Genomic DNA, 56,072 nt, shown 5'->3' on the forward strand with positions numbered 1-56,072 from the left:
GCCCATATCGAGCGCTTCGACGTGGTGCTGCGCCGCGTGGTCGCCGACGGCATCGCGCGCGGCGAGTTCCGGCCGATGGAGCCGGCCCATGCCACGGGCTGCATCCGCACCGCGATGATCCGCTTCATGCACCCGCTGCTGATCACGCAATGTGAGTGCATTCCCGGCCCGAACGCGGATGAGATGATCGCCTTCGTGCTCAGCGCGCTGGAAGCCCGGCCCCAGGCCCGCTGAAGCCCTTTCGCGTCTCTCCGAAGCGGGCAGGCGCTCCAGTTTTTTGCTTTGTCGCATTTTCTTCACGCGAATCGGTATCCTCTTCGCTCGAACATGCTCCAGCCGATCCCGGCCCAACGCGTTGACAAGCCGCCGAGGGAGCGGGATACCGCCCGGACATGGCCATCCTGCCCAAACAGAATCTCAAGAAGCTCGCCGTCGTCCTGCATGACCTCGCGGTCACGGCGCTGGCGATCTGGCTCGTCTTCGTCGTCCGCTTCGAAGGCGCGCAGCTCATCGAGCACCTGCGCTATCTGCCGCGCTTCCTGCCCTTCTTCGTGGCCTATGCCGGGCTGGTCTACTGGCTGTTCTCGCTCTACCGCTCGAAATGGCGCTTCGCCTCGCTGCCGGACCTCTCGAACATCGTCAAGGCGGTTTCCGTCCTGACCGTGACGCTGCTGGTGGCCGATTATGTGCTGGTCGCGCCGAATTTCTACGGCGCCTTCTATTTCGGCAAGATCTCGATCGCGCTGTACTGGCTGGTGCAGGTCGCGCTGCTCGGCGGCCCGCGCCTCGCCTATCGCTATTTCAAATATGCGCGGTCGCGGACCTCCGCCGTGCGCGAGGCGAGCCTGCCGGCGCTGCTGCTCGGGCGCGGCGTCGAGATCGAAATGGTGATCCGCGCCATGGAGGCCGGCACGATGCGGCGCCTCCGGCCGGCAGGCATCCTGTCGCCCCGCCCCGACGATCTCGGCCAGTCGATCCGCGGCGTGCCGGTGCTCGGGCTGCTCGCCGATATCGAGCGGGTCGCAGCCGAAGCGATCGAACACGGCGAAGCCTACCGCCGGATCGTCGCGACCCCTTCCGCCCTGCTGCCGGAAGCGCAGCCGGAGAAATGGCTGGCGCGCACGCGCAAGCTCGCCTTGCCGATCTCGCGCATCGACAGCCTGGGCGAGGGCGTCCGCGACACGGAAGTCGCGCCGCTCGAGATCGAGGACCTGCTGGTCCGCCCAACCGCGACGATCGATCGCGAAAGGTTGGGCTCGTTCCTGAAGGGCAAGCGGGTGATCGTCACCGGCGGCGGCGGCTCGATCGGCTCCGAGATCTGCCTGCGTTGCGCCGCCTTCGGCGCGGCCGAACTGCTCGTCGTCGAAAGCTCGGAACCCGCCTTGTTCCAGATCACCGAGCAACTCTCCATCCAGGCCCCGGATACCGCCGTCTCCGGCGTGCTGGCCGATGTCCGCGACCGCGAGCGGATCATGCCGCTCTTCGCCGGTTTCCGGCCCGATATCGTCATCCATGCCGCCGCGCTCAAGCACGTGCCCTATCTGGAGGCCGACTGGAGCGAGGGCATCAAGACCAATATCTTCGGCTCGGTGAACGTCACCGACGCGGCCGTTGCCGCCGGCGCCCGGACCTTCGTGCTGATCTCGACCGACAAGGCGATCGAGCCCGTCTCGATGCTCGGCGCGACCAAGCGCTTCGCCGAGATCTACGCGCAGTCGCGCGATGCCGAACTCACCGCCGCGGATTCCGGCATCCGCCTGGTCGCGGTGCGCTTCGGCAACGTGCTGGGCTCGGCCGGCTCGGTGGTGCCGAAATTCAAGGCACAGATCGCCCGGGGCGGACCGGTCACCGTCACCAGCCCCGAAATGATCCGCTATTTCATGACGATCCGCGAGGCCTGCGACCTCGTGCTGACCGCTGCCTCGCACGCCCGCGCCGGGGATGCCGAGGTTGAGCGGGCGGCCGTCTACGTGCTCAAGATGGGCCAGCCGATGCGGATCATGGATCTGGCGGAGCGGATGATCCGCCTCGCCGGCTTCGAGCCGGGCGAGGATATCGAGATCATCGTCTCCGGCGTCAGGCCGGGCGAGCGGCTGAACGAGATCCTGTTCGCCCGCGACGAGCCGATGGCGGAAACCGGGCTCGACGGCGTGATGGCGGCCAAGCCGATCTTCGCCGGCCGCGCCAGGATCGAGGCCTGGCTGGCGCAGCTCCAGGCAGCGGTGAAAGCCAATGACCAGGAAGCGGCCCATGCCGTGCTCGACGAGGCGATCCCGGATTTCAGCCGGCGCGACTCGAAGCGGCCAGACGCGCCAGCGCCGCCTTCGTCTGAACCTGCGGCTGCCAGCCAGCGCTGAGCAGGCGCTCAGGCCGGGCGACAAGGCTTCCCGCCAGCTTGAGGAAGGTGTCCTCGCGGCCGGCAAGACGCGCCAGCCGGCGCAACCAGGCTTCGGGCATCGGCAGCAGGGAGGGGCCGCGCCCCAGCCCGGCGCGCATCGCGGCCAGCATGTCGGAGACGCTGATCGGATCCGGATCGGATAGCGCATAGCTCTGCCGCGCCGGGCAGGCCGGATTCAACGCGAACAGGATGGCACCGGCGAGATTCTCCACGGCGAGCAGCGAGCGCGGCGCCTTCAGGCCGCCGAAAGGCAGCGGCACCGGCAAGCGCGCCAGCTTGAGCAATGCCGCCATATTGGCCTTCACGCCCGGCCCGTAGATCAGGACCGGGCGCAGCGCGACCCAATCGAGATCGAGCGCGGCAAGGCCCTGTTCCGCCGCGAGCTTGGAGCGGCCATAGGCGTCGCCGGGCGCGGGCTGCATATCCTCCCGCAGGGGCGGGCCGTCGAAGGCATCGGTCAGCGCCTTGATCGAGGAGAGGTAGACGAAGCGCCGCACGCCGGCCTTTTCGGCGGCGCGGGCGAGTTCCAGCGTCGCCTCGGTGTTGATGCGCCGGTAGAGCGCCTCGTCGAGGCCCGGCCCGGCATGGGCGAGGCCGGCCATGTGCACGACATAGTCGACGCCATCCAGGGCCGCGCGCCAGTCGACCGGCGATATCAGATCGCCGGTCACGATGGCTTCCGTACCCGAAGGGGCTGGTTGTGCCATGCGCTGGGCCAGACGCGGGCGATAGCCGGCCCGAATCAGCGCCGCGACGACATGGGGCCCGACGAAGCCGCTCGCGCCGGTGACGAGGACGCAGCCCTCAGCCATGCCGCGGGCCTGTCGCGAAGCGGCGCAACAGCAGGCCGGTGAGCAAGGCGGCGACGGCCAGGCAGGCGAACTGGACCGGCAGGGCGGGCCAGATCAGCGAACCGCCCGCGATGACGGCGAGCCCGAGATTGAGCAGGGCGACCCGGCCGACCACACCCGGCACGCTGAAGCCGTTCGTCGTCGCCTGCTGGTAGAAATGCGAGCGATGCGCCTCCCAGACCTTCTCGCCGCGGGCGAGGCGCCGCAGCAGCGTGATCGTGGCGTCAGTGATGTGATAGAGCGGCAGGATCAGCGCGGCGGCGAAAGCGCCGGTGCCGGCCAGCCGATAGAGCAGATAGGCGGTGAGAAGGCCGATCGGCAGCGAGCCGACATCGCCGAGGAATAGCCGCGCCACCGGCCGGTTGAACGGCGCGAAGCCGAGGAGGCCGCCGCAGAGCCCGGCGGCAAGCCAGCCCGTCACCGGATCGATCGTGCCGGTCATGCCGGCAAGCGCGAGCGTCGCCGCCAGCGGCACGATGCCGGCGACGGTGATCCAGTCGAGCCCGTCCATGAAATTGACGAGGTTGACGAACCAGACACCCGCCAGAAGCGCCAGGGCACGCTCGACCGGCAGGGGCAGCAGCTCCGGGAACAGACGCAGCTCCGGCGCGGCGCGAAGCAGCACGAAGCCGACGCAGGCCGCCTGCAGCACGAGCCTGACGCTCGCCGGCAGCGGGCGGATATCGTCCCAGGCGCCGACGGTGCCGAGGCCGGTCACGGCAACAGCCAGCATCAATACCGGGCGGATCGCTTCGCCCTCGACCGGCGCCAGCCAGAGTGCCGCCGCCAGCGCGAGGAAGGTGCCGGCGAGAACGGCGATGCCACCGCCCTGCGGAGTCGGGATCTTGTGGCTGGAGCGCGCATTCGGCCGTGCCAGCGCATAGCGCAGGAGGAGCGGGCGCAAGGCCACGCACAGCACCGCCGCCAGAACGGCGGCGGCAGCACAGATCAACAGAGGGCGAAGCACGCTTTCCAAAGTGCCCGCACCATAGTCGAGGCGGCGCAAAAGCCTAGAGGGCGCGCCGCCCTACGGTGTGAAACGGCTCTCTGAAGCGGCTTCCGGGCTACTGCCTGAAGCCGATCAGAACGCCGTCGGCGCCAAGCTGGAGCTGCAGCCCCTGGCGTCGCGTCGCGAGCTTGAGCGTCACGCCCTTGTCGTTGCGCAGCCAGGTGGTTCCACGGCCGGCGGCGCCGACGGCCCAGCCCTCCTTGAGCTGGACATAGGCCCCCGCGAAGTCGGACCTGCGGTGCAACCCGTAGACCGTGCCCGAGGCGACCGAGCGCGAAGCGCCGATCGAGCCGATGCCGAGCCCGCCCACCGTGATCGGGTAGGAGCGGCCCTGGAAACGCAGCGTCCCGCCGCCGGCTTCGCCAGAGGCGATGAAGCCCGCCTGAACCTGTTCGAGACGCACGGTTCCCGTCGCCGGGCCGAGCGAGCGCTGCTGCGCCATCGCCGGCGAAGCCAGCATCAGAACGGCGGCGAGGGTGGTGGTTGTCTGCCTGATCGTCATCATATCCTGCTCCTTGCGCCGAACCGGCGGCTCAAAGCATCGGACCAAATACGATATTCGGTTCGATGATCTGGCAGACCAACCCGCGAAACGGCGATTCGATCCCGCAATGGGAGCGACATTGCAGCGGATCGGAATCGCGGGCGGAGAACTCCGGCGCAGCGGCGGCCTGCGTGCCGCCAGGTCACGGCAGAGCGTCAAGGCTGCAACGTCAAAAGGCCACAATGAGGCGCTAACAATGCCCGATCGATCACGTGATTCGACTGGCCCGCCGCAACAGGCGCGTTGCCCGACTTTCCACCTCTTCGACAATCGAACGCCGCTTTGCGGCACGCTGCCGCCAGCATTCCGCCCGGCAGCCTTACAGGCAGCGCGGCTAGGCCGCGCGCCACTGGAACGACATGAAAAGCAAAATCCGACACGACCACAACAAGACGCAGCCCCCTGGCCCATCGGTCTTGGGACCTTCGCTGCCGAAATCCGCCCCGAACTGGAAACCCGAACCCTGCGGCCTGTCCCGCGAGGAGTTGCGCAGGATCGTCGCGCGGATCATGGGCTGAGAAGAAAGCCATGCACCTCGATCATCCCCGGCTGCCGGCGACCCGCCGGCGCAATCGAACGGAGAAGCCGGCAGGTTCCGATCTGCAGGCACGCCATGACCGCGCCGCGGCCCTCGCCCGGGGGTTCGAAGCGGCGGGCGACAAGGTCGCCGCGGAACGCTTCTATCAGCAGGCCGACCACTTTCGCCGCCTGTTGAACGGCAAAGCCTCGCAGCCCGGAACTGCGGTCATCTGAAAATTTTCGAGAAGGGGCCTGGCCCATCGGGATTTTGGAGCGGGCGATCGGGATCGAACCGACGACATTCAGCTTGGGAAGCTGACGTTCTACCACTGAACTACGCCCGCATGCCCTTCACGCTGGCGAAGCAGCGCGCGGCAGGCCCGCGTTCATAGCGGGTCCGAGCCCCAGTGTCATCCGGGAATCGCCGCAGGCAGCCCCGATTGCGCGGAAGCGCATCAGGCCGGCGCCTCAGCCCTTGAGATGCTTGGAGGGCTTCAGGGCCTGGCCTTGATAATTGGACTTCAGATCGGCGCCTTAGAGCGCCTCCCGACGGGCCGCCATGCTCTCATAGACCAGCCGGCCGACGATCTGGCCGTCCTCGATGATGAAGGCACGTCGCGGGAGCGGACTTCGAGCACGGCCCGCGCATCCTGGCATGCGCAGATAGGTGGTGCCCTGCTTCGAGATGCACCCCAGCACTGTTTTGCCGCCGGTGCTGTATCGTGGTGGGACGAGACCGAGCAGCATGATAAAGCGGGCGGCGGGCTGCCGGAGATGGCCGGAAGCGGGCCCTGGGAACCTCCGCTTCCGGATATGCTGTCCTCCCCGGCTCAGGCACCGTTCTTGATTAGCTCACGCGCGATGATGGTACGCTGGATTTGGTTGGTGCCTTCGTAGATCTGGGTGATCTTGGCGTCGCGATAGAGCCGCTCGACCTCGAAGCCGCGGATATAGCCGGAACCACCGAAGATCTGTACGGCGTTGGCCGTCTGCGTCACGGCCATGTCGCTGGCGAAGCACTTGGCCATCGAGGAGGCGGAGGTTGCAGGTCTGCCGTGGTCGATCAGCAAGGCCGCCCGCTCGACCAAAGCACGGGCGGCTGCGATGTCCTTGGCCATGTCGGCCAGCATCCATTGCAGCCCCTGATTGTCGAGGATCGGCTTGCCGAACTGGCGCCGGTCGCGGGCATAGGCCAGAGCCGCCTCCAGCCCCGCCTGGGCGATGCCGACCGCCAGCGAGGCGATGCCGACGCGACCCTTCTCCAGAACGCTCATCATGATGTGGAAACCGCGTCCCTTGGGGCCCAGTAGGGCCTCGCGCGGCACGGTGACGTCGTCGAAATTGAGCGCGCCGACCTGGCTCGCGCGCTGGCCCATCTTGTGCTCCTTCGGCCCGCGCGAGACGCCCGGTGCATGGAGATCGACCAGGAAGATGCTCATGCCGCGATGGCCGGCGGCGGGATCGGTCGAGGCCAGCACGAAGCCGAGATCGGCGACCGGCGCGTTGTGGATCCAGAGCTTGCCGCCGTCGATGACGTAGCCCTCGGCCGTCTCGCGCGCCATGGTGCGGACATTGGAGAGGTCGGAACCGGCTTCGGCTTCCGTCAGGCAATAGGCCACGCGGGTCTTCCCAGAGAGAATGTCCGGCAGACGCTTGAGTTGTTCGGGCGTGCCGTAGCGGGTCAGCAGGGTGCCGATCAGCTCGACGAGGCCGCACTGGTCGGCGACGGAAGCATAGCCGCGCGACAATTCCTCCATGACGATCGAGTAGGCGAAAGTATCAAGCCCGGCGCCGCCGTGTTCCTCCGGCACGGTGATGCCGAACAGGCCGAGCTCGCCCATGCGGGCGTAGATCTCGGCGGGAAAGGTCTCGTCGCGGTCGAGATCGGCGGCGGCGGGCTTCACGACGTCCTCGGCGAAGCGCCGGGCGGTCTCGCGGATCTGGTCGTAGATCTCGGCGTCGAGCAGAGGGGCGTGCATGACTTGCTTTCTCCTCAGGCGATGCCGTTGAGGGCGCATAGATGCGTCATCCGGCGTGTCGCCATTTCCGGATCGACGAACAGCCCGGCCTTGTCGGCGAGGCGGAAAAGATCGGCATAATGCAGGATGCCGCGCGCCGACTCGGCGCCGCCGACCATGCGGAAATGGCTCTGGAAGCCGTTGAGCCAGGCCAGGAAGACCACGCCGCATTTGTAATGCTGCGTCGGCGCCTCGAAGAGCCGGCGCGACAGCGCGACCGTCGGGTCGAGGATACTGCGGAAGCCCGCCTCGTCGCCCGCTTCCAGCTTCGCAAAGGCCGCCGCGGCCGCCGGGGCGATCGGGTCGAAGATGCCGAGCAGCCCGTGCGAAAAACCCTGCGCATCGCCGGCGATGAGCTCGGCGTAGTTGAAGTCGTCGCCGGTATACATGACGACGCCCTCGGGCAGGAGGCGGCGCATCTCGATCTCCTTGCTGGCGTCGAGCAGCGAGATCTTGATGCCGTCGATCTTGGCGGCGTGCTCGCGGATCAGGGTGAGCACCGTCTCCATCGCGGGCGTGAAGTCGCGGCTGCCCCAGTAACCGGTGAGGGCGGGATCAAACATCTCGCCCAGCCAATGCAGGATCACCTTGCCGCGGCACTGCTTGAGCAGGCGACCATAGACCGCGAGATAGTCATCCGGCCCTTTCGCCACGCGGCAGAGCGCCCGGCTCGCCATCAGGATGATCTTGCCGCCATGCTTCTCGACATGGCCAATCTGCTCTTCATAGGCGCGGATGACGTCGTCGAGGCTGCGGGCATCCTGCGGAGCGAGCTGGTCGGTGCCGGCGCCACAGGCAAGATCGGCGCCCGGCGTCGCCTTGGCCTCGGCCAGCGAGCGGGCAATCAGTTCGGCAGCGTTGGGCCAGTCCAGACCCATGCCGCGCTGCGAGGTGTCCATCGCCTCGGCGATCCTGAAGCCGAGACCCCAGAGATGATGACGGAAAGCCAGAGTCGCGTCCCAATCGACGGCCGGCTCGCGCCAGGGATCGACCAGCTTCAGCGGGTCGGCGACGACATGGGCGGCGGCATAGACGGTGCGAATGCCGTTGGCCTTGGCCGTCTTCGGAAAGGGCGAAGGCGGCACCAGCCTGTAGCGCTCGCTGCTGCCGTCCATGCGGGGCAGGTTGATCTCGACCATCGCTTCCTCCCATGAATTTATTGGAACGTTCCAATTAAGAAACGCGTTCACAGCCTTATACAGAGCCATAAAACGCTTTGAAAGAGTGATGTTGCATGTCGCTTCATTCGCTGATAATGGAACGTTCCAAGAAAAGAACAGCGCCACGCGCATCAGGGACGAAACCATGCCGCAGCCGCAAGGCAGCAAGGGAAAGGTGACGATCATCGAGATCGCGGACGCCGCCGGCGTCTCGAAATCGACGGTCTCGCTCGTCCTCACCGGCCGCGGCGCGGTCAAGCCCGAGACCCGCCAGCACGTCCTGCAGACCATGGACCGGCTCGGCTATGTCTATAATCGCGGCGCCGCCAATCTGCGCAATGCGCAGTCCCGCATCGTCGGCCTCGTCCTCAACGACCTCTCCAACCCCTTCTTCGCCGAATTCGCGATCGGCGTTGAGAAGGTGCTGCAAATGGCAGGCTATGTCGCCTTCATGGCCAACACCGCCGAGAGCGTGGTGCGGCAGGAGCAGGTGATGCGGATGATGCGCGAGCACGGCGCCGGCGGCATCATTCTCTGCCCGGCGTTGGATACCCGCCCCGAGCACCTCGATTGGATCATGGCGGCCGGCACCGCGCTGCTGGTGGCGATCCGCCGCCTGCCCGGCGCCGAGACGAGCGTCGTCGTGCCCGAAAATCTGGCCGGCGCCAGCCGCGTCACCCGCCATCTGATCAACCTCGGCCATGAGCGCATCGCCTATCTCGGCGGCATGCATTCGATGGTTGTCCGCCAAGAGCGGCATGGCGGCTTCGTCGCCGCTATGGAGGCCTCCGGCCGCACTGTCGATCCCGCCCTCAACATCGAAAGCATGCCGACGCGCGATGGCGGTTTCGGCGCGATGAGCGCGGTACTCTCGCTCGCCGACAGGCCGACGGCGGTCGTCTGCTACAACGATGTGACCGCCATCGGGGCGATGCTGGCGGCGGCGCGCCATGGCCTTGTCGTCGGGCGCGACATCGCCATCGTCGGCTTCGACGACACCAGCGAAGCGCGCCATGTCTCGCCGGCGCTGACCACCGTCGCGATCGATCCCGTCGGCCTGGGCGAGCGCGCCGCAGCCCTGCTGCTGAAGCAGATCAATGATCTCTCAGCGGAGCCGGAAAGCTTCATCGGCCCCGCCCATCTCGTCATCCGCGAATCCTGCGGCGCCTATGAGCGCGCGCTCGCCGCCGCCGGCTGAACCCTTTCCGAAGAGACGTAACCCATGGCCTTCCCCCGCATCCTCTCCGCCGACGAAGCCGCCGCCCTGATCCCGGACGAGGCGATCGTCACGGTCTCCTCCTCCTCCGGCCTCGGCTGCCCGGATGCGGTTCTGGCGGCGATCGGCCGGCGCTTCGATGCGTCGGGCCATCCGCGCAACCTGACCACGCTGCATCCGATCGCGGCCGGCGACATGTGGGGCGTCAAGGGCATCGACCATCTCGCCAAGCCCGGCCTGCTGGCCCGGATCATGGGTGGCTCTTACCCGTCCGGCCCGTCCTCGGCAGAGCCGCCCGCGATCTGGAAGATGGTCACCGGCGATGAGATCCCGGCTTACAACATCCCGAGCGGCATCCTGTTCGACATGCATCGCGAAGCCGCCGCCAAGCGACCGGGCGTGCTGACCAAGATCGGCATGGACACTTTCGTCGATCCCAAGCATCAGGGCTGCGCCATGAATGCGCGCGCCATGGCCGAGCCGATCGTTTCCCGCGTCGAATTCGACGGCGAGGACTGGCTCTATTTCCGCAGCATCGTGCCGAAGGTCGCGATCATTCGCGCCACCACGGCCGATGAGCGCGGCAACCTCTCCTACGAGCATGAGGGCGGCCTGCTCGGCCCGCTCGATCAGGCGCTGGCGGTGCGCAACAATGGCGGCATCGTCATCGCGCAGGTGAAGCGCGTGGTCGAGGCCGGCAGCCTCAACACGCAGGCCGTCTTCGTGCCCGGCATCCTCGTCGACGCCATCGTGGTCGCGCCCGACCAGATGCAGACGACGCAGACCGTCTACGACCCCGCCATCTCCGGCGAGGTGCGCCGGCCCCTGTCGAGCTTCGAGACGCCGGCCTTCGACGTCGCCAAGGTGATCGCACGCCGTGTGGCGCAGGAATTGCGCCATGGCGACGCCGTCAATATCGGTTTCGGCATCTCGGCCAATGTCCCGCGCATCCTGATCGAGGAAGGCCGGCACGGCGCGGTTACCTGGGTGATCGAGCAGGGCGCCGTCGGCGGCGTGCCGCTGCTCGAATTCCAGTTCGGCTGCGCCTCCAATGCCGAGGCGATCGTGCCCTCCCCCTACCAGTTCACCTACTTCCAGGGGGCGGGCTTCGACATGTCGCTGCTCTCCTTCCTCCAGATCGACAGGCAGGGCTGCGTCAACGTCTCCAAGCTCGGCGTAAGGCCGCATGTCACCGCCGGCGCCGGCGGCTTCATCGACATCACCGCGCGCGCCAAGCGCATTGTCTTCTCCGGCTATTTCAGCGCCGCCGCCAAGCTCGCGATCGCGGACGGCAAGCTCGTCATCGAGAAGGAAGGCAAGGTGAAGAAGCTGGTCGAGGCCGTCGAGCACATCTCCTTCTCCGGCCCGCGCGCGATCGCCCAGGGGCAGGATATCACCTATGTCACCGAGCGCTGCGTGATGAAGCTGACGGCCGACGGCATCGTCGTCACCGAGATCGCGCCCGGCGTCGATCTGGAGCGCGATATCCTCAGCCAGAGCGAATTCCCGCTGCTGGTGCCGAAGCCGCCGAAGCTGATGGACGCGGCGTTGTTCAATGAGGCGCTCATCGGCCTCGAAGTTCCCGCGAGGGCGGCATGAGCGATCCCGTCCGCCTCGACATCGCCGCTGGCATCGCGACGATCACGCTCGCCCGCCCGGAAAAGCTCAATGCGCTCGACGATGTCATGGTCGGGCTGCTCGGCCGCTTCGCTGACGTGATCGATGCCGATCGCTCGGTCCGCGCCGTGATCCTGACGGCCGAGGGCAAGGCCTTCTGCGCCGGCGGCGACATCGTCGCCTGGGGCGGGCTCTCTCCGCTGGAGATGGGCCAGGGCTGGGTGCGCTCGGGCCACCGCGTCTTCGACAAGCTGGCCCGGATGAAGCCGCCGGTCATCGCCGCGATGAACGGCCATGCGCTCGGCGGCGGGCTCGAGCTCGCCGTCACCGCCGATATCCGCATCTGCGAGGCCCAGGCCAAGATCGGCCTGCCCGAGACCGGGCTCGGCATGATCCCCGGCTGGTCGGGCACGCAGCGCCTGGTCCGGCGCCTCGGCGGGCAGGTCGCACGGCGTCTTGCACTCACCGGCGAGATCGTCACCGCCGAGACCGCGCTTTCGCTCGGCATCGTCGATCAGGTCGTCGAGAAGGGCGGCGCGCTCGCCGCCGCGCAGGCGATGGCCGAGCGCATCTGCCAGCGCGGCCCGGTCGCCAACATCGTCGTCAAGCAGTTGATCAACGCCGCCGAGGACGAGGACAGCGGCGCCCTCATGGAAGCGCTGGCGAGTTCGCTCGTCTCCTATACCGACGACGTCAAGGAAGGCGTTTCCGCCTTCCAGCAAAAGCGCACGCCGACTTACCGGGGGGAATGAGATGACGCGGCCCGTTGCTCTCATCACCGGCGCGAGGCGTGGCATCGGCCGCGCCATCGGCATCGCCCTCGCCAACGCCGGCCACGACATCGCCTTCACCGATATCGCCGAGGACGAGGCCGTCGCCGAAGCGTCGAAGCTCTTCGAAGCGGCAGGCGCGAAGGCCCGGTTCTTCAGGCATGACGTCGCGGCCGTCGCGAGCCATGCCGGTCTCGTCGCCGATGTGAAAGCCAAATTCGGCCGGCTCGACCTCTTCGTTTCCAATGCCGGCATCGGGGCGCCCATACGCGGCGACATGCTGGAAATCACGGAGGAAAGCTTCGACCTCGTGATGGACATCAACCTGCGCGGCGCCGCCTTCCTGAGCCAGGAGATCGCCAGGGCGATGCTCGCGGACAGGCCGGAGCGGCCGGCGATCGTCTTCATCACCTCGGCCTCGACCGAGCTGATCTCAATCGACCGGGCACAATATTGCGTCTCGAAGCTCGGCCTTTCGATGTGGGCGAAGGCGCTCGCCGTCAGGCTGGCGCCGGAGGGCATCCCGGTCTTCGAGGTCCGGCCGGGTGTGATCCGCACCGACATGACCGCGAAGGTCGCCGCCAAATACGACGCACGCATCGCCGACGGACTGATCCCCGCCGGGCGCTGGGGCGAAGGCGAGGATGTCGCGGCCGCAGTCGCCGCCCTGACCAGCGGACAATTCGCCTATGCGACGGGAACGGTGATCAATGTCGATGGCGGCTTGCTGATTCCGCGATTGTAGCAAGACTGGACTGGCAAGACCGAGAAGCCGGTGGCAAGCCGGCCGCATATTCAGGGAGGACAAGATCGATGAAGGCTGTTGAGCAGCGGAAGCCCCGGAGGGGCTTGCCCGCATGAGCTACGAGTTCGATTTCGCCGACGTCTTCGCGGCCTGGCCCGAGCTGCTGCAGGGACTGGTCAACTCGCTCGTGCTCTCGGCATTGGCGATGGCGATCGGCATGGTGGTCTCGGTCGCCGGCGCGCTCGGCAAGACCTCGGGACCGAAATGGCTGGTCTGGATCATCGACGAGTATATCGAGCTGATCCGCAACACGCCGTTTCTGATCCAGATCTTCATGATCTATTTCGGCCTGCCGTCGCTCGGCCTGAAATTCTCCTCGAACGGCGCCGCGCTCCTGGCCCTGGTGGTGAATGTCGGCGCCTATGGCATCGAGATCATCCGCGCCGGCATCGAGAGCATCCAGAAGGGGCAGATCGAGGCCGGCAGGTCGCTTGGCATGCGCCCGCTCCAGATCTTCCGCTACATCATCCTGAAGCCCGCGATCCAGGCGATCTACCCCTCGCTGACCAGCCAGTTCATCCTGCTGATGCTGAACACCAGCGTCTGCTCGGCGATCGCGGCGAGCGAACTGACGGCGGTGGCCGGCGACATCCAGTCACGCACCTTCCGCAGCTTCGAGGTCTATTTCGTCGTCACCTGCATGTATCTCGGCCTCTCCGTCTTCTTCTGGTCGGTGTTTGCCGGCATCGAGCGCACCTTCCTGCGCAAGCCAACCCGGTGAGGTGAGACGATGCGCACACTCGGCTCTCCCGACATCATCTACATCCTCATGGCGGTGCGCTGGACGCTGCTGCTCTCGCTCGTCGCCTTCCTCGGCGGGGCGCTCGGCGGCGCGCTGGTCGCGCTCGCCCGCACTGGGGAATACAAATGGCTGAGGGTCGCCTCCGCCGGCTACATCAAGGTCTTCCAGGGCACGCCGCTGCTGATGCAGCTCTTCCTCGCCTTCTTCGTGCCCGGTCTCTTCGGCTGGTCGGTCGATCCCTGGACAGCGGCGGCGCTTGGCCTCTCGCTCCATGCCAGCGCCTTCCTCGGCGAGATCTGGCGCGGCGCCATCGAGGTCGTGCCGCGCGGGCAATGGGAGGCGGCGACCTCACTCGGCCTGCGCTACGCCCCGAAGATGGTGCTGATCATCGCCCCGCAGGCGGTCCGCATCGCGATCCCACCGACGATCGGCTTCCTCGTGCAGCTCATCAAGGGCACCTCGCTCGCCTCGATCATCGGCTTCGTCGAGCTGACGCGCGCGGCGCAGATCATCAACAATGCCACCTTCCGGCCCTTCACGATCTTCGCAATGGTCGCGCTGGTCTATTACGTCATCTGCCGGCCGCTCTCGGCCTACAGCAAGAGAATGGAGCAAAAGCTCCTCGTCGCCGCGCGCTAGGCGCGGCTGCGCAATACCAAGCCTACCCCTCAGAGGAGAACGCCCCATGTCACTGTTTAAATCGATTTGCCGCCGCAGCCTCGGTGCGCTGGTCTTCGCCGGCCTCGCCGCCGCTGCGCTCAATACCGCCCCGGCCCAGGCCGCCACGCCCGACGAGATCAAGTCCCGCGGCAAGCTGATGGTCGGCGTTCTGACCGACTATCCGCCCTTCGGCGGCACCGATGCCCAGCAGCAGCCGGCCGGCTACGATGCCGATGTCGCTGCGCTGATGGCCAAGTCTCTCGGCGTCAAGCTGGAGCTCGTTCCGGTCACCGGCCCGAACCGCATCCCTTATCTCCTGACCAACAAGATCGACGTGCTGATCGCGACCTTCGGCATCACCGCCGAGCGCTCGAAGCAGGTGCTGTTCTCGAACCCCTACAGCACGCTGACCATCTATGTGCTGGCGCCCAAGAGCCTGAACATCAAGACGGCGGAAGATCTGAAGCCGGTGACGATCAGCGTCGCGCGCGCCTCGACGCAGGACACCGCGATCAGCGCCGTCGCGCCGGCCGGCACGCCGCTCAAGCGCTTCGACGACGACGCAACCGCGCTGCAGGCCCTGATCTCCGGCCAGGTCCAGGCCATGGGCGCGAGCAACACCATCCTCGCCCAGCTCCTCAAGGACTATCCGCAGCTCAATATCGAGCCGAAGCTGACCCTGAAGGAGCAGGCCAACGGCATGGCCTTCCGCAAGGCCGACACGGCGCTGGCCGAGTTCTCCAACAAGTTCATCGCCGAGATCGAGGCCAACGGCGAGCTCTCGAAGATCAACCAGAAGTGGTTCGGCATCGCGCTGCCGAAGCTGCCGGCGATGCCGCAGTTCTGATCCTGAAGACGGGTGCCCGGCCTCGCGCCCGGCACCCATTTCGATTGTCACAAAACGGTTTTTGCAGATGTCCGCGACCGCCCCTTCCGCCGCCGGCCATACACTCGGCGACGTGATCATCGAGATGCGCAAGGTCGACAAGTTCTATGGCGACTTCCACGTCCTGCGCGATATCGACCTCACGGTCTCGCGCGGCGAGCGCATCGTCATCTGCGGTCCCTCGGGCTCGGGAAAGTCGACGCTGATCCGCTGCCTGAACCAGCTCGAAGAGCATCAGAAGGGTGAGATCATCATCGACGGCACCACCGTCCACGCGAAACTCAAGGGCATCGAGGACATCCGCCGCGAGATCGGCATGGTCTTCCAGAGCTTCAACCTGTTTCCGCACCTGACCGCGCTGGAAAACTGCACGCTGGCGCCGATGAAGGTGCGCGGCACGCCCAAGGCCGAGGCCGAAGCCACCGCCCGCAAGATCCTGGAGCGTGTCCATATCCCCGAGCAGGCCCATAAATACCCGGTCCAGCTCTCGGGCGGACAGCAGCAGCGCGTCGCGATCGCACGTTCGCTCTGCATGAACCCGAAGATCATGCTCTTCGACGAACCAACCTCGGCGCTCGACCCCGAGATGGTCAGCGAAGTCCTCGACACAATGGTCGAGCTCGCCGAGAGCGGCATGACGATGATCTGCGTCACCCATGAGATGGGCTTCGCTCGCAAGGTCGCAGACCGCGTAATCTTCATGGATGCCGGCGAGATCGTCGAGATGGCGCCGCCGGAACAGTTCTTTTCGGCACCGCAGAGCGAGCGCACGCGAAAGTTCCTTGGCCAGATTCTGCACCACGCCTAGCGCGGCTTTTGCCCGGGGCTCAATGTGGTAGAGTGGCCGGAATGACGCTAGCCAGTCCTGCGCGGATTGGCTGCCTCTCGTGAAGCGTCGTCAATCTGGGTATCGATTTCGCGCAAATTGCCATGCCAGCGGAGCGCACTTGCCGGACCAATCGTGGGCCTTGAGAAAGGAGCGGATCGCCGGTGGCGCCGTCTGTCCCCAGATCGGGAAGCCAAGGTGGATCCTGCGATGACGGGCCATGTCGAGCGGGGCGGCCCGTAGCGGCGGCTCGAAGCCGGCCTCGGTCTCGCGCCGCGCCTGTTCGACCGTCTGCTCGTAATCCTCGGGATAGGGCGTGGCCGTGCGGATCTCGAAGAGGTCGGCATTGCGCGCGCGTTGGATCTGTCCGGCGATGACGCGGGTATTGCCGGTGCGAGAGTAATACGCGACCAGCGTGTCCCTCCCGGGCGCGTTCGCCGCGGTTGGCGCTTCGGACGCCTCGCCGGCGACGACGGGAAGAGCAAGCGGAGCGGCCAGAATCGCTCTACGCGATAGGCCAGCGATCCCAAGTGATGTCGTCATGTACCGCCTCGATCATTCGATGAGGGGTATCTAACGCCGCCGTGTTATGCTGATTAGGGGCTATATTCCGCAAGGGCTGATAAGGCGCTCTAATCAATGCTCCACCCTAACTTCAACGACCTCGCCGCCTTCGCGATGGTCGCGCGGGAGCGCAGCTTCACCAAGGCCGGCGCCAAGCTAGGCGTGTCGCAGTCGGCGTTGAGCCAGACGATCAAGGGGCTGGAGGAACGTCTCAGGTTGCGCCTGCTCACCCGCACGACGCGCAGCGTGGCGCCGACCGAGGCTGGCTTGAGACTGCTGGAGACGGTCGGACCGCGTTTCGAGGAGATTGAGGCCGAGATCGCCGCGCTCGGCGAGTTGCGCGGTAAGGCCGCCGGCACGATCCGGATCACCGCCGGCGAGCACCCGGCGATCTCGGTCCTGCAGCCGGCTCTCAAGCGGTTCCTTCCGGACCATCCCGACATCAAGGTCGAGATCATCGTCGACTACGGCCTCGTCGACATCGTGGCGGCGGGCTACGACGCCGGCGTGCGCATGGGTGAGCAGGTCGCCAAGGACATGATCGCGGTGCGGATTGGCCCGGAAATGCGCATGGCCGTGGTCGGGTCGCCGAGCTACTTCGAGCTCCACGGCATTCCCACGACGCCGCAGGAGCTGACGGCCCATAACTGCATAGCGACCCGCATGCCGACCCACGGCGGCCTGTTCTCCTGGGGGCTGGAGCGCGACGGCCATGAGGTGAAGGTCCGATCGGACGGCCAACTCGTCTTCAACAACCTGGCCATGCGGCTGAGTTCGGCACTGGACGGGCTCGGCCTCGCCTACATGCCCGAGGACCACGCGCTGCCCCACATCCGCGACGGACGGCTGATCCGGGTCCTGGAGGACTGGTGTGCGCCGTTCCCGGGCTATCACCTCTACTACCCCAGCCGCCGGCATTCCTCCCCCGCGCTGTCGGTCCTGATCGACGCGCTGCGCTACCGGGACTGACGGCGCGTCCAGAAGCGGATCGCGTCGTCGATCCAGCCTTCGGCCCTCGTTCCGATGCCGAGCCCGAATCCGTGGCCGACGTCGGGATACTCTCGATAGTCCACCTCGGTGCCGATGCGACGCAAGGCTTCGACGCGGCGGCGCATAGCGATGGGCGGAGCGATGCCGTCCCGGTCCCCGACGAAGGCGAAGGTCGCGGGCTCGCTGGCCGCGTGATCTGAGTGAGCCGTGTAGGCCATCACCACCGTGGCCGGCTTCGGCAAGTCGGGGCCGCCATACGCCACGACGCCGTGGCTGCCGATCGAAGCGGCCATGCGGGCGCCGGCGGAGCTGCCCCAGAGCGAGTAGTCGCGCGTGTCCACGCCGAGCGCCCCAGCGTTGCGGAAGACGTATCCCAAGGCCGCGGCCAGGTCCTGGGTCGCGACGGCGCCCCCCTTGCCGGCACGATACTTCAGCACGAAGGCGTTCAGCCCGGCCTCGTCGATCGCGGCGGCATAGGGGAAGCCCTCATGAACCGAGCCGACATATGCGAAGCCGCCGCCCGGGCAGATGATGGCGAAAGGAGCGCCCGGCCGGCCGCGCAGGAAGAACAGGCCGGCATGGGCCTTGTCCGGCTCGGCGCGCCGTTCCGCTTCGGAGTATATCTCGAAGAAGATCTGGTGGCCCTGCCCGGCGTCGTCGATCAGGCGGTTCAGGCCATGAAGCGTCGAGGCAGTATCGACGTGGCTGTGATAGGGCAGCAAGGACCCGAGGGCGTCGAGCTTGGCCAGCTTGTCGTAGTCGCGGTCGTCCCAGGGCAGGATGCGGCGGGAGAACCCTGAATAGGCAGGGTGGGACAGCAGGTCGCCGATCGTGCTGTCGCCCGTCAGGCGCGCATGAGGTGCGGCGATGCTGGGACTGTGCTGAGCCACGGCGCCCTCGGCTCCTATCGCGAGGAACGGCAAGGCGAGGCAGTCGCGCCGCGACACCAGCCCGCGAGCCCGGATCGCATGATGCCGGCTCTCCTTCATCACTCCGACCCCTGCGCGGCCGCCCGCCCGCGTTCGGCGGTCGGATTGGTCCGGCTGGTCGATGCCCAGGCCACCCGAAACATCTTCAGACCGTAATAGGTCACCGCCATCACCAGCCCGGCCACGGCCGCGTAGTGGGCGAAGAAGCCGAAGACCGCTTCCTCGAAGTTCCACCAGTCCAGCGTCATCCGCATGGAGAGCTTGTCGCCGAGGCCGAGGACCGTGAAGCTCCAGACGCCGTGCAGCGCGATCGCCAGCGCCAAGATCCGTAGCGCGAACGTCCGCGGTGCGGACGGTCTCCTGATCCCGAACAGGTTGCGCGCGACGCCCATCAGCATCGGCCAGCGCAGGCCGAGATGGATCGCGACCACGATCAGCACCCAGTAGGCCGCGAGCGTGTGAATCTGCCGTGCGGTGAAGCCGCCCCAGGCCGGCAGGAACGGCGACAGCGCGTTGGAGATCAGGACGCTCGTCGCCAGCAAGGCAAGCACGGCGCCGAGCAGCGCCAGCGTGACGCCGACGTTCAATAGGCTGCGCGGCTCCCGCCGGGTCCGCGGGACGCCGCCCCACCAGCGCCGGTTGAAGGCGTTGTGGGCGATGAGCAGCAGGAACATCGCCGTCCCGGCGACTTCATGCACAAAGTTGCCGAGCCACCAGTAGGCGAAGCCGAGCAGCAGCAGCCCGGCCGTCAGCCCATCGAGCCAGAGTCGCGAGAGGAACAGGCGGTTCACGTTCTGACCTCAAACACTTACTCGATCGGGGCGCCGTTGAAGCGGGGAATACGGGAGCCGGTGAAGAGAAATTCGGCTCCCGATTGACTTTTATGGCAGGACTGGCAGCGGGCGGTGTTCTCCGCTGTGTTGATCGTCTTGTCGGGCCAGAACCACTGGAACTGCCAGTCGCCGGTGCGGCGACGCTCATCGTAGTCGGCGCCCCAACCCTGGCCTTTCTCCATCACGAAGTAGCGGAACAGCTTGCCGTCCCGATGGTCCACCAGGACGAAATGCGTGCCGGCGGGGATAGGCTGGCGGTTCTTGACCGCCTCGATCGCCGCCGGTGTCGTCATGATGTGCTCGGTGACGTTGCCGCGCTTGACGGTGGTGTAGTGCACCAGCTTGTCCAGCTCCGGGAAGGTGGCGCGGGTGGCCTCGGCGTGGACCTGCCAGCCAACCGTCATCACGGCGGCCATCGACAGGCCCGCCATGGCGAGCGGGAACCTCGGGATCGTCATGGGCGTGTCCTTCCTAGCCCCGGTATTGTTCGTCGGAGACATGCTCCAGCCAGTCGACCGTCTTGCCGTCGAGCGCCTCCGAGATCGCGACGTGGCTCATGGCGCTCGTCGCCGACGCCCCGTGCCAATGGTTGACCCCCGGCGGAATCCAGACCGTGTCGCCGACGCGGATCTCCTGGGCCGGCCCCTCCCAGTGCTGCACCAGCCCGGCGCCGGCCGTGACCAGCAGGGTCTGACCGAGAGGATGGGTATGCCAGGCCGTTCGAGCGCCGGGTTCGAAGGTGACCATTCCTCCGCTGATCCGGGCCGGGGCGGTTCCCTGGAACCGTCCGTCGACGCGCACGGTCCCGGTGAAGTTCTGGGCCGGGCCGGCGCTGGGCGGCTGCGTGCCGGCACGCTGGACCGTGACGGGCTGAGCGGTCTGGGATACAGCCTCGGCGGCAGGCATCAGTGCGGCGACAACGGCGAGGATCCTGGGCGACATCGCGATCCTCACTTGGCCTTGAAGACGTCGCGAGCGACGTTGACCGCGACGATCGCGTTGATCCCGCCATTGGGATGCGCCACGACGATGGCAGGGTATCTGCGGCTCTGATCGTGGTTCGCCGGAGTGTAGACGTTGGCGACGATATCCACGCCGTTGAGCTCGTAGCGGACCGGGTTGACGTTGACCTGGCCCGGCTCGTTCTTCGTGAGGGCGCCGCGGTAGACGAGGCCGAACGGATTTCGCTTGTAGTCGGCGACGGACGGGGTGGGATTGGCCATTGATGGACCTCCTGGCAGCGTGGCGGCGAACAGGAGCGCGGACGCTCCGAGAAATTCGCGTTTGCTGGGGGCACGCGTCGTTACGGTCATGACGACCTCCGGTGCTCGATGGGGTGGGGCGCGACGAGCCCGCTTGCAGGCGTCGCGTCGAGGCGTCAGTCCAGCTTCTTCTCGGCAAGGAACTTCGAGACCAGGTCGGCGATCTCGACGTTGTTCAGGTCCGAGAACGGGAAGTGCGTGTTGCCGCGGATGCCCGCCTCCGGCAGGTGGACGAGCGTGACCTGCCCGCCATGCTTGTTGACGGTGTCGGCCCAGACCCGCGCCATCTCCAGCCGGCCACGCCAGGCGTCCTGCGTCGGCACATCGGTGGGCTTGGACGGGATGTTGTCACCGTAGAAGATGATGATCGGCAGCTTCGTCAACGCCATGAAGTCCGCCATCGGGACGGGCACGCCCTCGATCGTGTCGAAGGAGGTCGGCACCGGCTTCGGCAATTCGCCATGCGGGAAGACGAAGCCGCTGCCGGGCTCGAAGGCGACGATCGCCTTGACGTTCTGGCTCTTGATCGCGGTCAGCCAGCCCGGCCCGCCGCTCTGGGAGTGCGTCATCTGGATACCGGGGCCGATCTTGGCGAAGAGCGCCGAGACGCCGTCCGAGACGAGGTTCGCATCGAAGGGGCCCGTATTCGGGGTCATCGCGCGTAAATACTGGTTCAGCGTTTCCGGCCTCCGGTCGAACTGGACGCTATCGAAATAGTTGGGCCAGATGCCGACCCGGAACTGGCCGAACCAGAACTGCTCATCGGGCGTCGGCTTGAGCGTCGCCTCCACCGTGCTGCGTCCGGCGTTGCCGCGCCGCGGCTGGTCGATGAGATAGGTCGCGAAGCGGCGGCGCAGGAAGATGTTCTGGAAGCCCTCGCGCCCATCGGGCGTCGTCTCCCAAGTCTTCGAGAACTGGCCGGCACCGTGCCACATCACGATCGGAAGGCCGCGGGCGTTCACGGGCACCTGGTAGAAGGCGTAGAGATGGTCGCCGTGGAAAGTCTGACCGCTCGGTTGCAGCGGCTTCAAGGGATCGAAGGTGCCGGGCGCGGTCGTCACGGAGCCGCCGGTGGCGAAGCTGCCTTGATCCTGGATGACGAGGGTTCGGCGCGCGAGCCCTGCTGGGCGGCGGCTGGCAGCGACGTAAACGTGGCGGCGCCCAGCAGAAGCGCTATCCCAAACGTGCGCATCTTCATTGCAGGCATCATTCCCTCGATCGCTATCAGCGTTCGAGGAACCTAAAGGCCTGAGCAATAATCGATTAGCCGCTTTAAATTACTAGAGCTAATTAGCTCAACTTCTTAATCGATGACTCGAGAATGCCCGCCTCTTGCGTTTCGCTCAATGACCGCTTGTGGCGCGACGCGGCCGCATTAGCGCGCATGATCCGCCATTCGGCGGAGCGCAATGATATAACGGAGCTGCTCTCATGTGAGCCCGAGCTGCCGCCGTGGGCGCCCGTGCGAGCTTCCTGTCGACATTCATGGCTCCACGGCCGAATGCTGGCGCCATCTGCTCATCACTTTCGAGAAGCTCGCTACCGCGTACCGCCCTTGGATGGTGCAACGCCCTACCCCGGCGGAGGCAGAAGCGGCTTATGTAGTAAATATAAAAAATTCGACCTGACATCGTGACTATGCGATTGTGCTTCGCTAGATTCTGTAATTATTCTACATGAGATAAATTGGGGAAAAGAGGGTTTCGCGCCCTGCGCCTGGACGCGGAGGCTCTGGATGCAGCGAAATTCGAACAAACAAGGGAGGGGACAAATGCGTTTGACGAGACGGCATTTCTTCGCCGGGGCGGCGGCCGCCTACGCCGTGCCTTATGCGGCGGGTCAGGCGTTCGCGCAGGGCAAGCAACTGAATGTGTTTGCCCATCGCGTTCTGCAGAATGTGTCCAACGGCACCGCGGGCGGCGATGTCACGGCGGGTTTCACGGCGGCTAACGGCGCCAGCATCAACTGGGCAACGTTCGAGACCGGGCCGCTGCACGATCGCGTGTTTCGCGAAGCGTCGCTCGACCAGTCGACGATCGATGTCGCCTTCCTGCTCAACACCTATGCGACGCCGCGCGTCACGACCTTGTTCGAACCGCTCGACGCCTACATGAAGAGCGACCCGATCGAGAAATTCGACGACATCTTTCCCGGCCTTGTGAAGGCGGTGACTTTCGACGGGCAGCTTTTTGCCGTGCCGTTCCGCCATGCTTCGACCGGGCTGCACTATAACGAGGAAATCTTCGCCGAATGCGGGGTTTCCGGCCCACCCAAGTCGATCGAGGAATTCATCGACATAGCCAAGAAATGCACCAGGAAGCGGCCCGACGGCACGCCTGCCGTGGGCTTTATCCTACCCGGTGTCGCCTATCCTGAGGTGATCGCCTTTGCCCGCGCCTGGGACGCCGACTTCATCACCCCCGACATGAAGGTCGTCGCCAATTCCGAGCCGATGGTAAAGGCGCTGACCGCCATTCGTCAGCTCTTCGAGGCGGGCGCCGTGCCGCGCAATCTGACCGGTATGAAGGCGGAAGACGCCAACACCTGGATGCAGACCGGCCGTGCCGCGATGGCGATGAGCTCGATGAGCCGCAACGGGCTCTACAACGACCCCAAGAAGTCGCAGGCCGCCGGCAAGATCAAGACGACGTTCTTCCCGGTCACAAAGGCATTGCTGGGAAAGTACGATGTCGCGCCTGCCAAGGTCGAGTTCTGGAGCATGGCGATCCCGAAGAATTCCCAGAATAAGGATCTGGCCTGGAAGTTCGTTAAGTGGATGTCTTCTCCACAGGCGGCGCTGGGGGCAGCCCTCAACGGAAACGGACCGGTCCGCAACTCGACCTATGATGATCCGCGCATCATCGAAGCGCTGCCCTATGCGCAGGACGAGCGGCGGGTCCTCGCCGTCTCGCGCGTGCCGCTGCCTGCCTTCAACGAAGCGGCACGCGCCGCCGACTTCTTCAAGGAAGAAGCCGAAGCTGCGGTGCTGGGCATGAAGACGCCGCAGCGGGCGATGGATGATCTTACCGTTCGCGTACAGGCACTTCTGAAATGAAGCGGGAGGGGGGAGGCCGAGGCCTCCCCTTCCCTCCCACTTAGGCAAGGCCGAGCAGGTCGGCGCGGGTCGTATCCCGGCCAAGATGAAGAAGCACGTCGGCGGCGGAGCACATAGGCGGCACGCGGCGGCATACGACCACGCCATCGTCCGGTATCAGCAACGGCTCGGGCGCGCGGTCGGCGCGCTCGAAATCCCACAGCCACCCAGCCGTTTCGCCAGCCCGCACCGTCTCGCCCAAAGCATGGGCAGGCTCGAAGGCACCGCGTCCCGGCGCACGCAGGAAGCCTCGCGGCTCGATCGCCAGCAGGCGTGTTCTCGCGCGCGGTGTTGCGACAGCATCGATCATACCGAGATGAGCGAGAACGTTCTCGATGCCGGCCCGTGCGATCTCGACGGTCCGCGGCGTTACGCATCCGCCGCCGCCCAGCTCCGTCGCCATCGCGGGAATGTCCTGCTCCAACGCCGCGGAGACCAGCGTCGCGCTGGCTTCGGGATGGCGCATCACCATCGCATAAGGCGCCGCGAAGGCCAGCATGAGATCCAGCGTACGCTCTGCCAAAGCGCGGTCCACGGGCAGGCGCCCAAAAGCGCATGGCAGATAGTCGAGCGTCCCACCGCCGCTATGCAGGTCGACCACGCAATCTGCCAAGTTCAGCAGCAGCCGGAAGATGCCATCCGCGATCTGTTCCGTGGGCAGGCCGTCCGGCTGGCCCGGAAAACAGCGAGCCAGATTGACGCGGTCGATGGGGGACGTGCGCCTGGCGGCCGCCGATGCGGCGGGATTGGCAACCGGCAGCAAGATCACACGCCCGCGCAGCCGATCCGGATCGAGCGTCCGGGCCAGACGCGACAGCGCAAACTGTCCTTCGTATTCGTCGCCATGCAGCCCGGCGGTGCACAGCAATGTCGGCCCGTCGCCGCCTTTGACCACGATCACCGGAAGGGTGATGCGACCATAGGCGGAGCGGTCGTGCGAATGCGGGACGAAAAGGGCGCCGACGTGACGCCCCGACCGATCGAGTTCGACTTCCAGCCGGGCGGGGCCGCCTGCTCCCGAGACGCCGCGTTTCATCGGGGCGCGCCGCGTTCAAAGGCGGATGCGTGCGTGAACAGCCCCGGCGTGCCGCCGGAGTGCAGGAAGACGATGGAGGACGCCTTGCCGAGCAGGCCCTGCTCAGCGGCACCGATCAGGGCGGCCATGCCTTTGCCTGTATAGACGGGATCGAGCACCAGCCCTTCGAGCCGGCCAGCGGTCCTGACTGCGGCGAGGCTCGCGGCGGAGGGGATGCCGTAGCCTGGGCCGATCTCTGCGTCGACGATGTCGAAATCCTGCCCCGAGAGACGCGTCTCGATGCCCATCCACGCGGCGGCAATGTTGGCGGTCTCGGTGATCCACTTGCGCAGCCGCGCCTCCGGTTGCTGGGCGCTGACGCCCATGACCCTGGTTGGAACGCCGAGATGCTTGAAGCCGAGCGCCAGCCCGGCCGCCGTCAGCCCGGAACCGCAAACCGCGACGACGCTGTCGGGGATCCGCCCGATCGCCTTGAAATCCTCGACGAGCTCAGCGGCACCCGACATCCAGCCTGCGACACCGACATTGGCACTCACGCCTGTCAGCTGCACGACGAAGGGGGACCGGTCCTGTCTGCGGTAACGATCGGCGATCGCCTCGATTTCTTCCTTGATGGCGGGGTGCCATGGGTCGGTCTCCTGGGTGAAGGTGACTTGCGCCCCGAAGATGTCGTCCAAGAGTAGATTGCCGACATGCTCCGTGCCCATCTTGGCGCGCAAATGCAGGTGGCAACCGAGCCCCAGCTTGGCGGCTGCGCCGGCCAGCGACCGGCAGAAATTGGACTGGCTGCCGGCCGTCGCAATCAGCATGTCGGCTCCCGCCGCGATCGCCTCGGCAAGGATGAAGTCGAGCTGACGAAGCTTGTTGCCGCCGAGCGCATAGCCGGCCATGTCCTCGCGCTTGATGTGGACGGATGCGACGCCGAGGTGCTCGGCCAGCCGCGGCGCCGGCTCGAAAGGCGTCGGCAGGCGGGCCATGTCGAGACGCGGGCGGCCGGATATCGGATCGATCGAAACAGCAGACGGGCAAGTTACGAGCATCGCGGCGTCCTGCAAGGGCATCGGCGCTCGCCGAGCGCGATGTAGATAAATTACGAAAATGGTCTCGTCAACGCATCCGGAGCCGGTGTAGGAAGGGCTGAAGCTGTCAGATGACGGGCCGCTGCCATGACGATCATGGCGTGGAGACGGGCGTCTTGACCATCGTCTCTCCCATCGAAACTCGCTTGGCCGAGCTGCACGTGGAGGCGCAAGATAGTTTTGAATTATAAGGCAATTATATCTTACGGTGTCATCGGGACCTTGCTGTACGGCTCCGGGCAGCTATCCGTGGTCCCGGACGGGAGGCTACCCGAAGCCTATAAAGGCGATCTAGGGAGTAAAATTACGGAAGCAGGCGGGTATGCTGCTGCACGCCTCTGCCGGCGGCTGATCCTCGCCCATGGGAGACTGACGCTGGGTTTGCCTGACCGGATCGCGAAATGCGTTCGTCAGGCGGCTTCGTCAACACCGATCCGGATTTCGTCGCGCCGGGGACTGCGGCGAGTGGTGCATCCGATATGATACTGGAAGGCATGGGCGTGTCCGGCCGGCATAGCCGCATCGCCATTGATGTTGCGACCCTCCCGCTCCGAGCCTGCATCGAGGTGGACGGCCTTCGCGTTCGAATAGGGGAAGGGCATGATGACAGGTGAAGCGCCGGGAAATGGTCACGCCGGAGGCGACGACCGCTTCCTCGACATATTGACCGCCCGCAGGGCCGAGCTTTCGCCATCCGAGCGCCGGGTGGCAGAGTTTGTGCTCGATGCGCCGGACAAGGTCATCCATATGTCGATCGCGACATTGGCCGAAGAGGTGGGCGTCAGCCAGCCGACCGTGCTTCGGTTCGTGCGTACGATGGGGTTGGCCAGCTATCCGGAACTCAAGCTGCGCACCGGACAGAGCATCGTCGCCGGGACGCCTTATGTTCACAGCGAAGTTGCCTCCAGCGACCCGCTCGACCAGGTCGTCGACAAGCTTGTCGATTCCTCGATCTACGCGTTGACGATGCTGCGACGGTCCATCGACCAGGAGGTGCTTGCGCGGGTCGTCGACATCCTCGCCAACGCGCCCCGCATCGATTGCTACGGTGCCGGTGCGGCGCGCATCCTGGCCATGGAGGCCCAGCACAAGCTGATGCGCTTCGGCATCCCGGTCGTGGCGTATGACGACACGCATTTGCAGCGCCTTGCCGCCGCCACGCTGCGCAAGGGCAACGTGGCGCTCTGCTTTTCCCATACCGGCATGGTGCGCGACATCGAGGCGATGGCGCTGAAGGCGCGCGAATGCGGCGCCACGGTCATCGCCATCACCCGGCCGAATACCGCGCTGTCGGCTGCGGCCGACATCGTCCTCGAGATCGACGCGCATGAGAATACCGAAATCTACACGCCGATGACGTCGCGCGTGGCCCATGCCGTGCTGATCGACATCATCGCGACAGCGATGGCTCTCCGTGGCGGACCGGCGCTTTTCGATCGCCTGCGCGAGGCGAAGAACAGCCTCGCCGATCTGCGCATTCCGCTGGCGGCGCCGGCAGGCCGCAGAACGAGCAAATCATGAGGGTCTTTGTCGCTTCGCTGGCGACTGAAACGAACACGTTCTCGCCAATTCGCATCGACCGCGGCGCCTTCGAAGATGCGTTCTACGCCCCGCCGGGCGAGCACCCCGAGACGCCCACTCTCTGTTCCGCACCCCTTGTCGTGGCCCGCAAACGCGCCAGCGAGCAGGGGTTCACCTTGATCGAGGGGACGGCGACCTGGGCCGAGCCTGCGGGCCTGGTTTCCCGGGAGGCCTATGAGGGGTTGCGGGACGAAATCCTCGACCAGCTGCGCGCCGCGATGCCCGTCGACGTGGCGCTTCTCGGCCTGCATGGCGCAATGATCGCCGAGGGTTACGACGATTGCGAGGGCGATCTGCTCACCCGGGCCCGCACGATCGCAGGGCGGGACGCGATCATCGGGGTCGAACTCGATCCCCATTGCCATCTCACACAGGCGATGATCGACGCAGCCACGATCCTGGTCACTTTCAAGGAGGTGCCGCACAGCGATTTCTTCGAGCGCGCGGAGGATATGGTGGATCTTTCCTTGCGCGCCGCCCGCAAGGAAATCACGCCGGTGATGAGTATCCTCGACTGCCGCGCCATCGCCAATTTCCTGACCAGCCGCGAACCTGGCAGGTCCCTTGTCGACGACATGATCGCCCGCGAAGGCAGGGACGGCGTGTTGAGCATCTCCGTCGTGCACGGGTTTCCGGCGGCGGATGTCCACGACGTCGGCACCAAGATCGTCGTCATCAGTGACGATGCGCCGGAAAGGGGGCGATCCGTGGCGGCCGAATTCGGTGCCCGGATCGTTGCTTTCGGCGCCAACCGCATGCCGTACATGCCCGACCCGGCCAAGGCGATCCACATGGCCCTAGCCGTGGCCGGTCAACCTGTTGTGCTTGCCGATCGCTGGGACAATCCGGGCGGCGGCGTGGCTGGCGACAGCACGTTCCTTGTTCACGCGCTGCGCGAGCGCCCGGACATCGATGCCGCGGTCGGGGCTCTGTGGGATCCGGTCGCTGTCTCGTTCTGTTTGGCGGCGGGCCCCGGTGCGCGCCTACATCTGCGCTTCGGTGGCAAGGCGGCGCCGAGTTCGGGCATGCCCGTCGATGCTGAAATCGAGGTCGTCGCGACCACACGCGATCTTGTCATTCCGTTTCAAGAGAGCCGTGTTTCCCTGGGGGCGGCAGCCTCGGTACGTCTCGGCAAGCTGGATGTGGTGCTGGCAAGCAAACGCGCCCAGACGTTCCACCCCGCTGTCTTCGAATTGCTCGGGATAGAACTCTCGAAGAAAAAAATCGTCGTGGTGAAATCCGCAAGCCATTTTCACACAGCCTTCGCGCCGATCGCCGCCGATGTGATTTTCGTGAATTGTGGCGGCCCCTATCCGCCCGATGCCGCCGCAATACCCTACCGCCGCATTCGCCGGCCTATCGCTCCACTCGATACGAATGTCTCTCCGGTGTGGATGACGTAAGTCAAACATCCGGCCCTTGCCGTAGCGACCCCGGGAGGCCGCAACGCCAATGCTCCGTCCCGTCGCCGCTACACCTGGATGCCTGGCCGCATGAGCTCTTTGCGTCGTGACGCCACTCGATGTCCGCTTTCGGGCCAGGAGCCAGAGTCTGCTCCTGGCGCACACCGGTACATGCGAGATGGCCGGCTGGGCGCTCTGACCTCTGTCTCAGTGCTTGCTAAGGATTTCACCGAGGAATTTTCGGGTGCGCTCGTGGCGCGGATGTCGAAGAACTCCTCGGGTGTCAAACGGCACGCAATATTGGCACGCCGAAACACATGAAACGCTTGGAGCTGTGCGATGGCGCTGAGGGCTACGGCCCCACAGGCTCAGAAAAATTGCTTCGACAGCTTCAAGCCTTGACCCTGGTAGTTGGATTTTATCTGCTGCCCATACAGTTTATCTGGAGTTTCGATCATGTCTTCAAAAATTAAAGTCCCAACACGCTGCCCGTGGTCAAGCATGAATGGAACATCATGACTTCTAATTTCAAGAACGACCTTACTATTGCTACTTTCAGTAATCTTTGATTTTCCGAAAAATGGATCCAGGAAACCGGCGTAGTGTACACGCACTTCGCCAACCGCGGTATCATAAGCTACCATTTCGGCGGCCTCATCTTCGCCGATCTCGATATCTTCCAGCGAGGCCATGATATAGAATTCGTCCGGCACGAGGACGAGCTCCCGCCTACCAGGGCGGCATTGGATAGGCTCCCAGAAATCGTTCCTGTCATACTTTCCGATTTGCTGAAGATCGATCAGGCCAGTGGTTTTGCGCGCCCGATACGCGACGATGCCGCCGGCAGCCGCTCCTTCCAGATCGATCGAAACAGGAAACGTCCGACTGGGACGCTTCGGGTCAGGAGCGGCTTCCCGGAACCGGAGTTGGTTGAGTGAATCGCCGGCCCGCGCAATCACCGGAAATGAGCGCGGCACGACCTCGGCGAAGAGCGGGCCAGAATAGCCAGCGGGGATCTCGTCGAAAGCGGTTCCGCAATCTGCGATGAGGCGAACGAAGATATCGAGCCTGCCGGAAGAGCTTTTGGGGTTTGCGCGGGCGCTGGTGCCCTCATCGAGGCGCAAATGTTCCTGAAGCGGAATGATATGGACGCAGTTCCGCTCAAGAACCTGAGGCTTAGTCAGATCCACCTCATGCGTTGCGAGATCGCTCAAGCGCTGGGCGACTGAATTTCCTTTACCCGGCAGAAAGCTCGTGGGAACGCGATAAGCTCGGTCCCCCAAGCGAAGATCGAGGCTCGCTGGCTGGATCGCGGCTTCATTGATCGGCGTGCTAGCGCAGATGACGCCCGCCTCAATAGCCCGCCGGATCCACTGCGACGGCCAAATTCCAAAATTCATCGTTTCTCACACCGAAAGGGTCTGGCGGATAGTCTACATGCAACGGAGCAATCAAGCCGCCATTGACCTCGTCATCCACAGTGACTTTCCGCGAGTGGTGCGAATCTGACGGATGGTACCGGCCGCTTGCCGGACGTTCCAAACTTCGGTTCGGGGTGGAAAGCAGCCATCGTCCATCTACCCGAAACCCGCCCTTCGGGGGGCGCCTCCCGATCAGAAGCTGACCCTGAGCTGCGCGGTTCCACCGAGCCGGCTTGTGTTAGCGGAGAGTTCGGTATCGACGCGCATGCCGAGGCTGACGGTTTGGCTCAGGCGGATGTCGGCGCCTGCCGTGACCAACGCGGCATTCCGATCAGGCCTGGCGCCGGTCACTGCGAAGCTCGCGCCAGGCAGGCCGTTGAGCGAGGCGCCGAGATCGAAATCGCGCTGAAAGTAATGCGCCCAGGCCCCCCGCACGAAACCCGTGACCGGCATGGCGCCCGCCATCAGGTTGGCGTCGAGTTGCAGGCCGAGTTCGCTGCGGCTGGTCATGTCGGAACGGCTGGCCAGCGTCAGTGTGCCGGCGACGGCGCCGGTCGTGGCGCGCTCCATTGCGGCGGGGCTGCTGGCGTGCACCGCCTGGAAGGCGGCCAGCGGCGACAGCGTGATGCCGCTCCAGCTCATCACCGGCAGGCTGGCCTCGACCCGCCCGCTCCAGGCCTGCGTCGCATAGGACGCCGTGACCCCGGTCAGGCCGAGTGCGGGAATGGCGCGGTTCGTGTCGGTGTCGAGCCTTGCATAGCCAAGCGCCGCGGCCAGGTTCACGCTTCCCACCAGGGTGCGGCCGTAGAGGCCGGCCTGAAAGACATCGGCCTCCGCCTTGCCGAGCCCGGCCGAGAGCGAGGCGCGCGACTGGCCGCCCGAGACGGCGGCGCCGACGACGGTGTTCGTGCCCAGTCGGATGTCGGCACCAACCGCGAGATGCGCATCGGAGAGGTTGCGATTGGCAGAGCCGACGATCCGGTCGCCATCATTGCGCCCGGTCGAGCCGAAGGTCGCGCCCCAGAGCGAGAAGCGCGCCGGATCGAAGCTCTGGCGTCCCGGCCCGTCCTGCCTTGAGGGCAGGTCGGCGGTAAAGCCCGTGGCACCTGCGGGCCCGCCGGGCGCCCCTGAAAGCCGGCCGGCGCCCGAACCATCGAGCATCGTGCCGAGGAATTGGCCAGCCGCGCTGTTGGCCATAGCCGGCGCCGAGGTGTGGACCTCGCCCGAAAGCTGGTTGACCGCGGCCGGAATGGCGGCTGCCGGCAGGTTGTAGATCGCAAACAGCGCGGACGGGTTGGCGCCATTCGCCACCACCGCGTCGATCGCCGAGGCGACCGCAACCGCATTGGCCGGGCGGCCGACACCGAGCGAGCCAGGTCCCGAAGGTGCCACAGGAGGCGTCACGATCGGAGCCAGCGGCTTCGGGGTGAGCGTCAACTGGACCTCGGTGCCGGTATAGCTGACCGTGCGGGTGACACCGTCGCCGAAGGAGGCGCTGGTATCGACCGTGCCGAAGCTGCTGCCGCCCAATCCGCCCGCTGCCGAAAGCAGCGTATAGGGCGACGAGAACAGATAGGCGCCGCCGAGCGGCACGATCCGCAACGTGCCTGCAAGGCTCGCCGTGCCGGAGACATCGAGCCGGTCGGAGGCCGCCCCCTGCACCTCGGCGAGGTAGAGCGAGCCGGCACCCAGCGTCAGGTTGCCGTTGATCGTCAGCGTCCCCGGCGAGTTGCCCGGCGCGACCGTACCGTTCACCGTCGTCGAAGGGAGCGTGCCCGAACCACCGATTGTGGCGCCTGCCGCGACGGTCAGGCTGGCGGACGACGCAATCGAGCCGTTCACCACCAGCGTGCCGCCGGTGACCGCCGTCGCGCCCGTGTAGGTATTTGTGCCGGAGAGCACCTGCGTGCCGGCGCCGGTCTTGACCAGGCTGAGGGCGCCGCCACCCGCTGCGTCGACGAAAAAGCCGCCGAAGGTCGCCGTCCCGCTCGCGGGGGCGATGGTCAGCGTCGCTGCGGTCCCATTGCCGTTGGCGACAGCGCCGGAGCCGGACAGGGATGCGATGCTGTTGCTGTAGCCGCCAAGGTACAAGGCCCCATCGACGACATGATGGGACATCGCGGAGAAGGCCGTCGACGAAGATGCAACGAGGGCGGTGTTGGCCTGAACATGCGTCGCGGCCGAATAGGTGTTGTTGCCGTAGAGGACGACGGTCCCTAGCCCGCCCGAACTGGCGATGGTCAGGGTTCCGGCTGCGCCGCCGGCGCCATCCGTGATGTTGCCGGTCATCCTCATGGTGCCCATCGCCGTATGGAAGGTGCCGCCGGCGGACGTGATCTGCACCGCGTTGTTGACACTAAGGATGGCGCCCCCATTCCGCAGCGCGCCGCCATTCAGCGTCAGCGTGCCGGTCCCCAAGGCTGAGTTGTTGTTCATCACCAACGTGCCGGCATTGAGGCTCGTCCCGCCCGTGTAGGTGTTGGTGCCAGCGAGCACCTGCGTGCCCGCGCCGGCCTTGACCAAGCTCAAGGCCCCGGCGCCGCCGTCTTCGATCCGGCCGCTAAAGGTCGTCGTCCCAGCCGCCGGAGCGATGGTCAGTGCCGCGGCGGTCGGATTGCCATTGACGACAGTTCCCGTGCCAGCCAGGGAGGCGACGCTGTTGCTGAAGCCCGCAAGAACCAAGATTCCATCGACGTCATGATGGGATCTCCCGGAAAAGGCCATCGACGAACCAGCACCAAGGATGGTGTTGGCCTGAACATGCGTCGCAGCGGAGTAGGTGTTGTTGCCCCCGAACGCGACAGTTCCGAGACCGCCCGAACTGGTGATGGTCAGGGTTCCTGCTGCGCCGCCGGCACCGTCCGTGATATTCCCGCTGAGGTCGAGAGAACCTGTCGCCACGTCGACGGTTCCGCCGGCATTGGTGATCAGAACAGAATTGGTATTCGCGAAGATGCCGCCGTCGATCTTCAGCGTGCCGCCGTTCAGCGACAGCGTGCCGGTCCCCAAGGCCGAGCCGTTGTTCATCACCAACGTGCCGGCGTTGAGGCTCGTCCCGCCGGAATAGGTGTTGGCACCCGAAAGCGTGAGGGCTCCGCTGCCCAGTTTCACCAGACCACCGGCCTGAGAGATGACACCGGAAAAGGTGGTCGAGTTGTTGTCGCTGCCGGTGGTCAGGGTGCCACCGCCCAACGTCACCGCGCCCGATCCCGCCAGCGAGCCGATCGACTGGTTGAAACCGCTGAGGTCAAGGATGCCGCCAGCATTGACTGTCGTGGTGCTGCCGGCGCTGAACGCGTTGGCTCGGCCGGCCGCTAGCGTGCCAGCAGAGACTGTCGTTGCACCCGTGTAGGTATTGACGCCGCTCAGCGTCAGCGTGCCGGTGCCAACCTTGCCGATCGAGATCGATCCGGACGTTTCTATGAACGCGCCGCCAAAGCTCGTGCTCGTGTTGAGCGAGCCGATCGCGAGCGCTGCGGGTGCACCGGAGAAATTCTCCACCCTGCCACCAATGCCCGAAAGCGACCCGATCGTTACCATCGGCGCTGAGCCGCGCAACGCGAGGCGGCCTCCGCCACCGAGGTTGAAGGTCGAGTTACCTCCACTGGAGGAGCCATCAAGGATGACATTACCGCCGGCCGCGAGGTCATAAGTGACGTGGTCGCCTGTCGCTCCGGAAACGAATATCGTGTTCGAGGGGCCCGATCCGGTTGCGATGGTCTGGTTCACGCCGGAGACATTCACGACCCCGGTGTTGATGGTAAGATTGTTACCCAGAGTAAGCGTGTAGCTCGTCGCTCCGGGTCCGAATATGATCTGACCAATTGAGGTGTCTGCGGTTGTGAAAACACCGGACAGGGGTCCAGCGCCAAAATTGGCTGTATCTGAGGAGCTCGGGACAGCGATCGGAGACCAGTTTGCACCCGTATTCCAGTCGCCTGTCGTCCCGATCCAAGTGCTCTGCGCCGCCGCCGGTCCCGCAGCCACGGATGCCAGCAGCGCGAGTTTGACGATGGACGGTGCATGGCCGCGAACCCGCACGGTGGAGGGCGCCATGAGTGCCGTGGACCTGAGCAGCGCATGCTTCAACCGGTCGCTCATCATACCCCCCAGCAGTCTCGACACCGCCTAGACCGAAGCGGAGTCACAAAGGGAAGTTAGCACGATCGGCGGCAAACCCCTTGGCGCCGCGTCCACGATTCCCGGAGGTTTCGTGATTTCAGACCGATGTTGCCATCGGGTAACAATCGCGCCTTGCCAAGAGGGTTGAGGCGGCTTGATGCTGTCGCGGGCTACCGTCGGCGTCGCCCCGGACGTGCTCCAGAGGCTGGGGCAAATCGAAAGCGGCCGGCTAATCTCATCGTCCGACGCCGGCGCGGGAGGCCGACACCGCTGGTCGCCAGATTGAACTGCCGGGAAGCGGACCGATGACTTTGCCCTCTCGCACGTCTCGCGCAGCGAACAGCGTGGTCGTGCCCTGGCGCTTGTAGTCGTGTGTCATGGTTCCGGCGCGCCCCTCTTCAGCGGAGTCCCGGCTCGGTGCGGTCCAGCGCCTGAATCTGGGATTTCTCGTCGACCGACAGAACGATGGTGTGGACCGGCCAATAGCTGGCGAAGCAGGCCCTGAAGGCCAAGCATGCCGCGCGCGAGCCATGCATGTGCCGGCGGGTTGTCCACGCCGGAATCGCGGCTCGCCCGCATTGACGCTGGCGCCGGCCGGCCGGTAACACATCAACACGATAGAGCCGCGACCGGCCGAGGCGGAGCCTTCGATGTATCAGGCCCAGACGCATGGCGTGCGCGTGACCGCGGCGCCGCGTTTCATGGATGGCGAATCCTCGCATGCGCAGGGCCGCTATTTCTGGGCCTATGCGATCGAGATCGTGAATCTCTCGACGCAGACCGTGCAATTGATGACCCGGCACTGGTTCATCACCGACGGGCGCGGCGAGGTCCATGAAGTCCGCGGCGAAGGCGTGGTCGGCAAGCAGCCAGTGCTGCGGCCGGGCGAGAGCTTCAACTACACCTCGGGCTGCCCGCTGACGACGCCGGACGGCTCGATGCACGGCTTCTACGCCATGCAGGATGAGAACGGCACGATCTTCGATGTCGAGGTGCCGCTCTTCCCGCTCGATTCCCCCTATGTGAAGAAGGTTCTGCATTGACCGCCTCCGCTCAAGCCGGGCAGCGCTATACGCCGCTCGATATGCTCGCCCGCCTCGTCGCCTTCGACACGGTGAGCGACAAGTCCAACCTGCCGCTGATCGATTTCGTCGAGGATTACCTCGCCGGCTGGGGCGTCTCCTGCGTGCGCTTCCCCAATGAGACCGGCGACAAGACCGCGCTGTTCGCGACCTTAGGCCCGCAGGATCGCGGCGGCATCGTGCTGTCCGGCCATACGGATGTCGTGCCGGTGGCGGGTCAGGCCTGGAGCCGCGACCCGTTCACGCTGCATGTCGAGGAGGGCAAGGCCTATGGCCGCGGCGCCGTCGACATGAAGGCCTTCGTCGCGCTCGGGCTGGCGCTGGTGCCGGACTTTTTGGCGGCCGAGCTCAAGACACCGATCCATCTCTTCCTGTCCTATGACGAGGAGGTGACCTGCCTCGGCGTCGTCGACGGCATCAATGCCATGGGCAAGACCCTGCCGCGGCCGCGCGCCGTCATCGTCGGCGAGCCGACCATGCTCGACATCTGCGACGCGCATAAGGGGGTCAGGACCTTCCAGACCGTGGTCAAGGGTTTCGCGGCGCATTCCTCCAAGCCGCAGCTCGGCGCCAGTGCGGTCCATGCGGGCGCGCTGCTCGCCGCCGAGCTCGACCATATGGCCGAGGATGCCAGGCAGCGGCCGGACACGAGCGGTCGTTTCGACCCGCCCTATGACACCGTCCATATCGGCACCTTCCATGGCGGCATCGCCCGCAACATCCTGGCCGATCGCAGTGAGATCCTCTGGGAGATCAGGACAGTGCCGAGCTCCGACCCCGAGGCCGGGCCGGCTCGTTTCGCGAAGACGGCCGACAAGGTGCTGGCGCGGATGCGCGCGACCGCGCCGAGCGCGGCGATCGAGACGCAGATGACTTCGGACGTGCCGGGTCTGGCGCCCGATCCGGGCTCCGAGGCCGAGCGGCTCGCCATGCGGCTTTCCGGCCGCAACCACACGATCGCCGTCGCCTATGCGACCGAAGCGGGGCATTTCCAGCAGGCCGGACTTCCGACCGTGGTCTGCGGCCCCGGCTCGATCGACCAGGCGCATCAGCCGGACGAATACATCACGCTGGAGCAACTGGCAGCCGGCGAGACCTTCATGCGCAAGCTGATGGCGGAGTGCCAGGCGGGGTAGGCCAGTTCCGGGCTGACGTTCACGCACTTCGTCATGCTCGCCCTTGTGGCGAGCATCCACGTCTTGAACACCGCACGGCATCGACGAAGACGTGGATGGTCGGGACAAGCCCGACCATGACGGGAGCGGCGTGCTTAGACGCCTACTGCCCCGCCGCCTGCCCGTCCTCGACCTCGGCCGGGTCGAAGGAATAGCGCCGCGAGCAGAACTCGCAGGTGACGCCGAGCTTGCCGTCATCGGCGATCATCGCCTTGCGGTCCTCGGGCGCGAAGCCGCGCAGCATCGAGAGCACGCGCTCGCGCGAGCAGCGGCAGGCCTCATGCACGACGACCGGCTCGAAGACGCGGGCGCCGCGCTCGTGGAACAGGCGATAGAGCAGGCGCTCGCTTTCCAGCGTCGGGTCGAGCAGTTCGTGGTCCTCGACCGTCTCGACCAGCGAGCGCGCCTCCATCCAGGCATCGTCACTGACCCCGTCCGGATCGCCCTTGGCGAGGATCTCGTGCCCCTCTGGAGCATCGCCCGGATGCATATCGGCGGCGCGCAGGCGATCCGCCGAATGCGGCATGAACTGGACGAGGATGCCGCCGGCGCGCCATTGCGGGCGCCCGCCCGTGGTGACGGTGCCGACGCCGAGCCGAACCCGCGTCGGGATCTGCTCGGACTGGCGGAAATACTGATGCGCGGCCTCTTCCAGGCTTTGGCCCTTCAGCGCGACGATGCCCTGATAGCGGGTCGTGGCCGAGCCCTGGTCGACGGTCATGGCGAGATGACCCTCGCCGAGGAGCTCTCCGCTCGAGATCTTGCCGAGCGCGATCGCGTCGACGAGTTTGGCCTCGTCGATATGGGCGACGGCCCGGAAATTGTCGGGCGCGTTGAAGTCGACGACCATCATCGGGATGGCACCGTCGCTCTTGGTCTGGAGCTGGAAGCGGCCCTCGAACTTGAGTGCCGTGCCGAGCAGGACGGTGAGCGCCGCCGCCTCCCCGAGCACGCGCGAGACGGGCTCCGGATAGCCGTGGCGATCGAGGATCGCATCGATCGCCGGGCCCAGCCGCACGACGCGGCCGCGCACGTCGAGATCGGGCACGGCGAAGGGGATGACCCGATCGTCGAGCCCGGTTGTGCTCATGCTGTCGTCGGCGGCCATCAGGCCGCGACTCCACCGAAGCACCAGGCGAGAATGCCCTTCTGCGCATGCAGGCGGTTCTCGGCCTCATCGAAGACGGCCGATTGCGGGCCGTCCATGATCGCATCCGTGACCTCCTCACCGCGCGAGGCCGGCAGGCAGTGCATGAAGATCGCGTCCTTCTCGGCGCGCTCCATCAGCCTGTCGTCGACCTGATAGGGTCGCAGCAGGTTGTGGCGGGTGCCTTCGTTGTCATCGCCCATCGAGACCCAGCAATCGGTGATGACGCAATCGGCGCCCTCGACCGCTTCCTCGGGGCGATGGGTCAGCTTGATCCGGGCGCCCTGCTTCTTGGCCCAGGCGATCAGGGCCGGCGGGGGGCTAAGCTCCTCCGGCGTCGCGACGGACAACTCGAAATCGAGCCGGCCGGCAGCGTGGACCCAGGAGGTCAGCACGTTGTTGGTGTCGCCCGTCCAGGCGATGCGCTTGCCCTCGATCGCGCCCTTGCGCTGCTCGAAGGTCATGACATCGGCCATGACCTGGCAGGGGTGCTGGCGCTTGGTCAGGCCGTTGATCACCGGGACGGTGGCGTATTTCGCCATCTCGACCAGCGAGTCGTGATCCAGGATGCGGATCATGATCGCGTCGACATAGCGCGAGAGCACGCGGGCGGTGTCCGCGATGGTCTCGCGCTCGCCGAGCTCGATCTCGTGGCCGGCGACCATCATCGGCGATCCCCCGAGCTCGCGGATGCCGACGTCGAAGGAGACGCGGGTCCGCAAGGACGGCTGCTCGAAGATCGTGGCGATGACCTTGCCCTCGAGCAGGCGGTCTCCGGCGGCGGCGGGCGTACGGCGTCGCGACTTGATCTCCTCGCCCGTGCGCAGGATCGCGCGCAGCTCGTTGCCGGAGAAATCGGAGAGATCGAGGAAATGGCGCGTCACGGGCGCTTCCTTCGCTTCGCTGGTGGGGTCTGGGGTGAAATTATTCGGCGGCCGGGCGCTTCAGCGTCGCCTCGACGGCGGAAGCCGTCTTGTCGAGACGCGAAACCCCCTCGGCCACATCCGCCTCCGAGATGATCAGCGGCGGCAGCAGCCGCACGACATTGTCGCCGGCGCCGACGACGAGCAGACCGTGAGCACGGGCCTCGTTGACGAAATCGGTGTTGAGCGTGTGGAGCTTGAGGCCGAGCATCAGGCCCTCGCCGCGGATCTCGGCAATGACCTCGGGATGCCTGTCCTTGAGCTCGGCCAGCGACTGCTTCAGCCGGAGCGAAATCTGGCCGACATTCTCGATGAAGCCGGGCGCCAGCACGACGTCGAGCACGGCATTGCCGACCGCCATGGCGAGCGGGTTGCCGCCGAAGGTTGTGCCATGCGTGCCAAGCGTCATGCCCGAGGCCGCTTCCTCGGTCGCGAGGCAGGCGCCCATCGGGAAGCCGCCGCCGATGCCCTTGGCGATCGACATGATGTCGGGGGTGACGCCGTATGTCTCGTGGGCGAAGAACTTGCCGGTGCGGCCGACGCCGGTCTGGATCTCGTCGAAGATCAGCATCAGGCCCTGCTCGTCGCAGAGATCGCGCAGCAGCTTGAGGAAACGGGCCGGCACGGAGCGCAGGCCGCCCTCGCCCTGGATCGGCTCGATCATCAGCGCGGCGGTCTCGGGGCCGATCGCGGCGCGCAGCGCCTTCTCGTCGTCGAACGGCACCTGGTCGAAGCCGTCGACCTTGGGGCCGAAACCGTCGATATATTTCTGCTGGCCGCCGGCGGCGATGGTCGCCAGCGTCCGGCCGTGGAAGGCGCCCTCGAAGGTGATGATGCGATAGCGCTCGGGATGGCCCTTCGCGGCATGGTATTTCCGCGCCATCTTGATGGCGCACTCGTTCGCCTCGGCGCCCGAATTGGTGAAGAAGACGCGTTCCGCGAAGGTCGCCTCGCAGAGGCGACGGGCCAGCCGCTCGCCATCCGGCGCGCCATAGAGGTTCGAGGTGTGCCAGATCTTGCCGGCCTGTTCGGTCAATGTCTTGACCAAATGCGGATGGGCGTGGCCGAGCGCGTTGACCGCGATGCCCGCGCCGAAATCGAGATAGCGCGTGCCGTCGGCGGTGATCGCCCAGGGGCCCTCGCCGCGCTCGAAGGCGACGGGGGCGCGGGCATAGGTCGGGACAAGCACGGACTGGCTGGCGGAAACAGGGGCGGGAGCCATGGGACGAAGATCCTCGCGAGGGGGACGGGGTGAGAAACGGATTGGCGCTGAACGGAAAACGACGATCCGGGATGGATGCTGCAGGGATGCAGCCACGATAAGACCCGGTGACGACGTTATCGTCGCACCCAACTCCCGATCTCTCGTCGCGCCGTCATCCGCATCGTCGGAACCTTGATCCGCCAAACATAAGCGCCGCCCGATCGAGGGCGGCGTCACCTTGTGGATAAATATGCTTAAGGCGGCCGCGGCTGTCAATTCAATGCCGCGGGGACAGTGTTGCCGAAAGGATTCGCTTGACCGCACAATCGCGAATCGCCTGGGGAAAAGCCTGATTCCGATTCGCTGACTCTTGTTCGCGAGTCACCGCAGCTTGTATGGTCGGCTTCGTCAGATACGACATTTCGTGCGGCGCCTCCTGTACCGTCTGTTGCGGCAGCAACGGCTTTGTCCCTGCGACAAGGCCGCCGGTCCCGGATTCCGTCACGAAGCGCCCTTAAAGGCGGATCCCGCGAGGGATCGGCCGGACAAGACAGGTGATGCGGATGAACGAAGCCGGAGCATGGACGGAAGAGCGCGTCGAGCTGCTCAAGAAGCTCTGGAGCGATGGGCTGAGCGCCAGCCAGATCGCCGCCGAGCTGGGCAGCGTCACGCGCAACGCGGTGATCGGCAAGGTCCACCGGCTCGGCCTCTCGGGCCGCGCCAAGAGCGCGGCACAGCCGGCCGCGCCACGCAACAGCACAGCCCGCAAGGCCCCGGCGCGCTCGCCGAGCCATCCGATGGCCGGCGCTGCGCCCGCGCCGACGCGCGGCGCCCATGCGCTGGCGCCCGGCTTCGCGCCTGAGGCGGAAATCGCGGTCGAGGCGTCGCCGCTGCCCTCCGAGGACGTGGTGATCCCGTTCTCCGAGCGCGTCACCATCATGGACCTGCGCGAATACATGTGCCGCTGGCCGATGGGCGACCCGACGACGCCGGAATTCCGCTTCTGCGGCGCGCGTTCGCAGACCGGCCTGCCCTATTGCAGCCACCACGCCCGCATCGCCTACCAGCCCGCCGCCGACCGCCGGCGCGACCGGAGCAAGGCCCGGGCCTGATCGGGTTTGGGAGCATCGAATAGGAAAACCGGCCGAAAGGCCGGTTTTTTTGTTGCCACAAACCTCACCGCCGTCATCCCGGACAAGCCGCGAAGCGGCGCCGATTTGGGATCCATTCCGGACCTTTGCCGGAAGCGTTCCGGCATGGATCCCGGGTCTCCCTCCGGTCGCCCGGGATGACAGAGCTTCTCTGATGGGGCGGAATGCCCTTTACAATCTCCGCTTCTTCTCCAGCGAGCGGCTCCAGCGCGAGAGCGCGAAGCAGATCAGCCAGTAGATCGCCCCCGAGAAGACATAGGCCTCCATGTTCATGCCGACCCAGTTGGGATCGGCGAGCGAAGCCTGGGCGATGCCGAGCAGGTCGAGGATCGAGACGACCAGAACCAGCGTCGTGTTCTTGATCAGCGCGATGAACTCGTTGGTCATCGCCGGCAGCGAGATGCGCAGCGCCTGCGGCAGGACGATCAGCCCCGTCGCCTTCCAGTAGTTAAGGCCGAGCGCCGTCGCCGCCTCGCGTTGGCCCTTGGGCAGGGCCTGCAGGCCGCCGCGCACGGCTTCGGCCATATAGGCGGCGATGACGAAGCCCAACCCGATCACGGCGCGCGCCAGCCGGTCGATGTCGATGCCGCCCGGCATGATCAGCGGCAGCAGCAGCGAGGCGAGGAAGATCACCGCGATGATCGGCACGCCGCGCCAGAACTCGATGAAGATGACGCTGATCAATCGGATCACGCGCAGTTCCGATTGCCGGCCGAGCGCGAAGAGGATGCCGAGCGGGATGGCGATCAGGCTCGCATAGATCGAGATGAACAGGGTCAGCATCAGCCCGCCCCATTCGCGCGTCTCGACATAGCGCAGTCCGAAGCCGCCGGAGAGCAGCCAGATGCCGAGCGGCGGCAGAACGACGAGCATGGCGACGCCGAGCTTCAGCCGCAGACGCTGCGGCGCCAGAACGACCGCCGCGATGCCGAGGACGAAAACGATGCCGGCGATGTCGACGCGCCAGCGCTGGTCCACGGGATAGAGCCCGTACATGAACTGGCCGAAACGGGCCCGGATGAAAACCCAGCAGGCGCCGCCGGCGGTGCAATCGGCCCGCGTCGTGCCGTGCCAACTGGCGTCGATCACCGCCCATCGCAGCAGCGGCACCGCCACCCACGCGATGCCAAGCAGCAGCACCACCGTGACGAAGCCGGTGAAGGGCGTGCCGAACAGGCGCTCGCGCCAGAGCGACAGCGAAGAGGTGGAGGCGCGGCCGCTCATCGCGTCACCAGGGCGATGCGGGCATTGTACCAGTTCATCAGCGCCGAGACGGCGAGCCCGATGACGAGATAGACGGCGAGCGTCATGGCGATGATCTCGATGGCCTGGCCGGTATTGTTCAGCGCCGAACCCATGAACAGGCTGACCAGATCGGGATAGGCGATCGCCGCGCCGAAGGAGGAATTCTTCAGCACGTTGAGATACTGGTTGGTCATCGGCGGGATCATCACGCGCAACGCCTGCGGGATGGTGACGAGGCGCAGGATCTGGCCGGAGCGCAGGCCGAGCGCCGACCCGGCCTCGGTCTGGCCATGCGAGACCGACTGGATGCCGCCGCGCACGATCTCCGCGATGAAGCCGGCGGTATAGGTGACGAGCGCCGCCAGCAGCGCCACGAATTCAGGAATGACGACGAAGCCGCCGCGATAGTTGAAGCCGCGCAGCGCCGGCACGTCCCAGCGCGTCGCCAGCACCGCCCAGGTCAGGGCCAGCAGCGGGACTGCGAGCAGCAGGACGAGCCCAACGCGCAAGGTCGGCGCATGCACGCCCGTGCGCTCCTGGCGCTTGCGCGCCCAGAGATGGAATGCCGCATAGGCCAGGATGCAGGCGAGGATGATCCAGGCGGCGATCCGCAGATTCTCCATGCCGTCCGGCAGCGGGATGGTCAGGCCTCGATTGTTGAGGAAGGCGACGCCGAAGAGACCGATGCTCTGGCGCGGCTGCGGCAAGGCGGCGATGACGCCGAAATACCAGAACAGCACGAAGAACAGCAGCGGGATGTTGCGGACGAACTCGATATAGGCGCCGGCGATGGTCGAGACCAGCCAGATCGAGGAGAGCCGCGCGATGCCGACCAGGAAACCGAGCAACGTGGCGAGCACGATCGCGATCACCGTGACCAGCATGGTGTTGGCGACGCCGACCCAGAACAAGGCGAGGATGTTGTCGGCCTGGGTATAATGGGTGAGGACGAAGGGCACCTCGATGCCCGAGGTCCGCCAGAGGAAGCCGAAGCCCGAGGCGATGCCGGCCTTGACCATGTTCTCCGAGGCGTTGCGCACGAAGAACACGGTGAGGCCGACGAGCAGGACGACGACGGCGATCTGGTAGAACCAGTCGCGGACGCGCTTGTCGTTGATGAGGGATAGGACGTTCATGCCGCGAGGCCTTCGCAACTTGCGTCGGAAACACGCGGTCATCCCGGGCGGAACGAAGTGGAGACCCGGGATCCATGCCGGAACGGTTCAGGCATGGATCCCGGATCGGCGCCGCTGACGCGGCTTGTCCGGGATGACGCGCTGGCGGGGTCGCTAGGCGTCCGCTCTCACTGGAAGGGCGGGGTGAAGAGCACGCCGCCCTTGGTCCAGAGCTGGTTCTGGCCGCGCTCGAGCTTCAGGGCCGAGCCCATGCCGACATTGCGCTCATAGCTCTCGCCATAGTTCCCGACCTGCTTGATCGCCTTGTACATCCAGTCGTTCGGCAGCCCCATCATCTCGCCGAAGCCGCCCTCGACGCCGAGCAGGCGGCGGACCTCGGAGTTCTTCGAGTTCGCCTTCATCTCGTCCACGTTCGCGGAGGTGACGCCGAGCATCTCGGCTGCGATGGTGCCGTTCAGCACCCAGCGCACGATGAGCTGCCAGCGCTCGTCGCCCCAGCGCGTCACCGGGCCCTGCGGATCGTTCGAGATCGGCTTGGTCAGGATCACGTGGTCGCCGGGGACCTTGAGCTTGATGCGCTGGCCGGCGAGCGCGCCGACGCCGGCGGTATAGGCGTCGCAGCGCCCGGCGTCATAGGCGGCGATGGCGTCGTCGTTCTTCTGGAAATTGGTGATGGTGACCTTGAGGTTGCGCTCGCGGAACCAGTCGGCGGCGTTCTTCTCCTCGGTCGAGCCGGCAGCGACGCAGACCGAGGCGCCGTCGAGGCCCTCGGCATCCTTCACATTCGCCGATTTGCGGACGATGAAGGTCTGGCCCTCGTAGAAATTGATGCCCTGGAAGTTGAGGCCGAGCGTGGCGTTGCGCGAGAAGGTGATGGTCGAGTTGCGTGAGAGCACGTCGACCTGGCCCGATTGCAGGATCGGCCAGCGCTGCTGCACCGAGGTCGGCGTGTATTTCACCTTGCTGGCATCGCCGAGCACCGCGGCGGCGAGCGCCTTGCAGTAGTCGACATCGAGCCCGCTCCACTCGCCCTTGTCATTGGCGAAGGAGAAGCCGGGCAGGCCGAGATGCACGCCGCATTCGAGATTGCCGCGCGCCTTGACGGCGTCCAGCGTCGGGCTCGGCGCGAGCTGCTGCGCCTGCGCCATCGAAATTCCTGCAGCGAACAGAGCCGCCGTACCCAAGATCCTGAACGTCATATCCGTCTCCCCGAAGCCGTCGGGCGGCTTTCTGTGTTGCAGGGCGACTATGCAACAGGCGCAGGCAAAGCGATAGCGCATCGAAAGACGAGTGGATGGGGCGGCCCGGCGATCCCTGCCAGAATCTGTCAGGAATCGCCCTGTCGCCCCATCCTCAGCTGCCGAACACGGTGTTGAGCTGGCTGCCGACCATGATGAAGGTCGTGCGCTTCGACATCTCCTTCAGGCGCACCGCGCCGATATAGGTCATCGCCGAGCGCACCCCGCCCATCAGCTCCTGCATCGTGCCCTCGACCGGGCCGCGATAGGGCACCTCGACAGTCTTGCCCTCGGAGGCCCGGTACTTGGCGACGCCGCCGGAATACTTGTTCATCGCCGTGTCCGAGGACATGCCGTAGAAGGTCATCGCCACCGGCACCCTCTCGCCGTCGCGCTCCTCGTAGCGGATCTCGCCCTCGCATTCGTCATGGCCGGCGAGCATGCCGCCCATCATCACGAAATCGGCGCCGCCGCCATAGGCCTTCGCGACATCGCCCGGCACGGTGAGCCCGCCATCGCCGCAGACGAAGCCCTTCAGACCATGGGCGGCGTCCGCGCATTCGATGATGGCCGAGAGCTGGGGATAGCCGACGCCGGTCATCTTGCGGGTGGTGCAGACCGAGCCCGGGCCGATGCCGACCTTGACGATATCGGCACCGGCGAGGATCAGCGCCTCGGTCATGTCGCCGGTGACGACATTCCCGGCCATGATCGCGGCATCCGGGAAGGCCGCGCGCGTCGCCTTGACCGTGTCGACGAATTTCTCGGTATAGCCGTTGGCGACGTCGAGACAGATCTTGCCGATCGGCGACTGGGCGTGGACGGCCTTGAGCTTGTCATGGTCGGAATCCGTCGTGCCCAGCGAATAGAAGGCATTGACGGAGCCCGGCTCGCGGAAGAAGGCGATCAGCTCCTCGGCGCTGTAATGCTTGTGCAGGGCGACCATGGCGCCGTGCGTCAGCAGCGCGCGGGCCATCGCCATGGTGCCGACCACGTCCATGTTGGCGGCGATCAGCGGAAAACCCTTCCACTCCTTGCCGGTATGGGCGAAGCGGAACGAGCGTTCGACATCGACCTCGGCGCGGCTGCCCAGCGTCGAGCGCTTCGGGCGGATCAGCACGTCGCGGAAATCGAGCTTCGGATCGTTTTCGATGCGCATGATCGGGCCTCTGGATCTCGCTGTCGCGGGGCCAGGGCCCGGCGGCCGCACGCGGAGAGGCGTGCGCCGATTCATAGCCCTTGGGGCGGGACCGGCGCAATCCCGACGCTCAGGCCGCGGCTGGTGGCGGTGCGGCCGTGCGGGCGTTCTTGCGGATCGTATAGAGCGTCGCGCCGATGACGATGGCGGCACCGAGCCAGGTGGTGAGCGCCGGAATCTCGGCGAAGAAGACGAAGCCGGTGAAACTCGCCAGCAGCAGGCGGCTGAAATCGAGCGGGGCGAGCGCCGCCGCCTCGCCGACCTGATAGGCGCGGGTGATCAGCCATTGCCCGGCGGTGCCGAAGACGCTGAGTGTGATCAGCCAGAACCATTGATTGGGCGTCGGCATCTGCCACCAGAACCAGGTGGGTCCGGCCAGGAGAACGATCAGCACGATGCCCTGATAGAGCAGGATCGTATCGGTGCGCTCGCTCGCGGCGAGCTTGCGGACGCTGACCGTGATGGCGGCGCCGCAGATCGCACCGGCGACGGCGAGCATCGCATAGATATCCAGCCCCTCCGAGCTCGGCCGCAGCATGATCAGCACGCCGACGAACCCGATCGCCGTCGCCGTCCAACGCCTGATATCGACGACCTCCTTGAGGACGAGGACCGCCGCGATGGTGACGAACAGCACCTGGCTGAAGCCGATGGCGGTCGCCTGGGCGAGCGGGATTTTGATGACCGCCGTGAAACCGCACAGCATGGACAGGAGCGTGACCACGCTGCGAAAGACCTGCAGGCCGAGACGGTCGGTATGGAGCGCCCGCCGCAGGCTGCCAGCGGCGAAGAGCAAAAGGATCGCCGTCATGATCACCTGCCGGATCAGCAGGATCTGCGCGAGCGGAATGCCCTGCCCGACATGCTTGATGCCGGCGACCATCACCGCATAGACGAGCAAGGCGGCGAGCATGAAGACCGAACCGCGCAGATTCGGGCTCGCGCCGCGCCACCAGTAGCGCAGGCGCTGCCTGCGGGTTTCCAGCCAGCCCAACCTGCCTGCCTTCGCGCCACCCGATGGCTCGGCCTCGACGATCGGAACGGAGGCGGAAGACCCGGATCCCGGAGGCGCGGAAGCGGCCGGCTCATGCCAGGGGGCATCACCCTCGAACCCCGGCCGACCCTGCCGGCCGGACTGCCGTTCCTCGCTCATCACCCTCAACCAGTGGTCGGCGGCCGATGGCCGGCGCGGCATTTCATCCCTTGCCGCAAATCATTGAGGAAACGCGGCAATTCGGCCAATGACAATGCGGCATGGCCGCGTTGTCCCGGCCGCGCGACGCGCAGGGGCGACATACCAGGCGCGGACTGTGCAAGAGCTCCAACTGCCTCTAGGAGGAACCCGAAAGGGACCTGCCGCTTGACGCTTCGAGACTGCCCCTCTTGCCGCCTCCGGGCCATGGAAACCGACCGGCCGATCCGGCACGGCGGCACCGGCCGATGAAGGCCCTGTTCGACGATTTCCTGGGTGGCCTGCACCAGCTCGCCCCGAGCCACTTCCCCTACCGCCGCTTCGCGCTGGCGCTCGCGCTCGGCGGGCTCGGCGGCTGGCTCTTCGTCCAGGCGCAATTGCCCCTGCCCTGGATGCTGGGCTCGATGGTGGTCTGCACCATCGCCGCGCTGGTCAACCTGCCCGTCGCCGCGCCAGCGGTGATCCGCCCGCCGATGACGGCGGTGATCGGGGTGATGCTCGGCGCCTCGTTCAAGCCCGAGGTGATCTCGCAAATGCCTAACTGGCTGCCGACGCTCGCCGGGCTCGTGCTGTTCATGGTCGCCTGCGGGCTGTGCTGCGTCAGCTATTTCCGCCGTGTCGCCGGGTTCGACCCGGTCACCGCCTTCTTCTCCGGCATGCCGGGCGGCCTGATCGAGATGGTCACGGTCGGCGAGGAAAAGGGCGGCGATGCCCGCATCATCGCGCTGATCCACTCGGCCCGCATCCTGCTGGTGGTGATGACCCTGCCCTTCATCGTGCAGTGGATCGGCGGCGTCACGCTGAGCGGCGGGCGCGTCGCCGGTCCTTCCATCACGCAGACGCCGCTCGGCTCCGAGCTCTGGCTGATCGGCTGCGGCATCGCCGGCGTCATCGTCGGCCACTGGCTCAGGATGCCGGCAAAGTACCTGCTCGGCCCGATGCTGGTCAGCGCGATCGTGCATGTCACCGGCCTCAGCGCCGCAATGCCGCCATCGGAGATCGTCAATGCGGCGCAGCTCGTGCTGGGCGTCACGATCGGCTGCCGCTTCGTCGGCACGGCACCGCGCATCATCCTGCGGGTGCTGCTGCTCTCGGTCGGCTCGACCATGATCCTGCTGGCGCTGACGCTGGGCTTCGCCTGGCTCGTCGCGCTGATGTCCGTGCACGGCCATGTCCCGCTGATCCTGGCCTATTCGCCCGGCGGCCTCGCCGAGATGAGCCTGATCGCGCTGGCGCTCCATACGGAGGTCGCCTTCGTCGCGGCCCATCACATCATCCGCGTCTTCCTGGTGATGGTCTCGGCCGGACCGATCTTCGGCCTGATCGGCCGCCGGGACCGCAAGGCCGCGGCGGAATAGCAGCTCTCAGGCCAAAGCAGCGGCGAGGCCCCGCGCGAGACCGTCAGCCAGCGCAGCGCGCTGGCTCGCCATGAAGGCCGCACCATTGATGCGCTGCCGGTCTCCCATGCGGATTGTCGCGACGCGCTCCGTCAGCGCCCGGGCGAAGTCTTCAGCCGTATCGGCGAGGGTGAAATTGGCCGGCAGTGCCGTGAAACCGCGGCAGGACAGGATCGTCGCGACCGCCGGCAGGCCAAGCTGCATCGCCTCGATCGTCTTGAGCTGCACGCCGGTACCGGCCCGGCTCGACAGGGCAATCAGCCGGCAGGAGCGCAGGAAGTGCTCGGCCGAGGGCACGCGCCCGACGAGCGTCACGCTGAGCGGCGTCCGTAATTCGGGAGGTACCCGGCCGGCAATCGCGACGCGGATTCCATCGGGCAGCAGCGGGCAGACCTCCTGGAGAAACCATTCCAGGCCGATGAGATTCGAGCCCCAGGTCCAGGTGCCGATCAGGCCGACATCGAAGGCCGGCGCCTCGCCGGGATCGCCGGGTGGAGCCGCGGCCGGACCGTCGGCGGAGACCAGCGGCAGGGCGCAGGACTTGTCCCGGTATGCGGGGCCGATCGCCCCACGATCCTCCTCCGCGAGCGTCCAGATGAAGCGCGCCTCATGCCAAAGCTTTCGCTCCAGCCGCTCCAGCAGGCGTGCCTCGCGCCGGTAGAGCCGGCGCAACAGCAGGCTTTCGGCATGATCGGCGTTCTCGCCGGCCGAAACATGCTCGATATTGTGCTCGACGAGGATGCAGGGCGCGAGCCGCAGCAATTCCGGAAAAGCGCCCGGCAGCATGACGGAATTCAGGATCAGCGCGTCGAAAGGCCCGTGAGCCCGGACGGCCTCGACGAGGCGTCCCGCTCCCGCAAGCCTGAGCTTCGCGCAGGCAACCGGCAAGCCGAGCCGCACGGCCGCCGCGAGCCAGCGCAGCTTCTGCGCCGTCGGCACCACCGCGTTCTCGATATCGGCCTCGGCGACCACGACCGCCTGCTCGGGCTCGGCCGGAACCTCGCCGGGGCGCAGGAAACCGATCGCGGTGACCTCGTGCCCGGCCGCGCGCAACGCCGAGAGGATCGCCGCATTGGCGATCTCGAAGCCGGTATCCGGCCGGGCGACGGGAATGAGCGAGGTCAGGAAAGCAAGACGCAAGGCGGAAAGCTCGTCGACGGGTGGTAACTCCACTCGTCCCATTGGCCAGGCAGGTCAAGCTGCGCCGTCGGCTATGATCAACGGGATCTGCCGGGATCGACGGGTCTTTCCACGAAGGCGAACACCGAACCTTAAGCTGCCGCGGCCTAGCTTGCGGCGCGATGACCATGGCCAGCCAGACGACCGAAGCTGCGACCGGAGGCGAGCGGGATCGCTCGCTCCCCGCCTTCAGCATGCCCGAAAGTTTCGAGATCGTGGCCAGTTCGGCGCCGAAGGCGCTGGCGGGTGTCACGAGCGTCGTCTGCATCCCGACCTTCCGGCGCCCGGACATGCTGGAAGCGACATTGCGCTCGCTCGCCGGCCAAAAGGGCGGACATGATTTCGCGGTGATCGTGGTCGAGAACGAGGGTCTCGAGCGAGCCGGCGCCACCCGCGCCAGCACACTGCTCGCCGCCGGGCTGTTCAAGGGTTTCGTCATCGTCGAGCCGCGCCAGGGCAACTGCAAGGCCTATAACGCCGCCTGGCGCTGCGCGCTGACGCGCTTCCCCGCCCTGGAACAGATCCTCGGCATCGATGACGACGAGGAGGCGGAGCCGGGCTGGCTCGATGCTTTCGTCACGGCGGCCCGGACCGCACCGGCAGAGCTGTTCGGCGGCTCGGTCACGCCCGTCTTCACTGACGCCTCGCGCGCCTGGTTGTCAGCGCATCCGGTATTCCGGTCGCATTACAGCGCCTCCGGGCCGGTGCCGATGCTCTATTCGAGCGCGAACTACCTGATCCGGCGCAGCGTGCTCGAAAAGCTCGGCTTCCCGTTCCTCGACGAGAGCTTCGATTTCACCGGCGGCGGCGACACCGATTTCTTCACGCGCGCCAAGGCCGCCGGCTTCCGCTTCTGGTGGGTGCAGGAGGCGGCGCAGCGCGAGACCATGCCGGCGCGGCGCAGCGAATTCGCCTGGATCCACGCGCGCGGCCTGCGCAACGGCGCCCTCTCCGCAATGATCCAGAGACGCGAGAATCCAGGGGTTTCCGGCCGCATCCGGGTGCTCGCGAAATCGCTGGCCCTGCTTGCCGCGGCCTTTCCAAGGGGGCTCGCGCTCGGCCTGCGCACCCGCTCGGGGTTGATCGGCCTCTATCATCTGCAGGTCGCGATCGGCCGGCTGATGTCGGAATTCACCGGCACGAACGAGCAGTATCGCAAGCCCGAGAAGAACTGACCCGGCTTTCGCTCCCTCGACCCGTCATTGCGAGCGTAGCGAAGCAATCCAGGGGGACTGGGTCGCAACGTTCAATCCAGTCCTCCTGGATAGCTTCGTCGCTTCGCTCCTCGCAATGGCGATTCAGGCCGCGTTGATCACGAGGCCGCGCAACTTGCCCGCGTGCGGCCCGAGCGCCTTCTGCCAGCCCTCTGCCGCCGCCTTGGCGGAGCGCCCGTCGCGCGCGACCAGAACGATATCGTCGACCGCTTCGGCAAACCGCACGATCAGCCCCGCGATCGGCAGGCTGCCGCCATCGACGATCATCGGCCCGAAGCGATGCGCCGCGGCGAACGGGCCTGTCCGCAGCGAGCCTTGCCCGGCCGGCGGCGGGTTTCCGGCCAACGGCAGGAAGGTCAGGCCGGTGCCTTCGTCCTTGAGGATCGCGCGCGCCAGGGCGGCGCGCCCTGCCAGGACGTCGCCAAGCCCGAGCGGCGCATCGGCGGCGAAAACCGGGGTCAGGCCGTGAGCGCCGTCGCCGGCATCGACGAGCAGCGCCGGCAGGCCGGACCGGGCCGCATCCAGCGCGAGATTGAGGGCGAGCGTGGTCGCGCCCGCCTGCGGCTCGACGCCAAGAACAAGGACGCGGCGGCGCTGCTCGCCCCCCGCTGCCCCGGCCAGCGCGAGACGGACGGCCGAGACGGCCTCGGCGAAGCTGCCCTGCGGCTTGTCGATGACATCGACCAGATGCGCCTGCCCCTGGAAGACCGAGCGCGCTTCCGCCACGCCACGCCGCCAGCGGCGGTTGCGCACGGAGGGAATGGTGCCCAGCGTCGGCAGGGAAGCGGACTGGGAGGCCGGTTCGGGAGCTGTCTCTGAGATCCTCGCGGGGACCGAGCGGCGTACTGGCTCAGGAGCCGGTTCGGCCGTCGGCGCGGGCCGGCTCGGGGCGCGCTCCGCCTGCCCGCCCTGGATCGCCATGAGACGCCGCCAGCCCGCCGGTCCCAACCCTGAGGAAGCCGCCGGCGACGGCTCCGGCCGCATTGCCGCGGGCTGGGGCGAGGCAGCGGCTGGCGGGGGTGCAGGCCGTGGGCTCTCGGCCGCTTCGGTGGCGACGGCGCGCGGCGCGCGGCGCCAGAACGGCTTGGCTTGCGGCGGAGGGGAGGAAGGAGCCGCGGGCGCGGGAGGCGCGGATATCGGTCGCTCCTCCGCAACCGCCTCGGGCGCGGCGGGGCGCGGCGCACGGCGCCAGAACGGCTTGCGCGGGCGGGTTTCCCTGCTGGCCGGAGGTCGCGGTACGGCGAACAGGGCGAGGCCCAGCGCCAGCATGGCGCCTGCGCCGCCGCCGCCGAAGGCGCCGAGCATGGCGACCGTGCGGCGGCTCATGCCGCTCTTTTCGAGCGGGGGCATCGCCGGGCTGATGATGCGGGCATTGGTCGTGTCGATGCCGCCGAGCTCGCCGGTCTCGCGGGCGCGCTTCAGGAAGGCGTCGTAGATGGCGCGCGAGGATTCGACCTCGCGTTCAAGCTCGCGCAACTGCACCGAGGCGCGGCCGGCGGCGTATTGCCCGGCCGTGAGCTGGTCGACCCGGCGGGCGAGCTGGCGCTCGGCCTCGACCGCGCGGTCGTATTCCGCCTTGGCGGCGCGCGCGATGCGGGAGAGTTCGTCGGCGATCTGGCGGCGGGCATCGCGCACCTGCGACTGCGACGCGGTGAGGGCCGGGTGACGCGCGCCGAGCGAGGAGACGAGATCCGCCTCGCGCGCCAGCGCCGCGCCGAGCTGGGCGCGCAGCGCGGTCATCGTGTTGGAGGCGACGGCTTCGGGAATCGCGCCGGCCTCGATATTGGTCGCACGCGTCGCCGTGATCTGGTCGTATTTGGCCTTGGCCTCGGTCGCGCGGGTCCGGGCCGCGACGAGCTGCGTGTTGTTGAGCGACAACTGCTCCTCGCTCAGCGAGCGAGTGCCGACACCGACGATGTTGTTAGCTTCCTTGTATTTTTCCGCCTTTTCCTCGGCGATGCGCAGACGGTTGCGCAGTTCCTCCAGCCGCCCGGTCAGGGCCGTGGTCGCGCGCTGCGCCGCCTCGGATCGGACCGCGGCCTGATCGTCCAGATAGGCCTCGGCCAGGGCATTGGCGATCTTCGCCGCCTTGTCCGGGTCCTGCGCCGTCGCGGAGATGTCGATGACGAAGGTGCGCTCGCCGCGCCGGACGCCGACCGTTCGGTCGAGCGCCGCCAGCGCGTAGAGCGTCGCCTTCGGCGACGGGCCGGTGTCAGTACCCATCAGGCGGGAGAGGAAGCCGGCCGAGGCCCCGCCGAAATCGGGATCGCGATCGAGGTTCAACCGCTCGACGACGCGCGACTTGATGCTGTCGGAGGCGATCACACGCGCCTGGCTTTCGAGGTAGCCGGTGATCGAGGTCGGGTCGCTGCCGACGGTATTGGGCGAGACGTCGTTCTGGAGCACGCGCAGGTCACGCGGATCGATGAAGAGCTGCGCGGTCGAGACGTATTTCGGCGTCATCAGCAGCGCTGCGACGATCGCGAGCGCGAGGCCGAGCACGGCCATCAGCAGGATCAGCCCGCGCCGCGCCCACAGGGCCGTGATGATCCAGACGGGGTCGGCAAGGCGGGCAAGCTGGGCAGGCATGGCAGAAGCCGGCCGCTCGCGGCGGTCCTGCCTGTCCTGTGCTTCGCTCGCAGCCGGATCGGTCGTGAACATGACGCTACGCTTCACTGTCCCGCATCACATTGTGCCACGCCGGTAGCGCTCTAGCACGGTCATCATTGGCTTGGGCCGGTAATCGGCATCAAGCGGCAGGGGCCGGGCCCGGGCGTTGTCCTTGCGCGGGAAAGTTTCGTGAACCCATGAATAGCGGTCGGTCAGCCCCCAGGTGACGATCGCCTTCGGCCGCTTGGCCGAGACGACGGCGTCGAGGAAGGTCGAGACCAGGGCGGCGGCGGTCTTGTCGCGTTTCGCGGCATCGGCCGGCAGCTTCCAGTCGATGACGTCGAGCTCGGTGATCTCGACATCGAGGCCGAGCTCGTCGAGATCGCGCATGAAGCGCTGCAGGCCATCCACGTCGATGCCCTTGTCGGCATAGAGATGCGCCTGCATGCCCACGCCATGCACCGGGATGCCCTTGTCCTTCAGGCGCCGGCAGATATCGAGCGCGACCTTACGGCGCGCGGCGGCCCCGGGAACCGGCTCCTCGAAATGGAAATCGTTGAGGACGAGCCGGGCTTTCGGGTCGACCCGCGCCGCCGTGCGGAAGGCGATCTCGACATGCTCCGGGCCGAGCAGGCGCTGCCAGATCGTGTCGCGCCAGGGTCCGCCATCGGTGGGATCATATTTGATGACCTCGTTGACCACGTCCCAGGTCGCGATCTTGCCCTTGTAGCGGTCGACGACGATCTCGATGTGGTTGACGAGCTCGCGCTCGGCCTCGGCCCGCGTCGTCATTTCCCTGGCCCAATTGGGCAGGGCCTCGCCCCAGAGCAGGGTGTGGCCGCGCAGCGCCTTCCTGTTCTCCTGAGCGAAAGCCACGAGCTCGTCGGCGCCGGAGAAATCGAAGCGCGGCTGGTCGTGCCGCAAAGCCTCCCATTTCAGGTCGTTCATGGGGACGATGACGTCGCAATAGCGCTTCAGCGCGTCGCGATAGCGCGGGTCGTCGCGGAAGGCGCCGATCTCCGCCGCCGAACCGAAGGGAATCGGCCGGTTGGCCGCAAGGGCCGAACCGGTTCGGCCCATGGCACCGGCCACCAGGCAAGCGGAAGCGCCGCGCAGCACGCCGCGGCGCGTCGGCGACGCCCCATTCCGGTCCGTTTCAGCTTTCTGCTCGGTCAATCGGGACGCTTCCGTATCGTTTAGGGTCGTTCAACGCCTCTGGGCTAAGAGGGATTCGTCACATCGCAACGCTTGAGGCACGCGCCGGGCCAGCCGCCGCGGAAACGGGTCATGCTGCCGGATCGCGCCACCATCTTCGCCTACCTTACCATCCTGAGCGGCTCCGCCGGCCGGCTCGTGATCTCCCTTGTCTACTTCCTCATCGTTGCGAATACGTTGACCCTCGGCGAATTTGGTCTGTTCGCCACGGCGTCCTCGACCGGGCTCATCCTGTCGCGGCTGCTCGCCTTCGGCTTCATCTCGCCGCTCTACCGCGTCGCGACCGTCAAGCCGCGCCTGCTCGGCGCCTATCTCTCGGGTTTCGCAGGCCTCTCGGCGCTGTCGCTGCCATTGATCGTCGCGGTCGCCGGCGCCGCCTATCTGCTGCTCTTCGCGGAGCGCCTGGCGCTCCTGCCCTTCGCGGTGATCATCGTCGCGGAGGTCTTGGGCTGGCGGCTCGTCGAGGTCGTCGCCATCGTCAATAATGGGCTCAGGCGCTTCCGGCAGGCGGCGCTGCTCGTGATCATCGGCTCGAGCCTGCGGACGGTCGCAGCGCTGCTCTTCGCCGGTTTCGGCCATGCCAGCCTCGAGATCTGGGCTTTCGCCTATTGCGGGGCGACGATGGCGAGCGCCCTGATCGCGCTCCTCGCCTTCCTGCCGAAGGCGCGCTGGCGCTTCGTGCGCCACCTCTATCCGCGCCGCATGGCGGACGCCGTCTTCGCCGGCGCGGCCGATATCGTGTTCTACGTCCAGTCGGAACTCGACAAGCTCCTGGTGCTCGGCCTCGCCGGCGAGCGCACCGCCGGCCTCTATGCGATCGCGCTCCGGGTGATCGACCTTACCGCCATGCCGGTGCGCAGCTTCAACCAGATGCTGGTGCAGAAGATCATGCAGGATCGCGGCGTCGGCGGCTTCAGGCGGCTTGCGGCCTACGAGACGGGAATCGCGCTGGTCTCGGTCGCCGGGCTCGTCGCCGTCATCATCGCGCTCAAGCCCTTCCCGCACCTGCTCGGCCGCAATGTCTCGGAAGCGGCCTATCTGTTCGCGCCGATGCTGCTGGTCCCGGCCTTCCGCAATCTCGTCGAGTACCACGCCGAGCTGCTCTACGCCCGCGAGCGCACCGGCTCGCGCATCGCACTGCTGTGCCTGCTGACCGCGATCAAGGCCGGGCTGATCTCGCTGGTGATGACGCGGTTCCCGGAGGCCGGAGGCTGGGCTGCCGGGATGAACCTCGTCTTCGGCGTGGTCTACCTCGCCTCGGCGGGCTTCACCTATACGCTGCTGGCACGGGCGCGGCGTTAGCGCGGTGTTCGACCTCACCAATCCGTCATTGCGAGCGCAGCGAAGCAATCCAGGGGTTTGGACTGAAGCGTCCAACCCAGTCCCCCTGGATTGCTTCGTCGCTTTGCTCCTCGCAATGACGGTTTGATG

47 protein-coding genes, 1 tRNA gene and 3 pseudogenes (1 of these 51 only partly in view) are annotated in these 56,072 nt (G+C 66.5%); 21 read left to right on the top strand and 30 right to left on the bottom strand.

Going from position 1 to position 56,072, the window contains the following annotated elements:
• Window positions 1-234, top strand: the end of a protein-coding gene (locus ACWIEX_RS22170; RefSeq protein ID WP_454035104.1) for a TetR/AcrR family transcriptional regulator. Its footprint begins 363 nt before the window's first position; only the last 234 of its 597 coding nucleotides appear in the window; its start codon lies beyond the left edge, outside the window; it ends in the stop codon at window positions 232-234.
• Between the two features lie 167 nt (window positions 235-401).
• Entirely contained in the window at window positions 402-2,357 is a 1,956-nt protein-coding gene (locus ACWIEX_RS22175; protein WP_454035270.1) for an SDR family NAD(P)-dependent oxidoreductase, read from the top strand.
• On the opposite strand, the gene ACWIEX_RS22180 is transcribed toward ACWIEX_RS22175, so the two are convergent.
• The 3 genes from ACWIEX_RS22180 to ACWIEX_RS22190 form a co-directional block, all read right to left on the bottom strand.
• Window positions 2,281-3,210 (bottom strand): NAD-dependent epimerase/dehydratase family protein, encoded by a 930-nt coding sequence (locus ACWIEX_RS22180; protein ID WP_454035105.1) that lies wholly within the window; start codon window positions 3,208-3,210, stop codon window positions 2,281-2,283. The two genes, ACWIEX_RS22175 and ACWIEX_RS22180, sit on opposite strands and share 77 nt — an antisense overlap.
• Entirely contained in the window at window positions 3,203-4,216 is a 1,014-nt protein-coding gene (locus ACWIEX_RS22185) for an MraY family glycosyltransferase (protein ID WP_454035106.1), read from the bottom strand. The genes ACWIEX_RS22180 and ACWIEX_RS22185 overlap by 8 nt, the downstream gene beginning before the upstream one ends.
• Window positions 4,217-4,313: 97 nt before the next feature.
• Entirely contained in the window at window positions 4,314-4,763 is a 450-nt protein-coding gene (locus tag ACWIEX_RS22190) for a hypothetical protein (RefSeq protein ID WP_142114243.1), read from the bottom strand.
• Window positions 4,764-5,330: 567 nt separating this feature from the next.
• Here ACWIEX_RS22190 and ACWIEX_RS22195 point away from each other — a divergent pair.
• Entirely contained in the window at window positions 5,331-5,555 is a 225-nt protein-coding gene (locus tag ACWIEX_RS22195) for a DUF4167 domain-containing protein (RefSeq protein ID WP_454035107.1), read from the top strand.
• Window positions 5,556-5,590: 35 nt separating this feature from the next.
• Here the strand turns inward: ACWIEX_RS22195 and ACWIEX_RS22200 are convergent.
• The 4 genes and pseudogenes from ACWIEX_RS22200 to ACWIEX_RS22215 form a co-directional block, all read right to left on the bottom strand.
• A tRNA-Gly gene (locus ACWIEX_RS22200) sits at window positions 5,591-5,665 on the bottom strand.
• 310 nt (window positions 5,666-5,975) lie between these two features.
• A pseudogene (locus tag ACWIEX_RS22205) lies at window positions 5,976-6,074 on the bottom strand (transposase); the annotation flags it as partial.
• A 77-nt stretch (window positions 6,075-6,151) separates the two neighbouring features.
• Complete coding sequence (locus tag ACWIEX_RS22210) at window positions 6,152-7,300, bottom strand: acyl-CoA dehydrogenase family protein (protein WP_454035108.1); 1,149 nt, start codon at window positions 7,298-7,300, stop codon at window positions 6,152-6,154.
• A gap of 14 nt (window positions 7,301-7,314) precedes the next feature.
• On the bottom strand, window positions 7,315-8,478 hold the full coding sequence (locus ACWIEX_RS22215; RefSeq protein WP_454035109.1) for a dihydrodipicolinate synthase family protein: 1,164 nt from the start codon (window positions 8,476-8,478) through the stop codon (window positions 7,315-7,317).
• Window positions 8,479-8,644: 166 nt separating this feature from the next.
• Here ACWIEX_RS22215 and ACWIEX_RS22220 point away from each other — a divergent pair, with 166 nt between their 5' ends.
• The 8 genes from ACWIEX_RS22220 to ACWIEX_RS22255 all read left to right on the top strand — a co-directional run bounded on the left by ACWIEX_RS22220 (window position 8,645) and on the right by ACWIEX_RS22255 (window position 16,003).
• The gene (locus ACWIEX_RS22220) at window positions 8,645-9,697 is read left to right on the top strand and encodes a LacI family DNA-binding transcriptional regulator (protein WP_454035110.1); all 1,053 of its coding nucleotides are present in this window, start codon (window positions 8,645-8,647) and stop codon (window positions 9,695-9,697) included.
• A 24-nt stretch (window positions 9,698-9,721) separates the two neighbouring features.
• Window positions 9,722-11,314, top strand: coding sequence for an acyl CoA:acetate/3-ketoacid CoA transferase (locus tag ACWIEX_RS22225; protein ID WP_454035111.1), 1,593 nt, complete (start codon window positions 9,722-9,724; stop codon window positions 11,312-11,314).
• Window positions 11,311-12,084, top strand: coding sequence for an enoyl-CoA hydratase/isomerase family protein (locus ACWIEX_RS22230; RefSeq protein WP_454035112.1), 774 nt, complete (start codon window positions 11,311-11,313; stop codon window positions 12,082-12,084). The genes ACWIEX_RS22225 and ACWIEX_RS22230 overlap by 4 nt, the downstream gene beginning before the upstream one ends.
• A gap of 1 nt (window position 12,085) precedes the next feature.
• Complete coding sequence (locus ACWIEX_RS22235; protein WP_454035113.1) at window positions 12,086-12,847, top strand: 3-ketoacyl-ACP reductase; 762 nt, start codon at window positions 12,086-12,088, stop codon at window positions 12,845-12,847.
• A 112-nt stretch (window positions 12,848-12,959) separates the two neighbouring features.
• Window positions 12,960-13,628, top strand: coding sequence for an amino acid ABC transporter permease (locus ACWIEX_RS22240; RefSeq protein WP_454035114.1), 669 nt, complete (start codon window positions 12,960-12,962; stop codon window positions 13,626-13,628).
• Between the two features lie 9 nt (window positions 13,629-13,637).
• Window positions 13,638-14,288: an amino acid ABC transporter permease gene (locus tag ACWIEX_RS22245; protein ID WP_454035115.1), complete on the top strand. Its 651-nt coding sequence runs from the start codon at window positions 13,638-13,640 to the stop codon at window positions 14,286-14,288.
• Between the two features lie 46 nt (window positions 14,289-14,334).
• The gene (locus tag ACWIEX_RS22250) at window positions 14,335-15,156 is read left to right on the top strand and encodes a transporter substrate-binding domain-containing protein (RefSeq protein WP_454035116.1); all 822 of its coding nucleotides are present in this window, start codon (window positions 14,335-14,337) and stop codon (window positions 15,154-15,156) included.
• Window positions 15,157-15,280: 124 nt separating this feature from the next.
• Complete coding sequence (locus ACWIEX_RS22255) at window positions 15,281-16,003, top strand: amino acid ABC transporter ATP-binding protein (RefSeq protein ID WP_454035271.1); 723 nt, start codon at window positions 15,281-15,283, stop codon at window positions 16,001-16,003.
• 90 nt (window positions 16,004-16,093) lie between these two features.
• Here ACWIEX_RS22255 and ACWIEX_RS22260 read toward each other — a convergent pair whose 3' ends face one another.
• Window positions 16,094-16,564, bottom strand: a complete 471-nt coding sequence (locus ACWIEX_RS22260; RefSeq protein WP_454035117.1) for a flavodoxin — start codon at window positions 16,562-16,564, stop codon at window positions 16,094-16,096.
• Between the two features lie 96 nt (window positions 16,565-16,660).
• Between ACWIEX_RS22260 and ACWIEX_RS22265 the strand changes: the two genes are divergently transcribed.
• A complete protein-coding gene (locus ACWIEX_RS22265) occupies window positions 16,661-17,554 on the top strand; it encodes a LysR family transcriptional regulator (RefSeq protein ID WP_454035118.1) in 894 nt (297 codons plus the stop codon).
• On the opposite strand, the gene ACWIEX_RS22270 is transcribed toward ACWIEX_RS22265, so the two are convergent.
• The 6 genes and pseudogenes from ACWIEX_RS22270 to ACWIEX_RS22295 form a co-directional block, all read right to left on the bottom strand.
• Window positions 17,542-18,564, bottom strand: a complete 1,023-nt coding sequence (locus tag ACWIEX_RS22270) for an alpha/beta hydrolase (RefSeq protein ID WP_454035119.1) — start codon at window positions 18,562-18,564, stop codon at window positions 17,542-17,544. The genes ACWIEX_RS22265 and ACWIEX_RS22270 overlap by 13 nt on opposite strands.
• The gene (locus tag ACWIEX_RS22275) at window positions 18,564-19,295 is read right to left on the bottom strand and encodes a DUF4405 domain-containing protein (RefSeq protein WP_454035120.1); all 732 of its coding nucleotides are present in this window, start codon (window positions 19,293-19,295) and stop codon (window positions 18,564-18,566) included. The genes ACWIEX_RS22270 and ACWIEX_RS22275 overlap by 1 nt, the downstream gene beginning before the upstream one ends.
• Window positions 19,296-19,312: 17 nt before the next feature.
• Window positions 19,313-19,795 (bottom strand): cytochrome P460 family protein, encoded by a 483-nt coding sequence (locus ACWIEX_RS22280; RefSeq protein WP_454035121.1) that lies wholly within the window; start codon window positions 19,793-19,795, stop codon window positions 19,313-19,315.
• A gap of 13 nt (window positions 19,796-19,808) precedes the next feature.
• Complete coding sequence (locus tag ACWIEX_RS22285) at window positions 19,809-20,243, bottom strand: (R)-mandelonitrile lyase (RefSeq protein ID WP_454035272.1); 435 nt, start codon at window positions 20,241-20,243, stop codon at window positions 19,809-19,811.
• A gap of 44 nt (window positions 20,244-20,287) precedes the next feature.
• Window positions 20,288-20,560, bottom strand: a complete 273-nt coding sequence (locus ACWIEX_RS22290; protein WP_454035122.1) for a hypothetical protein — start codon at window positions 20,558-20,560, stop codon at window positions 20,288-20,290.
• Window positions 20,561-20,715: 155 nt separating this feature from the next.
• Window positions 20,716-21,797: pseudogene (locus ACWIEX_RS22295) on the bottom strand (alpha/beta hydrolase).
• Between the two features lie 537 nt (window positions 21,798-22,334).
• Here ACWIEX_RS22295 and ACWIEX_RS22300 point away from each other — a divergent pair.
• Window positions 22,335-23,654, top strand: a complete 1,320-nt coding sequence (locus ACWIEX_RS22300) for an ABC transporter substrate-binding protein (protein WP_454035123.1) — start codon at window positions 22,335-22,337, stop codon at window positions 23,652-23,654.
• A 40-nt stretch (window positions 23,655-23,694) separates the two neighbouring features.
• Here ACWIEX_RS22300 and ACWIEX_RS22305 read toward each other — a convergent pair whose 3' ends face one another.
• Entirely contained in the window at window positions 23,695-24,729 is a 1,035-nt protein-coding gene (locus tag ACWIEX_RS22305) for a succinylglutamate desuccinylase/aspartoacylase family protein (RefSeq protein ID WP_454035124.1), read from the bottom strand.
• Window positions 24,726-25,790 carry a pyridoxal-phosphate dependent enzyme gene (locus ACWIEX_RS22310; RefSeq protein ID WP_454035125.1) on the bottom strand — a complete coding sequence of 355 codons (1,065 nt, stop codon included), beginning with the start codon at window positions 25,788-25,790 and terminating at the stop codon, window positions 24,726-24,728. Before ACWIEX_RS22310 ends, ACWIEX_RS22305 begins: the two co-directional genes overlap by 4 nt.
• A gap of 621 nt (window positions 25,791-26,411) precedes the next feature.
• On the opposite strand from ACWIEX_RS22310, the gene ACWIEX_RS22315 reads away from it, so the two are divergent.
• Entirely contained in the window at window positions 26,412-27,329 is a 918-nt protein-coding gene (locus ACWIEX_RS22315) for an SIS domain-containing protein (protein WP_454035273.1), read from the top strand.
• Complete coding sequence (locus ACWIEX_RS22320; protein WP_454035126.1) at window positions 27,326-28,792, top strand: M81 family metallopeptidase; 1,467 nt, start codon at window positions 27,326-27,328, stop codon at window positions 28,790-28,792. The genes ACWIEX_RS22315 and ACWIEX_RS22320 overlap by 4 nt, the downstream gene beginning before the upstream one ends.
• 368 nt (window positions 28,793-29,160) lie before the next feature.
• On the opposite strand, the gene ACWIEX_RS22325 is transcribed toward ACWIEX_RS22320, so the two are convergent.
• From ACWIEX_RS22325 to ACWIEX_RS22335, 3 genes and pseudogenes are all read right to left on the bottom strand, one after another.
• Window positions 29,161-30,192 (bottom strand): 2'-deoxycytidine 5'-triphosphate deaminase, encoded by a 1,032-nt coding sequence (locus tag ACWIEX_RS22325; protein WP_454035127.1) that lies wholly within the window; start codon window positions 30,190-30,192, stop codon window positions 29,161-29,163.
• Window positions 30,193-30,405: 213 nt separating this feature from the next.
• Window positions 30,406-34,314 (bottom strand): autotransporter outer membrane beta-barrel domain-containing protein, encoded by a 3,909-nt coding sequence (locus ACWIEX_RS22330; RefSeq protein ID WP_454035128.1) that lies wholly within the window; start codon window positions 34,312-34,314, stop codon window positions 30,406-30,408.
• Window positions 34,315-34,636: 322 nt separating this feature from the next.
• A pseudogene (locus ACWIEX_RS22335) lies at window positions 34,637-34,814 on the bottom strand (IS630 family transposase); the annotation flags it as partial.
• A 171-nt stretch (window positions 34,815-34,985) separates the two neighbouring features.
• Between ACWIEX_RS22335 and apaG the strand changes: the two are divergent.
• On the top strand, window positions 34,986-35,378 hold the full coding sequence (apaG, locus tag ACWIEX_RS22340; protein WP_454035129.1) for a Co2+/Mg2+ efflux protein ApaG: 393 nt from the start codon (window positions 34,986-34,988) through the stop codon (window positions 35,376-35,378).
• Window positions 35,375-36,553: an acetylornithine deacetylase gene (gene argE / locus ACWIEX_RS22345; RefSeq protein WP_454035130.1), complete on the top strand. Its 1,179-nt coding sequence runs from the start codon at window positions 35,375-35,377 to the stop codon at window positions 36,551-36,553. Before apaG ends, argE begins: the two co-directional genes overlap by 4 nt.
• A gap of 142 nt (window positions 36,554-36,695) precedes the next feature.
• Here argE and ACWIEX_RS22350 read toward each other — a convergent pair whose 3' ends face one another.
• From ACWIEX_RS22350 to ACWIEX_RS22360, 3 genes are read right to left on the bottom strand one after another with little or no spacing between them, the layout of a single operon-like run.
• On the bottom strand, window positions 36,696-37,700 hold the full coding sequence (locus ACWIEX_RS22350; protein WP_454035131.1) for an Hsp33 family molecular chaperone: 1,005 nt from the start codon (window positions 37,698-37,700) through the stop codon (window positions 36,696-36,698).
• A complete protein-coding gene (gene argF, locus ACWIEX_RS22355) occupies window positions 37,700-38,623 on the bottom strand; it encodes an ornithine carbamoyltransferase (protein ID WP_454035132.1) in 924 nt (307 codons plus the stop codon). The genes ACWIEX_RS22350 and argF overlap by 1 nt, the downstream gene beginning before the upstream one ends.
• A gap of 40 nt (window positions 38,624-38,663) precedes the next feature.
• The gene (locus tag ACWIEX_RS22360; RefSeq protein ID WP_454035133.1) at window positions 38,664-39,884 is read right to left on the bottom strand and encodes an aspartate aminotransferase family protein; all 1,221 of its coding nucleotides are present in this window, start codon (window positions 39,882-39,884) and stop codon (window positions 38,664-38,666) included.
• A gap of 545 nt (window positions 39,885-40,429) precedes the next feature.
• Between ACWIEX_RS22360 and ACWIEX_RS22365 the strand changes: the two genes are divergently transcribed.
• Window positions 40,430-40,978 (top strand): GcrA family cell cycle regulator, encoded by a 549-nt coding sequence (locus ACWIEX_RS22365; RefSeq protein ID WP_454035134.1) that lies wholly within the window; start codon window positions 40,430-40,432, stop codon window positions 40,976-40,978.
• Between the two features lie 210 nt (window positions 40,979-41,188).
• On the opposite strand, the gene ACWIEX_RS22370 is transcribed toward ACWIEX_RS22365, so the two are convergent.
• The 5 genes from ACWIEX_RS22370 to ACWIEX_RS22390 all read right to left on the bottom strand — a co-directional run bounded on the left by ACWIEX_RS22370 (window position 41,189) and on the right by ACWIEX_RS22390 (window position 46,987).
• Entirely contained in the window at window positions 41,189-42,241 is a 1,053-nt protein-coding gene (locus tag ACWIEX_RS22370) for an amino acid ABC transporter permease (protein WP_454035135.1), read from the bottom strand.
• Entirely contained in the window at window positions 42,238-43,398 is a 1,161-nt protein-coding gene (locus ACWIEX_RS22375) for an amino acid ABC transporter permease (RefSeq protein WP_454035136.1), read from the bottom strand. The genes ACWIEX_RS22370 and ACWIEX_RS22375 overlap by 4 nt, the downstream gene beginning before the upstream one ends.
• 167 nt (window positions 43,399-43,565) lie before the next feature.
• Entirely contained in the window at window positions 43,566-44,597 is a 1,032-nt protein-coding gene (locus tag ACWIEX_RS22380) for an amino acid ABC transporter substrate-binding protein (protein ID WP_454035137.1), read from the bottom strand.
• A gap of 154 nt (window positions 44,598-44,751) precedes the next feature.
• Window positions 44,752-45,795 carry a GMP reductase gene (locus ACWIEX_RS22385; protein ID WP_454035138.1) on the bottom strand — a complete coding sequence of 348 codons (1,044 nt, stop codon included), beginning with the start codon at window positions 45,793-45,795 and terminating at the stop codon, window positions 44,752-44,754.
• A gap of 109 nt (window positions 45,796-45,904) precedes the next feature.
• On the bottom strand, window positions 45,905-46,987 hold the full coding sequence (locus tag ACWIEX_RS22390) for a DMT family transporter (protein ID WP_454035139.1): 1,083 nt from the start codon (window positions 46,985-46,987) through the stop codon (window positions 45,905-45,907).
• A gap of 287 nt (window positions 46,988-47,274) precedes the next feature.
• Between ACWIEX_RS22390 and ACWIEX_RS22395 the strand changes: the two genes are divergently transcribed.
• Complete coding sequence (locus ACWIEX_RS22395) at window positions 47,275-48,384, top strand: AbrB family transcriptional regulator (RefSeq protein WP_454035140.1); 1,110 nt, start codon at window positions 47,275-47,277, stop codon at window positions 48,382-48,384.
• 6 nt (window positions 48,385-48,390) lie between these two features.
• On the opposite strand, the gene ACWIEX_RS22400 is transcribed toward ACWIEX_RS22395, so the two are convergent.
• Window positions 48,391-49,563 (bottom strand): glycosyltransferase, encoded by a 1,173-nt coding sequence (locus tag ACWIEX_RS22400; RefSeq protein ID WP_454035141.1) that lies wholly within the window; start codon window positions 49,561-49,563, stop codon window positions 48,391-48,393.
• A gap of 167 nt (window positions 49,564-49,730) precedes the next feature.
• Here ACWIEX_RS22400 and ACWIEX_RS22405 point away from each other — a divergent pair, with 167 nt between their 5' ends.
• Window positions 49,731-50,777, top strand: coding sequence for a glycosyltransferase family 2 protein (locus ACWIEX_RS22405; RefSeq protein WP_454035142.1), 1,047 nt, complete (start codon window positions 49,731-49,733; stop codon window positions 50,775-50,777).
• Window positions 50,778-50,900: 123 nt separating this feature from the next.
• Here the strand turns inward: ACWIEX_RS22405 and ACWIEX_RS22410 are convergent, their stop codons facing one another.
• Window positions 50,901-53,477: an exopolysaccharide transport family protein gene (locus tag ACWIEX_RS22410; RefSeq protein WP_454035143.1), complete on the bottom strand. Its 2,577-nt coding sequence runs from the start codon at window positions 53,475-53,477 to the stop codon at window positions 50,901-50,903.
• A gap of 24 nt (window positions 53,478-53,501) precedes the next feature.
• Window positions 53,502-54,506 carry an endo-1,4-beta-xylanase gene (locus ACWIEX_RS22415; protein WP_454035144.1) on the bottom strand — a complete coding sequence of 335 codons (1,005 nt, stop codon included), beginning with the start codon at window positions 54,504-54,506 and terminating at the stop codon, window positions 53,502-53,504.
• A gap of 207 nt (window positions 54,507-54,713) precedes the next feature.
• Between ACWIEX_RS22415 and ACWIEX_RS22420 the strand changes: the two genes are divergently transcribed.
• A complete protein-coding gene (locus ACWIEX_RS22420) occupies window positions 54,714-55,943 on the top strand; it encodes a lipopolysaccharide biosynthesis protein (protein WP_454035145.1) in 1,230 nt (409 codons plus the stop codon).
• The last annotated feature ends 129 nt before the right edge of the window (window positions 55,944-56,072 follow it).

The organism is Allobosea sp. NPDC055353, assembly GCF_053644975.1.

Excerpts from the sequence above, each read along its gene's own strand:
- ACWIEX_RS22385 (WP_454035138.1), bottom strand. The coding sequence starts at position 45,795 with ATGCGCATCGAAAACGATCCGAAGCTCGATTTCCGCGACGTGCTGATC.
- ACWIEX_RS22235 (WP_454035113.1), top strand. The coding sequence starts at position 12,086 with ATGACGCGGCCCGTTGCTCTCATCACCGGCGCGAGGCGTGGCATCGGC.
- ACWIEX_RS22190 (WP_142114243.1), bottom strand. The coding sequence starts at position 4,763 with ATGATGACGATCAGGCAGACAACCACCACCCTCGCCGCCGTTCTGATG.
- ACWIEX_RS22240 (WP_454035114.1), top strand. The coding sequence starts at position 12,960 with ATGAGCTACGAGTTCGATTTCGCCGACGTCTTCGCGGCCTGGCCCGAG.
- ACWIEX_RS22405 (WP_454035142.1), top strand. The coding sequence starts at position 49,731 with ATGGCCAGCCAGACGACCGAAGCTGCGACCGGAGGCGAGCGGGATCGC.
- ACWIEX_RS22360 (WP_454035133.1), bottom strand. The coding sequence starts at position 39,884 with ATGGCTCCCGCCCCTGTTTCCGCCAGCCAGTCCGTGCTTGTCCCGACC.
- ACWIEX_RS22410 (WP_454035143.1), bottom strand. The coding sequence starts at position 53,477 with ATGTTCACGACCGATCCGGCTGCGAGCGAAGCACAGGACAGGCAGGAC.
- ACWIEX_RS22365 (WP_454035134.1), top strand. The coding sequence starts at position 40,430 with ATGAACGAAGCCGGAGCATGGACGGAAGAGCGCGTCGAGCTGCTCAAG.
- ACWIEX_RS22370 (WP_454035135.1), bottom strand. The coding sequence starts at position 42,241 with ATGAGCGGCCGCGCCTCCACCTCTTCGCTGTCGCTCTGGCGCGAGCGC.
- ACWIEX_RS22285 (WP_454035272.1), bottom strand. The coding sequence starts at position 20,243 with ATGCCTGCCGCCGAGGCTGTATCCCAGACCGCTCAGCCCGTCACGGTC.
- ACWIEX_RS22265 (WP_454035118.1), top strand. The coding sequence starts at position 16,661 with ATGCTCCACCCTAACTTCAACGACCTCGCCGCCTTCGCGATGGTCGCG.
- ACWIEX_RS22315 (WP_454035273.1), top strand. The coding sequence starts at position 26,412 with ATGACAGGTGAAGCGCCGGGAAATGGTCACGCCGGAGGCGACGACCGC.
- ACWIEX_RS22225 (WP_454035111.1), top strand. The coding sequence starts at position 9,722 with ATGGCCTTCCCCCGCATCCTCTCCGCCGACGAAGCCGCCGCCCTGATC.
- ACWIEX_RS22270 (WP_454035119.1), bottom strand. The coding sequence starts at position 18,564 with ATGAAGGAGAGCCGGCATCATGCGATCCGGGCTCGCGGGCTGGTGTCG.
- ACWIEX_RS22255 (WP_454035271.1), top strand. The coding sequence starts at position 15,281 with ATGCGCAAGGTCGACAAGTTCTATGGCGACTTCCACGTCCTGCGCGAT.
- ACWIEX_RS22260 (WP_454035117.1), bottom strand. The coding sequence starts at position 16,564 with ATGACGACATCACTTGGGATCGCTGGCCTATCGCGTAGAGCGATTCTG.
- ACWIEX_RS22330 (WP_454035128.1), bottom strand. The coding sequence starts at position 34,314 with ATGAGCGACCGGTTGAAGCATGCGCTGCTCAGGTCCACGGCACTCATG.
- ACWIEX_RS22180 (WP_454035105.1), bottom strand. The coding sequence starts at position 3,210 with ATGGCTGAGGGCTGCGTCCTCGTCACCGGCGCGAGCGGCTTCGTCGGG.
- ACWIEX_RS22195 (WP_454035107.1), top strand. The coding sequence starts at position 5,331 with ATGCACCTCGATCATCCCCGGCTGCCGGCGACCCGCCGGCGCAATCGA.
- ACWIEX_RS22290 (WP_454035122.1), bottom strand. The coding sequence starts at position 20,560 with ATGGCCAATCCCACCCCGTCCGTCGCCGACTACAAGCGAAATCCGTTC.
- ACWIEX_RS22310 (WP_454035125.1), bottom strand. The coding sequence starts at position 25,790 with ATGCCCTTGCAGGACGCCGCGATGCTCGTAACTTGCCCGTCTGCTGTT.
- ACWIEX_RS22420 (WP_454035145.1), top strand. The coding sequence starts at position 54,714 with ATGCTGCCGGATCGCGCCACCATCTTCGCCTACCTTACCATCCTGAGC.
- ACWIEX_RS22215 (WP_454035109.1), bottom strand. The coding sequence starts at position 8,478 with ATGGTCGAGATCAACCTGCCCCGCATGGACGGCAGCAGCGAGCGCTAC.
- ACWIEX_RS22390 (WP_454035139.1), bottom strand. The coding sequence starts at position 46,987 with ATGAGCGAGGAACGGCAGTCCGGCCGGCAGGGTCGGCCGGGGTTCGAG.
- ACWIEX_RS22210 (WP_454035108.1), bottom strand. The coding sequence starts at position 7,300 with ATGCACGCCCCTCTGCTCGACGCCGAGATCTACGACCAGATCCGCGAG.
- ACWIEX_RS22325 (WP_454035127.1), bottom strand. The coding sequence starts at position 30,192 with ATGAATTTTGGAATTTGGCCGTCGCAGTGGATCCGGCGGGCTATTGAG.
- ACWIEX_RS22375 (WP_454035136.1), bottom strand. The coding sequence starts at position 43,398 with ATGAACGTCCTATCCCTCATCAACGACAAGCGCGTCCGCGACTGGTTC.
- ACWIEX_RS22380 (WP_454035137.1), bottom strand. The coding sequence starts at position 44,597 with ATGACGTTCAGGATCTTGGGTACGGCGGCTCTGTTCGCTGCAGGAATT.
- ACWIEX_RS22415 (WP_454035144.1), bottom strand. The coding sequence starts at position 54,506 with ATGGGCCGAACCGGTTCGGCCCTTGCGGCCAACCGGCCGATTCCCTTC.
- ACWIEX_RS22300 (WP_454035123.1), top strand. The coding sequence starts at position 22,335 with ATGCAGCGAAATTCGAACAAACAAGGGAGGGGACAAATGCGTTTGACG.
- apaG (WP_454035129.1), top strand. The coding sequence starts at position 34,986 with ATGTATCAGGCCCAGACGCATGGCGTGCGCGTGACCGCGGCGCCGCGT.
- ACWIEX_RS22305 (WP_454035124.1), bottom strand. The coding sequence starts at position 24,729 with ATGAAACGCGGCGTCTCGGGAGCAGGCGGCCCCGCCCGGCTGGAAGTC.
- ACWIEX_RS22250 (WP_454035116.1), top strand. The coding sequence starts at position 14,335 with ATGTCACTGTTTAAATCGATTTGCCGCCGCAGCCTCGGTGCGCTGGTC.
- ACWIEX_RS22320 (WP_454035126.1), top strand. The coding sequence starts at position 27,326 with ATGAGGGTCTTTGTCGCTTCGCTGGCGACTGAAACGAACACGTTCTCG.
- ACWIEX_RS22230 (WP_454035112.1), top strand. The coding sequence starts at position 11,311 with ATGAGCGATCCCGTCCGCCTCGACATCGCCGCTGGCATCGCGACGATC.
- ACWIEX_RS22245 (WP_454035115.1), top strand. The coding sequence starts at position 13,638 with ATGCGCACACTCGGCTCTCCCGACATCATCTACATCCTCATGGCGGTG.
- ACWIEX_RS22280 (WP_454035121.1), bottom strand. The coding sequence starts at position 19,795 with ATGACGATCCCGAGGTTCCCGCTCGCCATGGCGGGCCTGTCGATGGCC.
- ACWIEX_RS22350 (WP_454035131.1), bottom strand. The coding sequence starts at position 37,700 with ATGGCCGCCGACGACAGCATGAGCACAACCGGGCTCGACGATCGGGTC.
- ACWIEX_RS22220 (WP_454035110.1), top strand. The coding sequence starts at position 8,645 with ATGCCGCAGCCGCAAGGCAGCAAGGGAAAGGTGACGATCATCGAGATC.
- ACWIEX_RS22395 (WP_454035140.1), top strand. The coding sequence starts at position 47,275 with ATGAAGGCCCTGTTCGACGATTTCCTGGGTGGCCTGCACCAGCTCGCC.